Below are 53,892 nucleotides of genomic sequence, written 5' to 3'. Positions count from 1 at the left end.
CATCACCCACCGCCAGTCCGAGATAGGCACCGAGCGCGCGTGCCTGAACCGCCTTGTCCGCGCTTTCAGTCCTCGGGGCCGAAACAGGCATGGTAGTCCGGGCACACCTCGCAGGATGGCGAACGGCAGGTGTAGATGCCTTCCTGCACGCAGAGCTGTTTATATAAAAACTTTTTCCACTTCATGTCCCGGTCGTTGCGCGCCGCCAGCGCCGGGAAATTGTTGCGCATCAGCTCGGTGAGATCGGTACGCGCCCACAGCCCGAGGTCCTGCCACAGATGGTCTCCGCCCATGCAGGCGGCGGTGACGATGTCGGCGATCCAACGTTCTGACTCGTCGCTGCCGGCGCAGTTAACAAGCAGCAAGCGCCGCAGCTCGCCGCGTTCCTCTTCGCGCTGCGGGTCGGGTTTGTGCGTATCGTGTTGCGGGGTGGACCAGCACGCACCCGGGAAATGCCGGTCGATCATGTGCGCGTGATCCGCCGCAGACAGGCCCAACCGCAACGGCAGCGCACCGTGCCCCTGAGCATTGCTGGCCAGCATGCAGGCGAGTGCATCGTCGTTGGCCCGGCCTTGCGCAAAGGACATCAGGTAGGCGTGGGCGGCGTGCACCGCATCGGTATCGCTCATGGCCCGGTTCATGGCGCCTCCTGTCCACCGCACGCCACATGCTTGGCGGTGGAAAACCGTGGGCAGGTTTCCAAATCCCCGTCGTTTGCCATGTCCAGACCAAGCCATGCCTTCACCTGTTCAGGTTCGAAGCCGACCCGTGTCTCACCGCCCTTTTCCATGAGCGGACGGCGAATCAGCAACGGCTCCCGTACCATCAGCGCCAACGCATGGTCCGGCTCCAGGTCTTCGGGCCTAACCTCGCCCGAGCGCACGCGCGGCGCGCTCGTGTTGAACCATTCGGCGACGGGCAGGCCGGCGAAAAACCGTTGCAGACGCGCCGGCGTCCACACCTCGTCGAGCAGATCTCGCACCACTACTTGATGCCCCATCTCCACCAGCAACCGGTGCTGGCGGCTGTTGTTCACGCAGCCTGGCTTGGCATAGAAGACGACGACGGCCATCGCGCGTCAGGCGTTCGGTTGCGCATCCGACCGGTTGCCGGCGATCCGCCTGGCGGCCGCGGCCCGTACCTCCATGTCGTAGACCAGATAGGCGCTGTGGCGGCGCCACACGCGGCGCGGCACCCGGCCCAGTTCGACCGGAACCATCTCGTCACAATCGTTCACCAACGACACGCAGCGCACCAGGGTCCTGCGCCCACCGTTCATCAGACGCGCCCAGGCGGAACCCGCCGCATCATGCAGTCGCGGCCAGAGGCGCAGTTCGGGGACGAACGCCACTTCCGGCGCGTGCGGCTGCGACATCGAAACGCTGAACTTTGCCATGATGATTCCTCCGGTCGATCAATGGGCCTGCAGTTCGGCCATGGCCTCGGCCATGCGCTCGGGCGGGATGCCCGTCAGGGAGCCGGGCGGATTCAGCGCCTCGTCCAGGGCATCGAGGATCGCGCCCTCGATGGGACAGATGCTGGCGCACTGGGCGTCGGCAAACTCGCCCTCGCACTCCGTGCATTTCTTGGCGTCGATCAGAAAATGCGGCTTCGCCTCATAGATGGCCTGGTTGGGACACAGCGGTTCGCAGGCCCAACAGTTCACACAACTCTCGATAATTTTCAGTGCCATAACCGGGTACTCCTTCAGGCAGTCGCCTGCGTCTCCTGGTCATCCGTCTTCGCATCCAGCTTGCCCATCTCGAGCATTTCGCTGTAGACGGCCATCACCGCGTCCTCGATAGGCTCCATAGCATGCTCGCCGTTGGGTTGGATGCCGGCCTCTTCCAGCATCTCCCAGGGCTCGTAGCCGATCTTGGCGCACAGCACCGCCTCGCAGCCCTCGAGGGTATTGATGATGCCGCCGAGCACCGACTCGCCGTCGCCGCAGGTATCGCCGCCGCTGCAGTACAGGTCGACCTTGCGATGACCGATGAAGCGCACGCCTTCGGCCGATGCCTCGTACACCAGGAATTCACGCGCATGGCCGAAATGCTGGTTGATGACGCCGCCGCCGGTGGTGGCCACCGCCATCAGCACGGGGCGCGGCTTGCTGCCGCCGCCCAGGGATTCCAGCGGCACCAGCGCGGGGGCCTGGGGCTTCGCCTGCTTGGCCGCCAGTTCCTGTTCGATGGCGGCGTGCACCTGGGCGCGCTTTTCCATCGCGGCGGTGTAGTCGATCTCCATATCCTCGATCTTGTCCATGGTGAATTCGGCACCGCGATCCTCGCCCAGCAGACCGACGGCGTCGGCGCGGCACTGGCGGCAGTGGCGCATCATGTTCATGTCGCCGGCGCAGTCGTCCTGCAGGGCCTGCAGTTCGGAGGACTTGGGACCGCGCTGACCCATGACGCCGTAGAAGGTGCCGTGCTCCGCCTCGGCGATCAGCGGCATGACGTTGTGCAGGAAGGCGCCCTTCTGCTTGACGATCCGGCTGACCTCCTTGAGATGCTCGTCGTTGACGCCGGGGATCATCACCGAGTTGACCTTCACCAGGATGCCGCGCTCGACCAGCATCTCCAGGCCTTTCTGCTGCTGCTCGATGAGGATCTTGGCGCCCTTCTTGCCCTTGATGCGGCGATTGTTCCAGAAGATCCACGGATAGATCTTGGCGCCCACCTCGGGGTCCACGCAGTTGATGGTGATGGTGACGTGATCGATGTTGTGCTTGGCCAGCTCGTCGACGGACGCGGGCAGGGCCAGGCCGTTGGTGGACACGCACAGCTTGATGTCGGGTGCCTGCTCGGACAGCGCGCGGAAGGTCGCGAAGGTGCGCTCCGGGTTGGCCAGCGGATCGCCGGGGCCGGCAATGCCCAGCACGGTCATCTGGGGAATGTTGGCGGCCACCGCCATGGTCTTCTTCACCGCCTGATCGGGCGTCAGCAGCTCGGACACCACGCCGGGACGCGATTCGTTGGCGCAGTCGTACTTGCGGTTGCAGTAGTGGCACTGGATGTTGCAGGCCGGCGCCACCGCCACGTGCATGCGGGCGAAGTAGTGATGCGCCTCTTCGGAATAACAGGGATGGTTGTGAACCTTTTCCCGGATGTCTTCCGGCAGGTGAGACAGCTGATCGTCGGTGCTGCCGCAGGATCCTGCGGAACAACCGCCCTTGGGTGCCTCGGGTTCAGCCTGGCCAAGCACTTTCAGTTCCATGTCCGCTCCTCAAGTCTCTGTCCGGTCTTCGTGGGGAAGCCATGCATGTTGCTTGATAGAGACATGTGCAAGCGCCGTGCCTGATTTGGAAAATCCTTTTATTTCATAACGATAGGTGGTTTTTGGCGTAGCTGAAACACGGCTTTGTCGCGAACGCCACAGCCCGGGAACGGGCGCTTGTGGCGAAGCCGACAGGGGGATCAGATGCGGCGCACGGTGATGTTGAGGGTCTGGATGCGGTAGGCGATCTGACGCGGCGTCATGCCCAGCAGCCGGGCGGCCTTGGCCTGCACCCACCCCGCCTGCTCCAGGGCGGCGATGATGCGCTCGCGCTCGTCGAGGTCGGGGTCCTGCAGGTCCACCGGCGCCGCGGGGGCACCGGCCGCCGCAGGCGCCGGACTCACCCCTTCCTTGATGCCGCTCTGGATCACGGCGTCACGGTCGATGACCCCGTCGCCGCTCATGATCGCCGCGCGCTCCAGGGTGTTTTCCAGCTCCCGCACATTGCCGGGCCAGTCGTGGCGCATGAGCAGGCGGATGGCGCTGTCCGTCAGCGACAATTCACGCCCCTGCTGGCGACCCAGCTTGCCTACCAGGAAAGCGGCCAGTTCCGGAATGTCCTCGATGCGCTCGTGCAGCGAGGGCATGTAGACGGGCATGACGTTGAGCCGGTAATAAAGGTCTTCGCGGAAGCTGCCCGCCTCCACCTCCGACTCCAGGTCGCGGTTGGTGGCGGCGATGATGCGCACGTCGACCTTGAGCGTGCGCGTGCCGCCCACGCGCTCGAACTCGCCCTCCTGCAGCACGCGCAGCAGCTTGGCCTGGAAGGCCGCCGATATCTCGCCGATCTCGTCCAGGAACAGGGTGCCGCCGTCCGCCTGCTCGAAGCGCCCCTTGCGCTGGGTGGTGGCGCCGGTGAAGGCGCCCTTTTCGTGTCCGAACAGTTCCGACTCCAGCAGGTTGTCCGGCAGCGCCGCGCAGTTGAGCTTGACGAAGGAACCGCTGGCGCGCGGCGAGTTGTAATGGATGGCGTTGGCGATGAGCTCCTTGCCGGTGCCGGATTCGCCACGGATCAGCACGGTGGTGTTCCATTTGGCCACCTGCCGCACCTGCTCGAAGACCTTGCGCATGCCGGGGGTGTGGCCGACGATGTTGTCGAAACCGTATTCCCCGCGCATCTCGCGGCGCAGCCGATCGCGCTCGTCGGTGAGGTCGCGGCGCTCGCGCTCCACCTCCCAGGACAGGCGCACGCTTTGCGCGGCAAGATTGGCGACCATCTCCAGAAAGCGTGCCCGCTCCCCCAGCAGCGCCGTGTCGCCCGACTGCGGCTGCGCGGCCAGCACGCCCACCGGCTTGCCCTCGCCGACCCGGATCGGCACGCCGATAAAGGGCAGCTGTGAATCGTACAGGCCCAGGCGGTCGAGGAAACGGGACTCGTCGGCGATGCGTTTGACGACCACCGTATCGCCCAGTTCGAGAATGCCGCCGACGACACCCTCGCCGGGGCGGTAGCGCACGTTGCCGGCCCGTTCGGGGTCGTCGCTGTGCACCGCGCTGACCAGCAACTCGCCGCTGTCCGGGTCGAGCAGGGTCACCATGCCGCGCTGCATGCCGGCGTGCTCGTGCAGCACCTCCAGCACGGCGTGCAGGGTCTCGTGCAGGTCGAGCGAACGACTCAGCACCCGGCTGACCTGAAACAAGGCCTCGAGTTCGCTTTCCAGCAATCGTGAACGGTCGTTCAATGCAGCGTCCCTTCGCTCCAAAGTCGTGGCGGTCATCGCCTCACTTCTGCCTCAGCGGGAACCGCACGCGGAAGCGACATCCTTCGGTATAGGTCGGATCGATCTCGATCGTCCCCGAGTGCTCGTTCACCACTTCCTGCACCATGGGCAAGCCCATTCCGGCCCTGCGCCCGGCCGCGCCCTTGGTGGTAAAGAAAGGCTCGAAAACCTTGAGGCGCTGCGCCTCGGGAATGCCCGGGCCCGTATCCTCGATGGTGACGATCAGGGATTGATCGGCCGCCTCCGTGCGCAGGCGCAACTCGCGCGCCCCGCCACGAACGCCGGCCATGGCGTCGATGGCGTTGTCCACCAGTTGCTTGAACAGACTGCGCAGGCGGTTCTCGTAGCCCAGCAACGGTGGCAGCACCGGTTCGGGTATCCAGTCCACCACCACGCCCAGCGCCAGCAGCCGTTCGGTGCACAGCCCCAGCACCTCGCGCAGCAGCTGATTGACGTTGACCGGTTCGAACGCCTCGCTCGGCGCCTCGGGCATGGAATCGCGCAGCGTCTGCAGCGCCGCACGCCCGTCGGCCAGGGCCTGCCTGAGCACGTCGAGCAGGGCACCGTTCTCGTCCGCGCCGTTGGTGCGGCGTTCCAGCATCGCGGCGGCGGCGTTGACCATGTTGATCGGCCCCTGCAGCTGGAATACGGCGCCGGCCAGGGTCTCGCGCATGCCCTGAACCAGTTCCTCCTCGGCCATCAGGGCGCGCAGCGCACTCATGCGCATCTGTTCCTGACCATGCTTGACGGCGGTGATGTCATTGGCCACCAGCAGCAGGTAGGTCTGCTTGCGCGCCTCGAAGAAATTGTCGGCGCTGGCGTCGCTTTCGCGGAACCACGTGCCGGAGCAGGAGAACCAGCGCGTGGGTGCGCCCCTGCCCGGCTCGAAGCTGATCTCCTGGCCGGAAAAGCCCTTGCCGCTTTGCCGCGCCTGCTCGAACGACGGGCCGAGGGACTCGCGCAGGGCGGCCACGAACTGCGCCGCCGGTTCCTGGCCGTGCATGTCCGCCTTCAGCACCTTGTAGGCCATGTTGTCCAGCACCACCCGCCCCGAATCGTCGAGCAGCGCCACCACCACGGGGGCGGCGTCCACCACCGACTCGATCAGCGCCTTCTGGTTGTGGACCTGCTGTTCCAGGCGATGCACCTCGGTCACGTCGCGGTGCATGCCCAGGTAATGGGTGGTGCGGCCGGTGCCGTCCAGCACCGGCGCGATGGTGAGTTCCGCCAGATAGCGTTCGCCGGTCTTGCGCCGGTTCACCAGCAGCCCGGACCAGGGCTTGCGCTGAAGCAGGCGCCCCCACATGGTCTCGTAAACGATGCGCGGGGTGACCTTGTCGGACAGAATGGACTCGTTCTGGCCGATGACGTCCTCGGGATCGTAGCCGGTCACCCGGCTGAACTGGGGATTGGCATACAGGATCTTGGCCTTGGCGTCGGTAATGGAAATGGCCACCGCCGACTGCTCCACCACCTCGTAGAACAGGCGCGGCGGCAACAGGCCACGGCCATCCCATACCATCTCGCCGAATGCCTCGATGATGGCCTCGGGCGTACCCTCGGGGGGCGAGGCGAGAAACGCCTTGAACACCTCCGAAAAACTGTCTGCCGGTGTCGACCCACCGCGCTTCCCCATAAAACCTCCAACTGCCCTAGCCCCGTGTAACGTACAAGTCCTTACAAGTTCTGTGCCTACCGACCGAAACCCGCTCTGGCGGGGATAAGGACGTTGTGTTTTGTAGTATTTACGACAAATTGCCCGGAATGTCAGTGGCGGCGTATTCAATCCGACAGACGGCATTACGCACCACATTGGTGCGCTCGCCGTGAAATAGCCGCCGCGCCAGCACCTGCCGGTTTTTCAGCGCTTTTCCCCAGTCGTGGCACGGTTGATGCAAATCCTCTGGCAGGAGAGGTGACGCATACATGACACAGTACTTGGTGATGCTGCTGGCGACGGCCCTGGTCAACAACGTCGTCCTGGTGAAGTTCCTGGGCCTGTGCCCCTTCATGGGGGTGTCGAACAAGATCGACACGGCCTTGAGCATGGGCTTGGCCACCACCTTCGTGCTGACCATGGCGTCGGTGGCCAGCTGGATTCTCGAACACTACGTGCTGGAACCCCTCGACATCGGTTATCTGCGCATCCTGTCCTTCATCCTCGTCATCGCCGCGGTGGTCCAGTTCACCGAAATGGTCATCCGCAAGACGAGCCCCATGCTCTACCAGCTGCTGGGCATCTTTCTGCCCCTGATCACCACCAACTGCGCGGTGCTGGGCGTGGCCCTGCTGACCGTGCAGGACAAGTACTCGTTCATGCAGAGCGTGATCTACGGCTTCGGCTCGGCACTGGGTTTCACGATCGTCATGGTCATTTTCGCCGGGATGCGTCAACGCCTCGCGCTGGCCAACGTGCCGGCGGCGTTTGCGGGCGCCCCCATCGCCTTCATCGTCGCCGGCCTGCTGTCGTTGGCCTTCATGGGCTTCGCCGGCCTGGTGCACTGAATCAGGAGGATTAAAGAGATGTTTTCAGCCATCGCCGCTCTTACCATCCTTGGCCTGGTGCTCGGCTACGCGCTCGGGCTGGCCTCCCACTACCTCAAGGTGGAGGCGAATCCGCTGGTCGAGGAAATCGAGGCCATGCTGCCCGGCTCCCAGTGCGGCCAGTGCGGGTTCCCGGGTTGCACCGGTGCCGCCCAGGCGCTGGCGAACGGCGAAGCGCCGGTGACGCTGTGCCCCCCGGGCGGCCGTTCGCTGGCCGAATCCCTGGCCGCCAAGCTGGGCGTTGAGGCCGACCTTTCCGGCATGAGCGACGGCCCGCCCCAGCTGGCGCGGGTCAGCGAGGGTACCTGTATCGGCTGCACGCGCTGCTTCAAGGTCTGCCCCACCGACGCCATCGTCGGCGCACCCAAGCAGATCCACGTGGTGATTCAGCGGGCGTGCACGGCCTGCGGCAAATGCGTCGAGGTCTGCCCCACCGAATGCCTGCAGTTGCAGCCCGTCGCTGCCACGCTGCAGACTTGGCGCTGGCCGAAACCCGCGCTGGCCGCCTGAGTCGACCGCCATGTTGCGCCTGCGTCGTCTGCGCTTTCGCGGCGGGGTCCACCCCGAAGGCCACAAACAGTCCACGACCGACCGCGAGATCGAACCGCTGCCGCTGCCGGCGCGCCTGTACCTGCCGGTGCAGCAGCATATCGGGGCGCCTGCCGAACCGCTGGTCAAACCCGGCGACTACGTGCTCAAGGGCCAGCTCCTGGCACGCAGCGCGGGGGCGGTTTCGGCGCCGGTGCACGCGTCCACGTCCGGCACCGTGGTCGCCATCGAGCCGTTCACCGCACCGCACCCGTCCGGCCTGCCGGTACGTACCGTCATCCTGGAACCGGACGGCGAGGAGCGCTGGGCGGAGCGCAGCTACGACAGCGACGCCTTTGCCATGACGCCGGAGGAGATCGCGGCGCGTGTCGGTGCCGCCGGCATCGTCGGCATGGGCGGCGCCGCCTTTCCCGCAGCGGTAAAACTCAACCTGGGCAGCCGCAACACCGTACACACCCTGGTGATCAACGGCGGCGAGTGCGAACCCTATCTCACCTGCGACGACCGGCTGATGCAGGAACGTCCGCGGGAGATCATCGACGGCGTGCGCATCATGATGCGCGCACTGCATGCGCACACCGCGCGCATCGCCATCGAAGACAACAAACCCTATGCGATCGCGGCCATGACCGCCGCCGCGGCCGCCTGCCCGGACGTGCACGTCACCGCCGTGCCCACCCGCTACCCCATGGGTTCGGAAAAGCAGATGATCCAGGCGCTGACCGGCCTGGAGGTGCCGGCCGGCAAGCTCAGCGCCGATGTCGGCATCGTGGTGCACAACGTCGCCACGGCCCACGCGGTCCGGAATGCCCTGCGCCGTGATCAGGCGCTGATCTCGCGCATCGTCACCGTCGGCGGCGGCGCGGTGGACACGCCACGCAACCTGGAGGTGCCGCTGGGCACTCTGGTCAGCGACCTGCTGGAAGCCTGCGGGCTGAAGGAAGAACCGGCCAGGCTGCTGGCTGGCGGGCCCATGATGGGCATGGTCCTGCCCCATGCGCAGGTGCCCGTGGTCAAGGGCACCAACGGCATCATTGCCCTGACCGCCAAAGAGATCAACGCGGGCGAGGTGCGCCCCTGTATCCGCTGCGCCCGCTGCGTGGCCGCCTGCCCCTGCGGTCTCATGCCCCTGGAGATGGCGTCCCGGGTGCGCAGCGGGGACATCGACGGCGCCGTGAGCTACGGGCTGGGCGACTGCATCTCCTGCGGTTCCTGCTCTTACGTCTGCCCCTCGAACATTCCGCTGGTGCAGTACTTCAACTTCGCCAAGGGTGCCCTCGCGAACCAGCGTGAGGAACAGCGCAAGACCGAGGAAACCCGCCGCCTGGCGGCCGAGCGCAACGCCCGCCTGGAAGCGGCCAAGCAGCAAAAGGCGAACCAGCAGCGCCGGCGCAGCGAAGCTGCCGAATCCACGGAGTCCGGTTAATGGCGCAGACCGAAGTCATCGGCGGACCGCACGTCCGCGCACCCAGCAGCGTGCCCCGTACCATGGCCCTGGTGCTGCTGGCCTCTTCGCCGGCGGCCGGCCTCGGCCTCTACCTGTTCGGCTGGCCGGCCCTGAATCTGCTAATGGTCACCATTGCCGCGGCGCTGCTCAGCGAGACCCTGTCCCTGTGGTTGATGGGCAAGCCGGTGCGCAGCTCGCTGTTCGACGGTTCCGCCCTGCTCACCGCCTGGCTGCTGGCCCTCACCCTGCCGCCCTGGGCGCCGTGGTGGATCGGCGCGCTGGGCGGCGCGTTCGCCATCCTCATCGGCAAGCAGGTGTTCGGCGGCATCGGGCAGAACCTGTTCAATCCCGCCATGCTGGCCCGGGTGGCGCTGCTGATCTCGTTTCCCCTGGAGATGACCACCTGGGCGCAGCCGCATCCGCTGTTCGCCGCCGACTCGCCTGACTTTCTCACCGCCCTGTCGATCACCTTCGGGACCGCACCGCATATCGACGGCATGACCAGCGCCACCGTGCTGGGCTATGTCAAAACCGGATTCACCCAGGGCCACACCCTGTCCCAATCCCTGACCGGGCACTTCGCGCCGACGGCGTCGCTGCTGGGCGACACCAACGGCAGCCTGGGCGAAACCTCCGCCCTGCTGGTCGTGCTCGGCGGGCTGGTGCTGCTCCAGCAGCGCATCATCACCTGGCAGATACCGCTGGCCATGCTCGCGGCCATCGCCGCACTGAGCGGTCTGTTCCACTGGATCGACCCGGAACGCTACGGCGGCGTACTGTTTCACCTGTTGTCGGGCGGCGCCCTGCTCGGCGCGTTCTTCATCGCCACCGATCCGGTGACCTCGCCCAGCAGCCCCCGCGGCCAGTTGCTGTTCGGCGCCGGCTGCGGCGCCCTGACCTGGGTCATCCGCACCTGGGGCGGTTATCCGGAGGGTGTGGCCTTCGCCGTGCTGCTCATGAATGCGGTCACGCCGCTCATCGACCACTACCTGCGCCCGCGCGTCTACGGACGCACCCGCCGCGGCGAACCGCTGCGGCCGCCGGCGCCCCGGAACGAGACGTCCGATGAGTGACGCGACGCAGCAGACCAAGCGGCCGTGGCGCGACCGGCTCGTCTTTCACGGCATCATGCTCGGCGCGGTGGCCCTGGTGGCCAGCGCCGCGCTGGTAATCGCCAACCGGATCACGGTCATGGAGATCCGCAACCGCCACGCCGAGGATATGCGCGCCTCGCTGCAGGAAGTGATCCCGGGCGATATCCACGACAACGACATGCTCGATAACACCGTGCATGTCGCCAACCCGCCGGGGCATCCGGTACGCGTCTTCCTGGCCACCAAGGACGGCAAAACCACCGCCGTCGCATTCCAGGTGATCGGCCAGGGTTACGGCGGACCCATCGACCTGATGCTGGGCGTCGACCGCGACGGCAAGCTCCTGGGCGTGCGCGTCATCTCCCTGTCGGAAACGCCCGGGCTGGGCGACAAGATCGAGCTCAGCAAGACCAAGTGGATTCTCAGTTTCGACGGCCTGTCCCTCGCCAATACCCCGGAGAAGGACTGGCACGTGAAAAAGGACGGCGGACGCTTCGACCAGTTCAGCGGCGCCACCATCACCCCGCGCGCCGTGGTCAAGGCGGTGCACGGCGGACTGGAATTCTTCGCCCGGCACCGGGATCAATTGCTGAACGGCGCCGCCAAGGCGCCTGAAAAAGGAGAAACCCCATGACCAGTTACCGACAGATCACGCGCGACGGCCTGTGGGACAAGAACGTCGTATTCGGTCAGATGCTGGCGCTTTGTCCCACGCTGGCGGTCACCAGCACCGCGACCAACGGACTGGGCATGGGGCTGGCCACCACGGCCGTACTGGTCGCCTCCGGTGCCGTGGTTTCCAGCTTCCGGCGCATCATCACCGACGAGATCCGCATCGCCGTGTTCGTGCTTCTGATCGCCGGCATCGTCACCCTGGTGGACATGGCCATGAACGCCTGGCTGCACGAACTGCACAAGGTGCTCGGCCTGTTCATCCCGCTCATCGTCACCAACTGCGCCATCCTGGGACGCGCGGAATCCTTCGCTTCGCGCAACAAGGTGCTGGCCTCGGCCGCCGACGGCCTGATGATGGGTCTCGGCTTCACCTTCGCGCTGGTCGTCCTCGGCGCGGTGCGCGAGATCCTCGGTTCCGGCACGCTGTTTTCCCACGCCGAAACCCTGTTGGGCAACAGCTTCGCATTCCTGGATATCACCGTGATCCCCGACTATCGGGGATTTCTGCTGCTGATCCTGCCGCCCGGCGGTTTTATCGTGCTGGGCTTTTTGCTGGCGGGCAAACGCATCCTGGATGCACGCCTGCAGCGCACGGCGGTGGCGAGCATCCCCGACGTGGAATCCCACTGCTCCACGAGCCAGGCCTGAGACAGCCATTCCGGCATAGGGTGATACCCATGGGTTTGAAGCGCTCAAGGAGACTTCCATGCAGGTAAGCATTGCCTATGGCGCTGCCGAACAACAGGTCTGGCTGCCGGTGGAGGTGCCCGAGGGCACCACGGTGGCGGAGGTGATCCAGCGCTCCGGCCTGCTCGAGCGCTTCCCGGAAATCGATCTCGACGCCCAGAAGGTGGGGATCTTCGGCAAGGTCGCCAAGCTGGACGCCGAGGTGAAACCCGGCGACCGGGTCGAGATCTACCGCCCCATCACCGCCGATCCAAAGACCACCCCGCGCCGCCGCACGCGCGACGAGAAAGACGCCGACTGAGCGCACACGGTCGTCACGGCCGTTCCGCGGCCAACAACGTCTCTTGATCGGGTGCGATACGCGCCTTGAATCCGCCCGCAATACCGCTTCCCGGACCGATATGCCACGGCCCGACGCCTCGATTCGCGGGGGTTGGGGAGAGGGAAAAAAGGTGGTGGCTATGCCCTGATTCGAACAGGGGACCCCATCATTATGAGTGATGTGCTCTAACCAGCTGAGCTACATAGCCACGCTGCTGAAGGGCGCGAAAGATACCGTAACCGCGCGCCAGCGTCAATTTGCACCCCGCCACCATGGGCCTAACAGGTTGTTGTTGTCGCTCAGGCGAGTGCGAGAGAAGGAAAAATCGGGCGAGGAAGCGCAGTTTACTTGATGTGTAAACGAGCATTTTGAGCCTGATTTTGACGCCCCATCGGGCCGCATGAGTAGACAAAAACAGCCTGTTAAACGTTGAACCGGAAGTGCACCACGTCACCCTCATGCATGACGTAGTCCTTGCCCTCCAGGCGCCAGCGCCCGGCATCCTTGGCGCCCTGTTCGCCACCGTGGGCGACGAAGTCCTCGTAGGCGATGACCTCGGCGCGGATGAAGCCCTTTTCGAAATCGGTATGGATGCGCCCGGCCGCCTGCGGCGCGGTCGCCCCCTGGCGGATGGTCCAGGCGCGCACCTCCTTCTTGCCGGCGGTGAAGAAGGTCTGCAGATGCAGCAGGTGGTAGCCCGCGCGGATCACGCGGTTCAGGCCCGGTTCATCCAGCCCCATGGATTCGAGGAACTCGCCCTTGTCGGCGTCGTCCAGTTCGCTGATCTCGGCCTCGATGGCGGCGCATACCGGCACCACTTCCGCGCCCTCCTCGGCGGCACGGGCGCGCACGGCATCCAGGTAGGGATTGTTCTCGAAACCGTCCTCGGCCACGTTGGCGATGTACATGAGCGGCTTGCGGGTGATGAGGTGCAGCTCGCGCAGCAGCGGCGCCTGTTCCTTGTCGATCGCAAAACTGCGCGCCGGCCTGCCGGCGCCGAGATGCTCGACCAGCCGCTCGATCAGGGCCTTCTGAACCAGCAGTTCCTTGTCGCCCGACTTGGCGCCGCGGCTGACGCGGTTGAGCGCCTTTTCGGCCGTCTCAAGATCGGCCAGCACCAGTTCGGTGTCGATGGTCTCGATGTCCGAGATCGGGTCGACCTTGCCGGCGACGTGCACCACGTCGCCGCTTTCGAAACAGCGCACCACATGCGCGATGGCATCCGTTTCCCGGATATGGGCCAGGAACTGGTTGCCCAGCCCTTCACCCTTGGAGGCCCCGGCCACCAGGCCGGCGATATCGACGAACTCCATGGTGGTGGGCAGCACCCGCTCGGGATGCACGATCTCGGCGAGCCGGTCGAGGCGCGGGTCGGGCACGGGCACCACGCCGACGTTCGGTTCGATGGTACAGAACGGGTAGTTCTCGGCCTGGATGCCGGCGCGGGTCAGCGCGTTGAACAGGGTGGACTTGCCCACATTGGGCAAACCGACGATACCGCATGTAAATCCCATGAGTGTTGCCGTCCGTCAGGAAACGAAATCGAAGATAAAGGTTCAGGCCGTGTGCAGGCTGTGCATGGCGCGCTCGAAATCGCCGCGGATCATGCCGTCCACCAGATCGGCGGCGCGCGCGATGTCGGCTTCGATCAACTCCCGGTCCGCCTTGCTGGGACGCGAGAGCACGTAGTCCACCACCTGCTCGCGATGCCCGGGGTGGCCGACGCCCAGCCGCAAACGCCAGAACTCCTTGCCCAGCTGCGCGATGATGTCGCGCAGACCGTTGTGCCCGCCGTGGCCGCCGCCCCGCTTGAAGCGGGTCGTCCCCGGCGGCAGATCGATCTCGTCGTGCGCAACCAGGATTTGTTCGGGGGGGATTTTGTAGAAGGCGGCGAAATGGCGCAGCGACTGGCCGCTGCGATTCATGTAGGTCATGGGCTTGAGCAGCCAGACCTGATGGCCGTCGATGACCACCCGGCAGACCTCGCCGGTGAAACGGGCCTCGGTGCGAAAGTGTCCGCCGTGGCGACGCGCCAGCTCGTCCAAAAACCAGAACCCGGCGTTATGCCGGGTCTGGTCGTATTCGGGGCCGGGATTACCCAGCCCCGCGATGAGCTGCAAGGCCTGTGTCATGGCAGGCGCCTGCCTGCTTATTCGGACTCGCCGGCGGGCTCCTCACCCTCGGCTGCGGCTTCGCCCGCCTCGGGCTCTTCGGCCGCCGTCACGCGTGCATGATGAATGGAGACCACGGCGTTGTCGTGTTCATCGCCATGGCTCAGCTCCACGATCTCCACGCCCTTGGGCAGCTTGAGCTCGGACAGATGGATCGCATCGCCGACGTTGAGACCGCCGAGATCGACCTCGATGGACTCCGGCAGGTCCTTGGGCAGAGAGGCGATCTCGACCTCCACCAGATGGTGGGAGACCACACCGCCCTGCTGCTTGACGCCGGGGGCCTTATCCTCGTTGATGAAGTGCAGAGGAACGTGCACGCGCACGGCCGAATCCTCGCTCACGCGCTGCAGGTCGAAGTGCAGGATGGTCGGATGCGAGGGATGGCGCTGCAGATCGCGCAGCACGGCCTTTTCGGTGGCCTTGCCGATCTTCACCGTCAGAATGTGCGAGTAAAAGGCGTCGTTTTCCAGCTGGTGGGCCAGCTCGTTCTGCGCGACGGCGATCGGCGTGGGTTCCTTGCCGGCGCCGTACAGGATGCCGGGCACGAGCCCTTCGCGACGCAGGCGGCGGCTCGCACCTTTCCCCTGGTCGTCACGCGGCTGGGCGTTGATGATGAATTCATTGCTCATGTTTTTACTGCTCCTAAGGGTTGATAAAACGGCCGCCTCACAGGACGACCCGCCTCCCCCGCGACCAGGGGAGGCATTTCCCGACTATGGCCCCGCAGGTCCATACCCGAATCCGTTGTGACCGGCCGCGCCTCGCGGCTAGTCCATAAACAAGGTGCTGACCGACTCCTCGCGATTCACGCGCCGGATGGTCTCGGCCAGCATGCCGGCCACGCTCAACTGGCGGATGCGATCGCAGGCGGCCGCCTCGGGACGCAGCGGAATGGTGTCGGTCACCACCAGCTCGTCGAGCGAGGACGAGTCGATATTCTTGATCGCCGGCCCGGACAATACCGCGTGCGTGGCATACGCCACCACCCGCGCCGCGCCGTGCTCCTTGAGCGCCTTGGCGGCCTGGCACAGGGTGCCGGCGGTATCCACCAGGTCATCGATGATGATGCAGGTCTTGCCTTCCACCTCACCGATGATGTGCATCACCCGCGCCTCGTTGGGCTTGGGGCGGCGCTTGTCGATAATGGCCAGTTCGGCGTCGTCCAGGCGCTTGGCGAGCGCGCGGGCGCGCACCACGCCGCCGACGTCCGGCGACACCACGATCAGGTTCGGATGCTTCTGCCGCCAGATGTCGCCCAGCAGGACCGGCGAGGCATAGACGTTATCGACCGGGATGTCGAAAAAGCCCTGCACCTGGTCCGCATGCAGATCGACGGTGAGCACCCGGTTCACGCCGATGCTGGTCAGCAGATTCGCGACCACCTTGGCCGAAATCGGCACCCGGGCGGAACGCACCCGGCGGTCCTGCCGGGCATAGCCGAAATAGGGGATCACGGCCGTGATGCGCGCAGCCGAAGCGCGGCGCAGCGCATCCACCATGATCAGCAGTTCCATGATGTTGTGGTTGGTCGGCACACAGGTCGGCTGGACCAGGAAGACGTCCCGGCCCCGCACGTTCTCCAGGATTTCCACCTGGATCTCGCCATCGCTGAACTCGCTGACCAGCGCCTTGCCCAGCGGGATATTGAGATGCGCAACTACATCCTGGGCGAGCTGGAGGTTCGCATTCCCGGCGAATACCATCATGCGGCTGCTTTCGGACACCATCACTTTTCCCGCTGCTTAACGAATATGGCTGGGCCGCCAGGATTCGAACCTGGGAATGACGGGATCAAAACCCGTTGCCTTACCGCTTGGCGACGGCCCAGTAGAGTGTTGAGCGCTCAATCTTCCTCGGACAACCTGTCCAGGAGTATGGAACGGTTGCGCCCGCGCGCCACAAATCCGGGCCAGCGCCCCGCCAGCGCCTCATGTGCGGCCTGCGCAGCATCCCGGTCGGGGAAGGCTGCGAACAAACAACCGCCACTGCCCGTCAGGCGTGTCGGCGCATGGGTCCCGAGCGCGTTCAGTGCGGCGTCGACTTCAGGATAGCGCGCCCGCACGACCGGCTCGAAGACGTTGTCGCCCGCCCCCGACGAAAAGTCGCGTATTGTGAGCGGCGGGCAATTGCGTGTCAATTCCGGGGCTTGGAATAACGCCCCGGTCGCGACGTGCACCGGCGGGCAGAGCACCACGTACCAGGGCTCGGGCAATTGGACCGGCGTAAGCCGTTCACCCACCCCTTCCGCCCAGGCGGCCTGGCCGTGCACGAAGACCGGCACGTCGGCCCCCAGGGTCAGTCCGATTTGCGCCAAAGCCTCCGGCGACAGGCCACAGCGCCACAGGCGGTTGAGCGCCACCAGCGTGGTGGCGGCATCGGAGCTGCCGCCGCCCAGCCCCCCGCCCATGGGCAGGTGCTTTTCCAGGCGGATGTCCACGCCCTGCGTCACGCCGGCGGCCGCCTGCAGGGCACGGGCCGCGCGCACGCAGAGGTCCTGATCCTGCGGCACATCAGCCGGCCCCTCGCTGCGCCTGATCGCACCGTCCGCACGCGGGGTAAAGAACAGGCTGTCGCCCCGGTCCAGGAACTGGAAAACCGTCTGCAGCAGGTGATAGCCGTCGTCGCGACGCCCGACGATGTGCAAGAAGAGGTTCAGCTTGGCCGGCGCCGGCCAGGCGGCGTCAGCCGGCATGGCCCAGGTCCCAGGAATCGACCACCAGCCTGACCCGCACCCCCGGGCGCACCAGCGTCACGCGCTGCGGCAGGGACCGGTCGGCGGGACCGCCCAGGTAATTATCGTATGTGACTGTCCACCCTGCCTGCCGGAAGGTCTGGGCGCGTCCGTCGGCATCCAGCGCCAGCCCCTCGGTCGCCTCGCCCGGCACCGGCACGCCCAGCAGCCAGTAGCGCATGCCCTGCACCGGCAACTGCCAGCCCAGGGCCTGATTCATAAGCCGTTCGGGATCGGCAGCCTGATAGCGCTCGCCGCGGGCGGTCTGCAGCACGACGGTCCGGGGATTACCGCGCAGGCGGGCGAGAATGCGTCCCAGCGGCCCGTAGATATCGATCTCGTAGCCGGCCGGTCGCTGCTGCCAGCGCAGACTCGCCTGCCAGCCCTTGCCGTCCACCCGTACGGCGACGCGCCCGTCGAGGCGCCAGTCCGCGGCGCTCTGCAGGTGGGCGACGCGCATGGTCCAGTCGGCATGCTGCACGGCCCTGTCGGGCGGCAGACTGGCACAGCCGCCCAGCATCAGGGCCAGGAGAAGCCACGCGAAACGCATCACAAACCGAGCGCTTTTTTGAGTCGGCGCAGATCGTGGTCGTCAGGGGTTTTGGCCAGGGCCTGATTGAGCAGCTTGCGCGCTTCCGTGCGTTTGCCTTGTGCGTGCAGGACCTCGACCAGATGTGCGGCCACCTCGGGATTGTCGAACATGCCGTAGGCCTTGCGCAGGTCCTTTTCCGCTTTTTCGAGGTGTCCGAGCCGGTACTGCACCCAGCCCATGCTGTCGAGAATGGCCGGGTCGTTGGGGCGCAGTTCCAGAGCACGGCTGATGTACTTGTACGCCTCCCGGTAGCGGTCGGTACGGTCGGCCAGGGTGTAGCCCAGTGCATTCAGAGCGGTGGCGTTGTCGGGCTCGCGCTTGAGGATGCTGCGCAGGTCGCGTTCCAGCCAGTCGATGCGCCCCAGTTTTTCCGCCATCAGCGCACGCGCATACAGCAGATCGTTGTTGTCGGGAAACTGCCTGAGCGCCTCGTCGAACAGCTCCATGCCGGCCTGATAGTCGCCTGCCTCGCGCAGCAACTGGCCCTCCGCGAGATACAGGCGGACCTGGATCTCGGAATTGGCGCTCAGCGAGCGCAGCCGTGCCAGGGTGGCGCGGGCCTGCTCGATGCGCCCGAGCTTGGCCAGCAGCCCCGCGATGCGCAGCTGCGCGTCCAGGAAGTACTTGCCGTCCACCACCTTGTAGTAATAGGCGATGGCCTGTTCTGCTTTACCCTGCTTTTCGGCGATGCGTCCCAGATAATAGGTCGCGACGGTAACGTGGCTGTCGCCCACGCGCACCAGACGCTTGAGATAGCCCTCGGCCAACTTGTAATGCTTGCGCTCCATGTTCAACAGCCCGAGCGTCAGCAGCAGGTTGCCGTCCTTGGGACGCATCTTCAGCGCCTCGGCGAACTCCCGCTCCGCCGCGGTATACCGCTTGGCGGACAGCAGCACCCGCGCGTAGCTCACCCGCACGTGAAAATCGCGGGGATGGCGCTGGACCAGCGCCTTGAGTTCGCGGATGCCGCGATCGACCTGTCCCAGCTCGACGTAGATCCGGGCGCGCAGGATGAGGGCATCGAGCAGGTCCGGCTTCAGGTCGAGCGCCGCCTGCACGTGCTTCAGGGCATCCTGGTCCGCGCCGGCGTCCAGTTGCACCCGCGCCGCCATGAGCTGTGCGTAGGCGGATTTGGGATGCGCCGCCGCGAGCTCGGTGGCGGCCACCGATGCGTTGGCACTGTCCTTTTCGTTGCTCAGCAGTTCGTAGATCAGGGCATAACCGTCCTTTTCGGACTGCCCCGGCGTGTTGAGGATTTTTTCGAACCAGGACAGCGCCTCGTGGGTCTTGCCCGTCCGCACCAGCAATACGGCCACCGTCTGCTGCGCCTGCAGATTGTCCGGCGCCAACTCGGCCCAGCGCCGGGCGGCCCGCAGCGCCTCCTGTTCGTGCCGGGCGAAGATCGCGATGCGCGTGGCGCGTTCGGCCAGCACCGGATCACCGCTGGAGTCGGCCGCCTTGAGGTAATACTCCAGCGCCTGATCGATCTGCCCCGTCTGACCGGCCATTTCGCCGGCCAGGATGTTGTACAAAACATCGGCACGCTGATCCGAGCGCACCACCTCGGCGGGCGCGGCGGTCTCCGCGGACGGCGGCATCGTGGTGGGGGGAGTGGGCGTGGTGGCACAGCCGCCGACCAGCCCGGTCAGGCCGAGAATCGCGATCAGCGCACGGAATCGCATGCGATCATCCCTAAGAAATTCATTTTCTCACTATACCTTGAATCAGGCCGGGCTGTCCCCGGGATATCGGGAACTAATAACCCCCCGCCCTGCTTCTAACAATCAACCGTGCCTCGCCCTCAGCTTGTATTCCAAAGGGCCATCGCCGAAAATTTACTGTTTACCTGGCCGCGCGTCTTAGAATTACGCCCATGTCTCTGTTCACCCTAGGGATCAACCATCGCAGCGCACCCGTCGCGGTGCGCGAGCGCATGGTGTTTTCCGGTGAAACCCTGGAGCAGGCGCTGCGCGACATGCTGATCGCAACGGGGGTCGAGGAAGCGGCCATCCTGTCCACCTGCAACCGCACCGAAATCTACACCCTGCTGCATACGGCCGAGCAGGAGGAGGAAATCCTCGAATGGCTGGGGCGCGTCCACCAGTTCCCCATGGCCGACTTCCTGCCCTACATGTACCGGCATCTCGACCAGGAGGCGGTGCGTCACACCCTGCGGGTGGCCAGCGGCCTGGACTCGATGGTGCTCGGCGAGCCGCAGATCCTGGGCCAGCTCAAGGATGCCTATCGCAGCGCGCACCACGCCGGCACCCTGGGCCGGCAACTGGGGCGATTGTTCCAGCACGCCTTCGCCGCCGCCAAACAGGTACGCACCGAAACCGCCATCGGCGCCAGCCCGGTATCCGTGGCCTTCGCCGCGGTGAACCTGGCCAAACAGATCTTCGCGGACCTGCGCGAACAAACCGCCCTGATGATCGGCGCGGGCGAGACCATCGAACTGGCGGCCCGCCACCTGCACGGCCAGGGCATCGGCCGGCTGATCATCGCCAACCGCAGTATCGAACGCGCCCAGGTCCTGGCCGAAGGCCTGGAGGGCGAGGGCATCGCCCTCACCGACATTGCCGAACGCCTGCCCGAGGCGGATATCGTGATCTCCTCCACCGCTTCGCCGCTGCCCGTGCTGGGCAAGGGTGCGGTGGAGCGCGCGCTCAAGATCCGCAAGCACCGCCCCATGCTGATGGTCGACATCGCGGTACCGCGCGACATCGAACCCGAGGTCAACGAACTGCAGGACGTCTACCTGTACTCGGTGGACGACCTGGAAAGCGTCATCGAGAGCAACCAGCGCTCGCGCCAGGAGGCCGCCCACCAGGCCGAAGAGATCATCGACATCCAGGTCGAGGAATTCATGGGCTGGCTGCGCGTGCAGGACGCCGTACACACCATTCGCGACTACCGCGAACACGCCCACGCCGTACAGAACGAGGTGCTGGAGAAGGCGCAACGCATGCTGGCCCAGCACAAGGACCCGCAGGCCGCGCTGGAATATCTGGCCCATACCCTCACCAACAAGCTGCTGCACAATCCCACCCAGGCCCTGAACATGGCGGCCCGGGAAGGACGCGACGAACTGCTCGACGCCGCCCAGGTGCTGCTGGGCATCTCCGACGGCCCCGACGACGCCGACAAACCCTGATGAAGGCCTCGCTGGAACAAAAGCTTGCCGCCCTGTGCGAGCGGCATGCCGAGATTGCCGCCCTGCTCGCCGACCCGGACGTGATCGGCGACAGCGACCGCTTTCGCGCCCTGTCCAAGGAATACAGCCAGCTGGAGCCGGTGGTCACCGGCTACCGGCAATATCAGCAGACCGTCGAGGCGATCGCCCATGCCCGCGAGATGCTGGGCGAAAGCGAAGCCGAACTGCGCGAACTCGCCCGCGAGGAACTGGAAGAGGCCAACAGCCGGCTGGAAACCCAGGAGCACACGCTGCAACTGCTGCTGATCCCCAGGGATCCGCACGACGAGGGCAACGTCTTTCTGGAGATCCGTGCCGGCACCGGCGGCGACGAGGCCGCTCTGTTCGCCGGCGATCTCTACCGCATGTATGCCCGCTATGCCGAACGGCTCGGCTGGCAGACCGAGGTGCTGAGCGAACACGAGGGTGAACACGGCGGCTACAAGGAGATCGTCGTGCGCATCAAGGGCCAGGGCGCCTACTCGCGTCTCAAGTTCGAGTCCGGCGCGCACCGCGTGCAGCGCGTGCCGGAGACCGAATCCCAGGGACGCATCCACACCTCGGCCGCCACGGTGGCGGTGCTGCCCGAGGTGGAGGAAATCGAATCGGTGGACATCAACCCGGCCGACCTGCGCGTCGACACCTACCGTGCCTCCGGCGCCGGCGGCCAGCACGTCAACCGCACCGACTCTGCCGTGCGCCTCACCCACCTGCCCTCCGGCATCGTGGTGGAATGCCAGGACGAGCGCTCGCAGCACAAGAACCGCGCGCGCGCCATGAGCCTGCTGGCCTCGCGCCTGCTGGAACAGGAACGCGCGCAGCAGCGCCAGGCCCAGGCCTCCACCCGCAAGGACCTGGTCGGCAGCGGCGACCGCTCGGAACGCATCCGCACCTACAACTTCCCGCAGGGCCGGGTCACCGACCACCGCATCAATCTCACCCTGTACAAACTCGACGAGGTGATGGCCGGTGATCTCGACCCCGTCATCGATCCGCTGATCCAGGAATATCAGGCCGACCTGCTCGCCGAACTCGGCGAATGAACCGGCCGCCGACCGCATGTCCGACGACAGCCCCACCGTGTCCGAACTGCTCAAGGCGGCGACGGCGCGGCTCGCCACCAGCCCCAGCCCGCGCCTGGACGCCGAGGTGCTGCTCGCGCACGCCCTGCTGCATCCCCGCAGCTGGTTGATCGCCTGGCCCGAGTTCCGCCCCGACGCCGAACAGTTGGCTGACTTCGAATCCCTGCTCGCGCGCCGGGCGGCCGGGGAGCCGGTGGCCTACCTGACCGGCCAACGGGAATTCTGGTCCCTGGACCTCGCCGTTTCCCCCGACGTGCTCATCCCCCGCCCCGATACCGAACTGTTGGTGGAAGCGGCCCTGGCGCACCTGCCCGCCGGCTCGCCCCTGAAAATCGCCGACCTGGGCACCGGTTCCGGCGCCGTCGCGCTGGCACTGGCCCACGAACGGCCGACCGGCCTGCTCATCGCGATCGACCGCAGCGCGGGTGCCATCCGCCAGGCCTGCACCAACGCCCGTCGCCTCGAGATACGCAATGTCCTGTTCATCCAGACGGCGTGGCTGGCCCCGGTCGCGGCGCACAGCCTGGATCTGATCGTGGCCAATCCACCCTACATCGCCGCCCACGACCCGCATCTGGAACAGGGAGACCTACGCTACGAGCCGCGTGACGCACTGATCAGCGGCCCCGAGGGACTGGATGACCTGACCTGCATTGCCGGGCAGGCCGCCACCTGCCTCAAGCCCGGGGGCTGGCTGTTGCTGGAACATGGACAGGACCAGGGCGGCGCGGTGCGTGCCCTGCTGACCTCCCGGGGCTACCGGCACGTAGACACGCTGACCGATCTGGAAGACCGGGGACGCGTCACCCTGGGCCAGGCCTCGTGAACGCGGGCGTTACGACCCCGGTCGAGGCCACTCCGCCGCATCGCCCGGAGAGTTGATTTCTCCCCGTCTCCGACTACGATTGACCGTATGGGGGATGAGGATAAATTCATCAAGCATCGTGAAATCGGGTTCCGGGGACCGCACCCCGACCCGAATCAGGCGCAATCGGCGCTGCTGTTGCTCAGCGACGTGGACGGCGTGCTGCAGACCCATCTCCTGGATGCGGAGCGCATCGCCATTTCCTACGATCTGACCCGACTCACCCTGCGCGAGATCGAAGACGCGTTGATCGAAATCGGTTTCCACATCAACAACAATCTGCTCTACAAACTCAAGCGGGCACTCTGCGACTATACCGAAGAGATCGAACGCGGGAACCTGGGTATCGACAATCAGCCCTGCCAGCGCAATTGCGCGCGCAAGGTGTTCGCCAATTACTATCGCAATCGCGATCACGGTTGCCGCGACGGCCGCCCGCCCATTTGGCGACACTATCTTTAGAAAATCCCCCCGATGCCGTGATTTTCGCGGTATTCTTTTTTATTGCAATAAATTCAAGGCATTGTTTAAATGACTTAATCGGGGGCGCAGCGTGTTCCCGAGGGCTGTCACACGACCACCAATCACCTCAAAGACGATGATCTTTTATGGAAGATAGCGCACTAAAAATACCTAAGCTGCGCAAGCCCGTGCGGCTATGGATTCACCCCGAAGGGGCGGTCGTCGGCCATATATTCCTGCAGGAACGCAGCGACTACCACGAGGGTGCGGAAGACCCCATCGAGGTGCTCAACAACGATGCACCATTTTTGGTCATGCATGTCACGGCGGAGGACGAATTCCGTTTTTACAACAAAAACTCCATCGTGCGTGCCGAATTCGAAGAGGAACCGCCGCCGGAATCCCCGGGGATGACCGTGATCAGTTGCCGGGCGCAGTTGATGGACGGCAGCCTGATCAAGGGTGAGATTCGCGAATTTCTGCCGCCGAATCATCAACGCCTCTATGACTACATCAATATTCTCGATCATCGTTTTCTGCGGCTCTATACCGCTAATAATCAGGTCGTGCTGATACACAAGAGCTATATCGTCAGAATCACCCCGCTCGACGAACCGTCTAGCGGAGATTAAAACCCGGGGGCGCCGTGAGCCTGATACGAAACATTCAGGTTGACCGCTTGCTGGGTAAGCTGCTGGCCCCCGGCCAGCTCCAGTCTGTTGGCAATCAAGACGTCGATAAGCTGCGGCGCTGGGCCGAAAGCTCCGTGCCAAGGCTCATTGACGCCCTGGCCCAGGCCAGCGGGGAGGAGGCGGAACAGATCATCGCACTGCTGGCCCGCATGCTCGACCACAAGACGGTGCACCCCATCGCCACCGGGCTGGCCAACCCCAACCCGACCGTGGTGAACCGGATCGTCGAGGTCCTGCAGCGACGGCCGTCCGCGTATAACCCCAATGAGCTGGTCCCCCTGTTCTCCGAATCCAGCGTCAGCAAATCCGGGCTGATCAAGGCGCTGTCGGCCAGCGGCAAGACGCTCGACAAGAACAACCTCCTCAAACAGGCCTATACCCTCGAGGCCAACGACCGCAAGGCCCTGTTCAACCTCATCAGTGAGATCGTGGACGAATCGATGATCCCCGAACTGCTGAACCGGTTGTCGGGAACCGACCAGAGCATTCGCGTCAACATCGTGCGCCTGCTGGCCCGCTTCAATACACCGCAGGTCCGCACCGCGCTGCAGGGATTGCTGTCGGACAAAAACCCGCTGGTCAAACAGGCGGCGCTCGACACCCTCTCCGGCATGGACCTGACCATGGACGTGAGTCAGCTGGCCAAGCTGATGCGCGACGCGGACATCAACGTCCAGAACAAGGCGGTCGACGCGATGATCAAGCTACGCGACCCGCAGACCATCAAGTACCTCGTCCCGTTGCTCAAGGACGAATCCGAATACGTCCGCCGCGGCGCGGTGGAAGTGCTCAATGAAATAGGCAGCGCCCGCGACGTCAAGGACCTGCTGGAATCCGCCCGCGATGCCGACTGGTGGGTGCGGGCGCGCGCGGCCGACGCGCTCGCCAAGATCGGTGGCAAACGCGTGGTCGAGGCCGTGGTCGAGCTGATCCGCGACAAGGACGAATACATCCGCCGTTCCGCCATCGAGATTCTCAACGCCACCCGCGACGAACGCTCGCTTTCCTATCTGCTGCGCGCCCTGGACGACGAGGACTGGTGGGTGCGCGAACGCGCCGTGGACGCCCTGGCCGCCATCGGCAACAAGGCCGCGGTGCCGTCCCTGGTGCAGATGCTGAAAAAGGACCAGGAAGCCGCGCCGGTCGTGCTGCGCGCCCTGGCCACGCTGGGCGACGAAAAGATCATCCCGGCGGTGATCGACCAGCTCAAACAGCCGGTACCCAATATCCAGATCGAGGCGGTCTACACCCTCAAGGAGATCACCGACTCGCGCAACATGGAAAAGGTGATCACCGCCCTGAGCAAGCATACCCGCAAGGCCGAAGAAGAGGTTCAGGACGCCGCCGACCAGGTCATTCGCGACCTCGAGAAACACTTCAACAAGACCGAATTCCAGGATCGCCCGTTGGGAAGCGCAGAGGCGCAGCCCAAACTTCAACCGGATGCCGGCCTCGTCAGCACCTATCGCAAGGCCAGCGAGGAAACCCCGGACAACAAACTGCTCGACGTGAGCCGCCTGCGCGAAGGCGACCTGATCGACAACCGCTACCGCTACATCCAACAGGTCGGTAAAGGGGCGTTCGGCACCGTATTGCTGGTTGAGGACACCATGGTCCGTGAGCAATTGGTGCTCAAGATTCTGCACCCCGCCATGGCGGCCGATCAGGACATGATCAAACGCTTTACCCGCGAGCTGCGTTTCGCACGCCGCATCACCCATCCCAACGTCATCCGCATCCACGACTTCACCACCGCCGCGGGCCTGTTCGCCCTGTCGATGGAGTACTTCCCGTCGCATGCACTGGGTCAGGAAATGGCGGAGAAAAAACCCCTGCCGATCGAGCGCGCCCTCAAGATCGCCAAGGACATCGCCGACGGCATGTCAGCCGCGCATGCGCAGGGCGTGATCCATCGCGACCTTAAACCCAACAACGTGCTGATCAACGACAAGGAAGAAGTGAAGGTGGTGGATTTCGGCATCGCCGCCGCACACGACGTCGGCGACACGCGTCTCACCAAGACCGGTATCGTGGTCGGTACGCCGCGCTACATGGCACCCGAACAGGTGCTCGGCAAGCCCGTCGACGCCCAGAGTGACATTTACAGCCTGGGGTGTATTCTTTACGAAATGTTGTCCGGCCATTCACCCTATGACGGCGAGGACAACATGTCCCTGATGTACCAGCACGTTCAGGGCAAGGCGCAACCACTGCACGAGGTCAACCCCGAGGTCAGCCGTACATTGAGTGCGGTGGTCGCCAAGATGATGGCGGTCGACAAGACCAAACGCTATCAAAACATGGAGCAGGTGTCGCAAACCCTGTCCACGCTTCTGCACTGAGGTCATATGGCGAGAATCGATGCATTCTTAAAACTGGGCAGGGAGCAGGGTTGTTCCGACCTGCATCTTGCCGTCGGCGTCCCGCCCATGCTGCGCATGAACGGCGATATCCTGCCGATCAAATTCCGTGACCTCGGGGAACGCGAACTGGAAATGTACGTCCAGGAGATACTCACTCCCGCACAGAAGGCGCGCCTGAAGGAAGGCGAAGACCTGGATTTCTCCTACATCGCCAACGACATCGGCCGATTCCGCACCAACGTGTTTCGCAAGCTGGGCGGGATCGGCGCAACCTTCCGGCACATTCCCTCGCATATCAAACCGCTCAACGAACTCGGACTGCCGCCTGTCGTCACACGACTCGCCGACCATCACCAGGGCATGGTGCTGGTGACCGGCTCCACCGGTACCGGTAAGTCCACCACCCTCGCTTCAATCATCGACCACCTCAATGATTCGCGCTCGCTGAACATCATCAGCCTCGAAGACCCGATCGAGTTCGTGCACAAGAGCAAAAAGTCACAGGTCATCCAGCGCGAGGTCGGTACCCACGTCGACACCTTCGCCAACGGGATCCGTTCCGCGATGCGCGAGGATCCGGACGTTATCCTGGTGGGTGAGATGCGCGACTCGGATTCCATCCGCATGGCCATGGTCGCCGCCGAAACCGGCCATCTGGTTCTCGGCACCATGCACACCACGAGCGCGACCAAGTCACTGGACCGCATCATCGACTCCCTGCCGCCGGAAGAGCGCGAGCAGGGCAAGACCTTCCTCTCCCAGAACCTGCATGGGGTGATCACCCAGGTGCTGGTCAAGACCCCCGACGGCCGCGCCCGCAAGGCGATCGTCGAGGTCATGGTCATGACCCGCGCCATTTCCAAGATGATCATGACGGACAAGACCCATCAGATCCCTTCGCAGTTGCAGACCGGCCGCGAACAGGGCATGCAGCTCATGGATCAGGCCCTGCTCGAAGCCATCGAGAACAAGGAAATCGATCCGGATGCGGCCTACCACTTCGCCACCGACAAGAAACAGTTCCAGCGTTACGTCACCGATACCAATCTTTTGCCGCAGGTCAGCCTAGCAGGGAGCAGCAAATGAGGTTTGCTCATCGCGCTCACTCCACTCCACGAATCGCTCCATGAAAGAAATCGACAACATACTGACGAGCCTGATCGAACGTCGCGGATCCGACCTGCACGTGATCGCCGGCGATCCACTGCGCGCACGTATTTATGGTGAGCTCACCGTTATCGACGATACGCCGCTTTCCAACGACAAGGTGACGGAGTTCCTGAATGAGATCATTCCACCTCACTCCCGCGCCATTTTCGAGCGCGAAGACGGGGCGGACTTCGCCTACGAGATCGAAAACGTCTCCCGTTTCCGTGTCAACGCCTTTCGGCAGATCAACGGGCTCGGCGCCGTGTTTCGCGCCATTCCCACCCGCAGCAGCACGCTGAGCGAACTCAATCTGCCACCGGTGCTGACCTCTCTGTGCACCCACAAACAGGGCATGGTTCTGGTTACCGGCAAGACCGGTTCGGGCAAGTCGACGACGCTGGCCGCAATGGTGAACGAGATCAACGAAAACCGCAGCGGCCACATCATCACCATCGAGGACCCGATCGAATTCGTGCACCCGCGCAAGCGCTGCCTGATCTCCCAACGCCAGCTCGGGCTGCATACCAAAAGCTTTGCCAACGCCTTGCGCTCCGCGCTGCGTGAGGATCCGGACGTCATTCTGGTGGGTGAAATGCGTGACCTGGACACCATCAGCCTGGCGGTTACCGCAGCGGAAACGGGCATCCTGGTCATGGGCACGCTGCACACCAACCGTGCGCCCACCACCGTCGACCGCATCATCAACACCTTCCCGGCCAACAAGCAGTCCCAGGTGCGCGCCATGCTGTCCACCTCGCTGCGGGGCATCGTCTCCCAGCAACTGGTACGCAAGGCGGACGGGCAGGGACGCGCAGCGGCCGTCGAGGTACTGATCAATACCCCGGCGGTGGCAAACCTGATTCGCGAAGGCAAGTCGGAACAGCTCGAATCGATCATGCAGAGCAGCGCCCTGCAGGGCATGGTCACCATGGATTCCGCATTGCGCAGACTGCTCGATTCGAGCCAGATTTCCGAAGAGGAGGCCTATCTCCAGGCCATCGACAAATCATCCTTCCGCAAGCCGGCCGGCTATTCGACATCGGGGGAACCGGCACCGTCCTTCGATTAAGCCTCGCGCGGCGTTCTCAGATCTTGCGCTCTTCCACCGAAAACTCGATCAGCAACTTGTCGTTCGGGGTGATGATCTTGCCCAGGCTGATCTTTCCGCGCCCGGTCAACGGCAAGGCCTCCTGATGGAGGTGGACCACGTTGCCGTCCTGTGACTTGATGTAGGTGCCGTTGGTGCTGTGATCCTGCAACACGAACTTGTCACGCCGGTAGGCAATGCGCGCATGCTTGCGTGACACGAACGTCGTGTCGCGAGGTATCAGATCACAGCTTTCATCGCGCCCCAGGATGAACTCCTTGCGGAACGGCGGGATCTCGATCAGCTTTTCGCCGCAGCGCAACTTCAACACTTGGCGTGCCGCCATATAATCGGTTTCGGGCGCCAGAATACCGGTGGGATCACCCTCACTGACGCCCAGTACCTCATACACCTCCAGCGGCTGCTCGCGACCCTTGACCGTGGTGTCGTAAAGCTTGCGCGTGCGCTCCCTCAGGTCGGCACGCAGACTTTCTGCGGTCTGACGCGTGGTCAGAATTTGACCAGGCTGCGACATAGACGTCAGCCGGGCGGCGACATTCACCGCATCGCCGTACACATCGCCCTCGGCACGAATCACGGGGCCGTGATACAGCCCGGTATGCAATTCGACATGCACGCCATGCCCCATATCGGCCTGCGGAATGGTATCGAGATTCTTCAGCGCTGCACGAACCGCGGCTTCTTCGCTGGTGAACAGGGCCATAACCTCATCGCCTGAAACCTTGATGGTCTCACCGCGACTCATACGAATATTAGTCTCCGCCATGCGCAGGCATTTGGCGATCACCGCTTGCGCATCCTGATCCCCCAGCGTTTCATACAGACTCGTGCTGTCGACAACGTCGACAAACATGATGGTGGCTTCGAAATTTTCCTCGGACATGTACGAGCTGATCGCTTGGCTCAACTTTTTTGAATAACACTACCTAATTTGCACAGAATAGCATGAAAGTGCCATAACTCATGCAGTTACAATGCCACCCCGGACACGACCGACATGTCACTCGACGATCCCCAACTGCTGCGTTACAGCCGCCAGATCCTGTTGCCGGAGATCGGTACCGAAGGACAGCAGCGGCTGCTCGACGCGCGTGTATTGATCATCGGCCTGGGCGGGCTGGGCTCGCCGGTCGCGATGTATCTGGCCGCTGCCGGCGTCGGACATCTGGTGCTGTCGGACGACGACAAGGTCGAACTGTCGAACCTGGCCCGGCAGATCGCCCATGCCACAGCGGACATCGGACAGCCCAAGGTCAGCTCCGCCGGGCAAACGCTGCAGGCGCTGAATCCGGAAGTCCGCATCACCGAGATTGCCGGACGCCTGACCGGGGATCGTCTGGAAAACGAAGTGGCGGCGGCCAATGTGGTGGTGGACTGCAGCGACAACTTCGAAACCCGCTTTCTGCTCAATGCCGCCTGCGTGCATCAGGACCGACCTATGGTCTACGGCGCCGCGGTGCGGATGGAGGGGCAGGTAAGCGTGTTCCATGGCTCACGCCCCGACAGCCCCTGCTACCGCTGCCTTTACAGCGAGGCCGGCGGCGTGGAGGAAACCTGCAGCGAGAATGGCGTGTTGGCGCCGGTAGTGGGTGTCATCGGCAGCCTGCAGGCCATGGAAACGCTCAAGCTGCTGACGGGGCTGCCCACCCTGACGGGACGGCTGCAGGTGTGGGACGGCCTGCGCGGCGAATGGCGCGTACTGAAACTGCGTAAGGACCCGCAGTGTCCGGTCTGCGGCCAGGGCTCTGCCTGAGCCGATTCAGTGTTCCGTACGCGAGCCCGGCAGCACCGGCCGCTCCGTGAACAAGGCTTCGACGTCCACATGATCGAAGTGATAGTGGGCGCCGCAGAACTCGCAATCCACCTCGATGCTGCCCTGTTCTTCGAGTAGCGAAGCGGATTCTTCGGGCCCCATCGCCCGCAGCACCTCGGCCACCCGTTCGCGCGAGCAACCGCAGCGAAACGCCACCGGCTCGCGGTCGAACATGCGCACGTCCTCCTCGTGATACAGGCGATGCAGCACCACCGGCGCGTCCAGGGTCAGCAGCTCCTGGTCCTCCAGGGTATCCGCCAGCATCACCGCCCGGTTCCAGGCATCGGGATCGCGCGTCTCGCTCGGCAGCGCCTGCAGCAACAGGCCGGCTGCGGTACGTTCATCCGCCGTGAGCCACAAACGGGTGGGCAGCTGTTCGGAGCGTTCGAAATACGTGGTGATCAGCTCCGCCATGTTCTCGCCGGCGATCTCCACGATGCCCTGATAACGTTCGCTGCCGGCACCGGGATCGATGGTAATGGCCAATCGCCCCTGACCGAACTGTTGCTCCAGCCGCCCTTCCGGCACCTCGTCGCGCCAGTGCGCCAGACCGCGCACGGTACGCTGTCCCGTCGCCTGCACCACCATGAGATGAAGCGGTCCGTCACCGTTCAGCTGCAGGGTCAGCGACCCGTCGAACTTGATGGTCGCCGCCAGCAGGGCCACGGCGGCCAAGGCCTGCCCGAGCAGGTTACGCACAATCGGCGGATAGTCCACGCGTTCGAGCAGGGCGCGCCAGCTGGCGTCCAGATGCACCCACTCCCCGCGCACGTTGGTGCGCTCGATCAGGAAACGGTGCAGAGCATCACGTTCGGTCATGATTTCGCGAGAAGGCGTCAGTGAGGAGCAAGGGGTGAGACGACATCTGCGCCTCACCCCATCTCCTCACGAACTGAGTTTCTTCTTCAGCAGGTCGTTGACCTGTGCCGGATTGGCCTTGCCTTTGGATACCTTCATCACCTGTCCGACAAAGAAGCCGAGCAGCTTGTCCTTGCCGCCACGATACTGTTCGACCTGGGCCGGGTTGGCGGTAATCACCTCGTCGATCACCGCCTCGATGGCCCCGGTATCGGTGATCTGCTTGAGACCGCGCTTTTCGATAACGGCGTCGGCATCGCCCTCGCCGGCCCACATCGCCTCGAACACCTCTTTGGCAATCTTGCCGGAGATGGTCTGATCTTCGATGCGCGCCACCAGCCCCGCGAGCTGCGCAGCGCTAACCTTGCTGTCGGCCACATCGAGTCCTTCCTTGTTGAGGAAGGCGGCCAGATCGCCCATCACCCAGTTGGCGACCGGCTTGGCGGCACCGCCGGCCTGCTCGACCGCCGTCTCGTAGTATTCGGCCAGCTCGCGGCTCGCCGTCAGCACGCCGGCATCGTAGGCGGACAGGCCGTAGTGGGTCATGAAGCGGTGCTTTTTCTCATCCGGCAATTCCGGCAGCGTCGCACGCACCCGCTCGATGTCGTCGCTGCTCACCACCAGCGGCAGCAGGTCGGGGTCGGGGAAGTAACGGTAATCGTTGGCCTCTTCCTTGGTGCGCATCGGACGCGTCTCGCCCTTGTCCGGGTCGTACAGCCGGGTCTCCTGCACCACGGAACCGCCGCCCTCGATCAGGTCGATCTGGCGCTCGACCTCGAAGTTGATGGCGCGCTCCACGAAACGGAAGGAGTTGAGGTTCTTGATCTCCGTGCGGGTACCGAACTCGTGCTGACCCTTGGGCCGGACGGACACGTTGGCATCGCAGCGGAACGAGCCTTCCTGCATGTTGCCGTCGCAGATCTCCAGGTAGCGCACCAGGGTGTGCATCTTCTTCATGTAGGCCACCGCTTCCTTGGCCGAACGCATGTCCGGTTCGGACACGATCTCCAGCAGCGGCGTGCCGGCCCGGTTCAGGTCGATCCCGGTGTAGCCGTGGAAATCCTCGTGCAGCGACTTGCCGGCATCCTCCTCGAGGTGGGCGCGGGTCACGCCGATGACCTTGGTCTCGCCGTCCTCCGGCTCGATCTCCAGTTTGCCCTGCCCCACGACGGGCAGTTCGTACTGGCTGATCTGGTAGCCCTTGGGCAGATCCGGGTAGAAGTAGTTCTTGCGCGCGAACACGGAGCGCGGCGCGACGGTCGCGCCGATGGCCAGACCGAAACGGATGGCCATGTTCACCGCCTCGTGGTTCAGCACCGGCAACACGCCGGGCAGGCCGAGATCGACCGCGCAGGCCTGGGTGTTGGGGGCCGCCCCGTAGGCCGTGGACGCCGCGGAGAAGATCTTGCTGCGGGTGGCCAGCTGGGCGTGGATTTCAAGCCCGATGACTGTTTCCCATTCCATTTATCAAAACCCTCGGTTGTACGTAAGCAGTGAGATGTGAAGAGAGGAAAGGGGTGACCACCCCCTCACGCATCCCCTCTCACCCCTCACGCGAATTCTTGCGGGATCCGCTGATGCCAATCGGTGACCTGCTGGAAGCGATGCGCCACGTTCAGCAACCGTGACTCGCCGAAGTAGTCACCGATGATCTGCAGCCCGACCGGCAACCCGTCGGCGAAACCGGCGGGAACGGACATTCCCGGCAGGCCGGCCAGGTTGACCGCGATGGTGTAGATGTCGGACAGGTACATGGTCACCGGATCGTCCGCCTTCTCGCCGATGCGGAACGCCACGGTCGGCGAGGTCGGCCCCATGATCACGTCGACCTGTTCGAAGGCCCGCTTGAAGTCGTCCGCAATCAGGCGGCGCACCTTCTGCGCCTTCAGGTAATAGGCGTCGTAATAGCCGGCCGACAGGGCGTAGGTACCGACCATGATGCGCCGCTTGACCTCAGCGCCGAAGCCTTCGCCGCGCGAACGGGTATACAGATCCAGCAGATCCTTGGGCTCCTCGCAGCGGTAACCGAAACGCACGCCGTCGAACCGCGACAGGTTGGAGGAACACTCCGCCGGCGCCACCACGTAATAAGCGGGCACCGCCAGCCCGGAATTGGGCAGGGAGATCTCGACCAGTTCGGCGCCCAGCTTGCGATACTCCTCGAGCGCCGCCTCGATCACGCCGCTCACGGCGGCATCGAGACCCGCGCCGAAGTATTCCTTGGGCAGGCCGATCTTCAGGCCCTTGAGGTCGTCGCCCAGGTGCGCCGTGTAGTCCGGCACCTCGCGGTCGATGCTGGTGGAGTCGCGCTCATCGAAGCCGGCCATGGCGCCCAGCATCAGGGCGCAGTCCTCCGCGGTCTGGGCCAGCGGACCGCCCTGATCCAGCGACGAGGCGAAGGCGATCATGCCCCAGCGCGAAACCCGGCCGTAGGTCGGTTTGAGGCCGGTGATGCCGCACAATGCGGCCGGCTGGCGAATCGAACCGCCGGTATCGGTACCGGTCGCACCCGGCGCCAGGCGCGCGGCCACCGCCGCCGCCGAACCGCCGGAGGAACCGCCCGGCACGCGCTCGTTGTCCCAGGGATTGCGTACCGGCCCGTAATGGCTGGTCTCGTTACTCGACCCCATGGCGAATTCGTCCATGTTGGCCTTGCCGAGCATGACCGTACCCGCGCCCTGCAGACGCGACACCACGGTGGCGTCGTAGGGGGCGACGAAGTTGTCCAGCATGCGCGAACCGCAGGAGGTCTTCACGCCCTCGGTGCAGAAGATGTCCTTGTGGACGATCGGGACGCCGGTCAGCGGACCGGCCTCGCCGCTGGCGATGCGCTGATCCGCGGCGCGCGCGGCGTCCAGGGCCTGCGCTTCGGTCACGCTGATGAAACTGTTCAGCTTGGCGTCGTGGGCCTTGATCCGGGCGAGAAAATGCTCGGTGAGCTCAACGCTGGAGACCTTGCCGGCACGCAGCTCGGCTCCGAGTTCTGAGAGGGTCTTGTTGTGCATGGCGGTTTGAATTCGGGATCAGAACAAATGTGTGCACGCGGGGCGGGCGTTCACTCGATCACTTTGGGGACCAGGTACAGGCCCGCTTCGGTCAGCGGGGCGATGCCCTGGAAGTGTTCGCGTTGGTCCGTCTCGCGCACCTCATCGTCGCGCAGGCGCTGCACCGCATCCTGGGGATGGGCCATCGGCTCCACGTCGGCGGTGTCCACCTGATTCATCTGCTCGACCAGCTCCAGGATGGCCGACAGGCTCTGGGCATAGGCCGGCGTATCCTGCTCGTCGATCCCCAGCCGGGCCAGATGGGCGATCTTGCTTACCTCTTGATTGGCAATCGACATGGCGACTCCTAAGGTTTTACGGGCTTCGTGAAAGGCCGGCTAAGTTACCATATTTTGCCGTCCCGGCGGGCGCTGCGCCGCACCGCCCCCCGCCGGGACGGCCGCTCCCGCAGGGTATAATGAATACTTCTTGCCCGGGCGGGGCCCCGTTGCTAGAGTAGCAGCCCTTGTAATAGCCACACTCAGCATCCCTAAACTCATGTTCGGCAATCTTCTCGGCTTCCTGTCCAACGACATCTCCATCGACCTGGGGACGGCGAATACCCTGATTTACATGCGCGGTAAGGGCATCGTGCTCAATGAGCCCTCGGTCGTCGCCATTCGCCAGGATCGCGGACCCGGCGGCCCCAAGTCCATCGAGGCCGTGGGCGCCGATGCCAAGAAGATGCTGGGGCGCACCCCCGAGAACATCATCGCGATCCGCCCCATGAAGGATGGCGTGATCGCCGACTTCACCTACACGGAGAAGATGCTGCAGCACTTCATCCGCAAGGTGCACGAATCCAAGGTCTTCCGCCCCAGCCCGCGCGTCCTGATCTGCGTGCCCTGTGGCGCCACCCAGGTCGAGCGCCGTGCCATCCGCGAATCCGCGGCCGGTGCGGGTGCGCGCCGGGTATACCTGATCGAAGAACCGATGGCCGCCGCCATCGGCGCCGGCATCCCAGTCGACGAGGCCCTGGGCTCCATGGTGCTGGATATCGGCGGCGGCACCTCTGAGGTCGCCGTGCTGTCCCTGAACGGCATCGTCTACTCCGCCTCGGTGCGCATCGGCGGCGACAAGTTCGACGAAGCCATCAGTAGCTACGTGCGCCGCAACTACGGCATCCTGATCGGTGAGGCCACCGCCGAGCGCATCAAGCACGAGATCGGCTCCGCCTATCCCGGCAAGGAACTGCTCGAGATCGAGGTCAAGGGCCGCAATCTCGCCGAAGGCGTACCGCGCAGCTTCACCCTGACCAGCAACGAAGTGCTGGAAGCCCTGCAGGAACCGCTTTACGGCATCGTCGGCGCCGTGAAGACCGCCCTGGAACAGACCCCGCCCGAACTGGGCGGCGATGTCGCCGAACGCGGCATCGTGCTGACCGGCGGCGGCGCCCTGCTCCGCGGCCTGGACCGGCTGCTGATGGAGGAGACCGGCGTACCGGTCGTTATCGCCGACGATCCGCTGACCTGCGTTGCAAGGGGCGGCGGTCGTGTCCTGGAGATGGTTGACGAACACGGCACCGATTTCCTGGCCGTAGAATAAACCCCATCCGCCGTCGTCGAGGAGGAAACCATTAAGAAGTCCCTCTTCTTCCACGGCCCTTCCCTGCACATCAAGCTGCTGCTGTTCGTGCTGCTGTCGCTGGCACTGATGACGGCTGACCAGCGCTTCCATCACGTCGACGCCCTGCGCAAGGGGCTCAATCTGCTCGTCTATCCGGTCCAGTACGTCGTCGACCTGCCGTTTCGCATCGGCGACTGGCTGGCCGAGCAGCTCGTCACCCACAACACCCTGGTCGGCGAAAACCGCAAGTTGCGCCGCGAGGCGCTGCTCGACGACGCGCACCTGCAGCGCCTGGCCGCACTGGAAGAGGAAAACGACCGCCTGCGCCAGCTGCTGCACGCCTCCTCACACGTGAAGGCACACTTCACCGTCGCCGAACTGCTGTCGGCCGACATGGCGCCGTTCCGCCAGGAGATCCTCATCAACAAAGGCAGCCATGACGGCGTCTATCTCGGCCAGCCGCTGCTCGATGCACGCGGCGTCATGGGTCAGGTCACCGACGTCAACTACAACACCGCACGGGTAACGCTGATCTCCGACCCCAGCCAGGCCGTCCCCGTCCAGGTCAACCGCAACGGGCTGCGCAGCCTCGCGGTAGGCACCGGCAACCCGCAACGCCTGGAATTGCGCAGCCTGCCCAACAGCGCGGACATCCGTGTGGGCGACATCGTCAGCACCTCCGGGCTGGGCGGGCGCTACCCGCCCGACTATCCGGTCGGCGAGGTGGTCAAGATCGACCGCGACCCCGCCGAGGCCTTTGCCCAGATCGAGGTCCGTCCGCTGGCCCACCTGGAACGCTCCCGGGAGGTCCTGCTGGTCTGGCCGGCCAACGAGCACCATGAACGGCCCGGAGCAACCGACAAAAAGAGTCCTCCGGCCACAAAGAAAGAGCACGGCGCCTCAACGCACAAAACCGGGAAACGGCGGCATGGATAACGCCTTTTGCCGTCCCTGGGTGATTCCGCTCTCACTGGTGGCGGCCTATATGCTGACCATCATCCCCCTCCCGACCTGGGCGATCGCCTTTCGCCCCGACTGGGCCGCCATGGCGCTTATTTACTGGACCATGGCGCTGCCCAACCGGTTCGGGGTCGGCGCGGGGTGGATCACCGGACTGTTTATGGACGTGCTGACCGGCACCCTGCTGGGCCAGCATGCGATGGCCTTCGCGATCCTGGCCTACGTCAGTATTCGCCTGCATCAGCGTATTCGCGTATTTCCGCTCTGGCAGCAGGCCATCACGGTCGGCGCCATGCTGGCCATCACCCGCCTGCTGAGCCTGTGGGTCGATGGCATTACCGGCATGGCCCCGGGCACCTGGCTTTATTGGGCCCCGCTCATCTCCAGTATGCTGCTGTGGCCGTGGCTGTTCCTGCTGCTGCGCCAGATCCGGCGTCGCTGCCACCTGGCCTGAGTCCGCTAGAATGGGGCCCTCGCCCCACAGGAGCAGAATCATGAACGACACAGACCGCACCGCGATCGAGGCCGCCGTTTTCCGTCGCCTGGTCGCCCATCTGCAGGAACGCACCGACGTCCAGAACATCGACCTGATGAACCTGGCCGGCTTCTGCCGCAACTGCCTGTCGCGCTGGTACGGCGAAGAGGCCGCAGCCCAGGGCGTCGAGGTGGACAAGGCGCAGACCCGCGAGATCGTCTACGGCATGCCGTACGAGGAATGGAAACAGCGCTATCTGCGCGAAGCGAGCCCCGAACAGCTGGCCGCCTTCGAATCCCGCGAAGATGACACCAAGGCGTGAAGTCCCGGCCCGCCTTCATCGACACACCGCAGTCGCTTGGCACGTTCTGCCATGAGCTTGCCGGTTCCGACTGGCTGGCGATCGACACCGAGTTTCTACGCGAACGCACCTACCGCGCTCAGCTCTGTCTGATTCAGGTCGCGAATGACACCCGCATCGCCTGCATCGATCCGCTCGCCATTGCGGACCTGTCGCCGCTGTGGGAACTGCTGGGCGACGCCCGCAGCACCAAGATCCTGCACGCGGGCTATCAGGACATCGAACTCGTTTACCAGGAATCGGGGCTGATCCCGACCCCCGTCTTCGACTCCCAATATGCCGCCGGCCTGCTCGGCCTGGGGGAACAGATGGGCTATGCGCGGCTGGTCGAGACCCTGCTGGGCATCGAACTCGACAAATCCCAAAGCCGTACCGACTGGTCGGCAAGGCCGCTGAGCGCCGATCAGCTGACCTATGCCGCCGATGACGTGCGCCACCTGGGCACGATCTACCCGCGCCTGCGGCACGAGCTGGAACAGGCACACCGGCTGACATGGCTGGAAGAGGACATGGCCGCCCTGCACCGGCCGGAACGCTTCACCACCAACAGCGAGGAGGCATGGCGCAACGTGCGCGGTGCGGGTGCACTCGATCCCCGCGGCCTGGCGATCCTGCAGGGGCTTGCGGCGTGGCGCGAACAGGAAGCCATGCACCGCGACAAGCCGCGCGGCTGGATCCTGCGCGACGAACACCTGCTCAAGCTGTGCTTTCTGAAGCCCGAGGATCACCACGCCCTGGAGGCCGTCCCGGAACTCTCACCGGGCTTTTTGCGGCGTTACGCCGATACCGTGCTGGCGGCGATTCGCGCGGGGCTGCAGTTGGAGGAGGATGCGCTGCCGCCCGCGATCGACACCGGACCGCCCAGCGCCGAGGAGCGCGCGCAGATCAAGACGCTGCAACAGCGCCTGCGCGAAATCGCCACCCAGCAGTCAATCTCCGCGCCGCTGATCGCGAACCGCGCAGAAATCGAGTCTCTGGTGAGAGGCCGGCGGGACCTGCGCGTCCTGCAGGGCTGGCGGCGGCAGGTGGCCGGCGAGGCGCTGCTCGCACTCCTCGCCGACCAGCCCGGGAGCTGAAGCGCGCAGGCTATTTCTTGCCGGGGGCGTAAAGGAGGTGGGTGTAATGCGCCACGTCCTGGCTCAGGCGACGGAAATAGTGATCCAGACTGATGATGGTGTATTCGAGCAGGTTCACCGCGATGTAGGGCTGCTCCACCCGCAGCCGTTTGTACATGGCGCGCGTCAGACGCAGCATGAGCGTCCTGTCGCGCAGCGCACGCATGCGCAGCATGCGCGGCTTGCGGTCGAAGAAGGACATCTCGCCCATCAGCTCCCCCTCGAGCACGCGCGTCATTTCGACCTCCTGCGAACCGTCGTCGTGAATCAGCGCAACCTCACCCTTGACGACGAAGTACAACGCCTGGCCCACTTCACCGATCTCGGCGATGACATCCCCTTTGTGCGCCTCGACCACCTCGGTGAATTCGAGAAAGGTCTCGATCTCCTTATCGGTCAGGGTCTTGCACATGTAGTTGTTGTTGAGGAAGTCCATCAATACGGCTTCGCGGTTGCTCATAATCAAAAAACCCCCATATGTGTAGGCCTGTAAATTATAAATCATCCATTTGCAGCACTGCCGCTCTTGCATCCATACTCGGAAATCATGTACAGCGATGATCAACCACTTTGCAGGGCCCTGGCCACAGACGTCGGACAGGGCGCGCACGACCGGCTGTTGCTGCTCGCCTCTCCGGCGCATGCCGCGTTAGGCGCATGCCTGGACACGGCGCTTGAAATCACGGAATGCCGGCAGGTCGCGCCCGAAGACGGACTGACCGCCGCGAGCGACACGCAGCGGTGGGACTGCGCGGTACTCGCCGGTGCATTGGAGCAACTGCCACGCAGCGAGGGTGAGCACCTGATTTCGAGCCTGCGCGACATCTACGCCCGCCGGCTCTACATCCTCGTCGATGCCGCCACCGACCGCTGGCCGGCACGCGATCTCATCGCCTTCGGCCTGAGCGAAGTGGGACGCAGCGAAACACAAGTCCTGTACCGCTACGACGTATCCACCTACAAGCGCACGCCCGACTGGCTCAACCCACGTTTCTGGGCCCATCCGGAACTGTGGGACAAATTCCGTTGGTGACCCCGGAAACGCCCATGGACCTCAAGCCACGCCTCGCACAATACGGTTTCGTATCCAACCACGATTACAGCTACGCTGTACGCTGCCTGCTTTCGGCCCCCATCGAACACGTTCGCGCACTCGCGCTCGGCGGAGCGCCCGGACGGCGCAAAACGGCCTTTGCACACGCCCTGGCTCAGGCGCTGGAATATCCGCACGTGCTATATCACGAATTCATACCGCAGGCGGACATGCCCGAACCGGTGCGTATTCTTCCTCCGCGCGAAACGGAGGAACCCCTCGGTGAGCAGCCGGTCAGCGAGCTCGACCGCACCCTGAGCGAGGCCTGCGCCTTGAGCGAAGGTGATCGCGTGGCACTCATCCTGGACCAACTGCAACTCGCCGAGTTCCGCCATCACCTGCGTTTGGCCGATTTCATCGGCACCGGCGTGTGGAGCTACCGGGACGTGACCCTGCGCGCGCATCCGCAAAATATCCTGGTCATCCTGATCTCCGAAGAGCCGCTCTATCACACGCTGCAGACGTTGAGCTTCAAGCTGTGGGTCGACACGCCGGCGAGCGAGGCGACGGTCGTCACGCCGCATGATCTGGGCCTGGCGGAAAATGCGGCGGGTATGCTCGGCGCACTCAAGACGATCTTCGACGAGCTCGACGTCAGCCCGACCCTGCCCGAGTATCGGCGCCTGGTGCATGACATCCACGGCAACGTCAACGACGTCGACAACCTGAAGGATTCCATCTATGGATGGATCGAGGGCATCGATTACGCCCACCTGCATTCGCCGTACATGCAGCAAGTGCTGGAAAAGCACATGCCGGCGATTATGCATTATCTGGGACTGACGGAAGGCGGCGACCACCGCGTGGTCCTGAGCGACGAATTACCGCCTCACGGCTGACCGACCAGGTGGGTCTGCGGTATGCTGCGCGGCCGCCCCAACAACAAACCGGCTATCCGCAATGAATCCTGAGGAAATCAAGACACTGATCGAGGCAGGCCTCGAAAACGCCGAGGTCGAGGTCACCGGCGAAGGCGGGAAATACGAGGCCCGAGTGGTCAGTCCGCAATTTACCGGCCTCACCACCATCAAGCGGCACCAGCTGGTTTACGCCACCGTCCGGCCCCAGATCGACAGCGGCGCCATTCACGCGCTCAGCATCCGCGCCACTCTGACGCCGGAAGAGGCGAACTGAACACCCATTCAGTGGACGGCGCTGGAGCCGTCCGTCGGGTGCGTCCCCGCACTCAGGATCGCCTCCAAACGCGCCTCGTCCACGGCATGCCCCTCCAGGGCGTCGTCGATCAGGGCCGCGACCTCGTCTCCCATGAAGGTTGCCGACATGCCGATGACCACGCGTTCTCCGTCGTTGAGTTCGACCTCACCTTCTTCCTGCGCGCGGTGCAGACGCAAGCCGAGCATGTGGATCACGGCAATATTCATATCCAGGCTGAACAGCACGCCATTGCGCGGAACCGCATAGGCGGCATCCGGCTTGGACTCGGTATCCTGGCGCATGGCCTTGAGCGAGTTGGACATCTCGGTCAGACATCCGCGCATCAACTCGATCAGCTTGGCTCCTTGGATCTTCATGATTCGTCCTATCGGTCTTCGCATCTCGGGCTTGAACCCCAAATGATATAGTGATGTCCTTTGAGGCACCACGCGCCGCGCATGATAACCGCCAAGGGCAAAGAGGAAATCCACAAGCTGATCGCCTCCGACCTGGTCGAGAGCTGGTCGGAAACTGACCAGAAACTGCGCAACGTGGTCAAGATGCTGCTACTCACCCGCCCCGACCTGATCCGCCTGTATTTCTTTCCCGCCGTCTGGCAGCGCATTACCGAGCTCGACAAGCGGCAGGCGGCGGCCGTCATCCTGGCCGCGCTCAAGGCCGAGGTCGTCGCCCAGGCGGGCGCGCCCGGGGTCGCCGCCCGCGAACAGGCGCGTTTTTACCTGGAAACCCGGATACCCACCGAGCAACACCGGCGCAAACACCTGACCGCACTCCACAACAAAAAAAGCTCCCCCAAGGGCGCGCTCAGGTTCGCAACCGCAAGTCCCGTTGCTTTTTAGAAGTTCTTGGGTGAGAAATCCTCGATCGCCGGCGTTACCAACGCCTTCTGGCTGGAGAAATAGGCCGCAAGGTTCTCCATATCCTGGTCGGTCAGGCTCGCCACCATGCTGGTCATGATCGGATTCTTGCGCGCACCGGACTTGTATTCCTTGAGGGCACGCAACAGGTAATCCTCGTACTGCCCCGCCAGCACCGGATAGGCCGGGTTGGTCGAATGCCCGCCCTTGCCGTGGCAGGCCACGCACATCTGCGCCTTCTGCTTGCCGGCAACCGGGTCACCGGCGGCATGCACCGCGGGTACGGCCAGGATAAAACTCAGGGCGGCGGTCATAATCAGAGACTTGTTCTTCATTATTTCCCCCGCTCGCTCATTTGCGTTGTTTGTAGCTGGCGAAAAAGGCCGCGATGTCTTCCATGTCCTGCTTGCTCAGGCTGGAGGCCTGGGCATGCATGGTCCCATGAGACCGCTGGCCGGACTTGTACTCCTCGAGCGCAGCAATGATGTATTGCGCATGCTGGCCACCGAGTTTCGGCACGTGGTAAGTGGGATAGACATTGAAGTAGGTTTTCACCCCGTGACAGCCCAGACACAACGCCGCCTTCTGTTTGCCCGCGACCGGATCGCCGGCAGCCCATGCCCCTCCCGCGGGCAGCATGAGCAGGCACAGCGTCGCCGCAAGCAGCCTGTATGACCTCATACCATCCTCCTTATCTATTTTTTGCAATTATTAACTAATCACATTTACCTGATTTCATGCCCGATTATACACACCGAAAACCCAGATAACATTTAAAAATAAAATCTACTAATACACTGATTTTTTGTAAAATTGGCGTGTTTTTTATGGAAAAAATACAGCTTATATTTAATAAATTAATAATATGCCGCTTGAAAATCACATATACATGACCTAGACCCCCAGATTCAGGCAGTCCATCATGCAAGGAGGTGATCTGGTATGTGTTTTTGTGAAGCCGACATCGTGAACGTCAAGATCCATCTCAGCGCCAAACGCAAATACCCCGCACTTCGCTACCACCACGAGGCCCTGAGCCGTACGGCCCGGGAATTCGGTTTTCGCTGGAGCACCCAGGTCGACGACCTGGATGAAGCAACCCGTGCACAAATGATCGAACACCTGATGGCGGCACTCCCTCCAACGGCGAGATCAAGCGACAAAGCAGCTTGAACTTCGACGGGGGCCGGCTTACGCTGGCTCCCGTCGTAACTGCCATTGGAAATACCATAACTATGCAAGCCATCACGAAATGGTTGAGTGTTTTTATCGTCTTTTTGTTTATCACGCAGGCTAACGCAGCAGAGGAGGATTTCCCGGGCAGGAGGCTCTACCCACTGGATAAAACCATCACCCTTGAGAACCTGCACAAGACGTACGACAAGGCCGCAATCGTCGACGTCCGCTCGGACTACGAGTACAACACGCTGCATATCAAGGGCGCCAAGAACATCCCGCTGACCTCGAAGGACTTCGAACAACAGATCATCGCCTTGCGCAAGGCCGAGCCGGACACCCCGATCGTGTTCTACTGCAACGGGCATACCTGCATGAAGTCCTACAAGGGCACCAAACGTGCGCGTCTCGCCGGGGTCGACAACGTCTTCGCGTTCGATGCCGGCATCTTCGACTGGGCGCACGCCCACCCCGACCTGTCGGTACTGCTGGGCAAATCCCCCCTCGATCCCGACAAACTGATCAGCAAGAAGCAGCTGGCGGCGCACGAGCTCGACCCAGAGGAATTCGCCAAGCGCGCACACACCGGCAACGCCATCGTGCTGGATATCCGCGACCGTTATCAGCGCGAAGGCCTGGAGTTCTTCCCCGCCATACAGCACAACGTGCCGCTGGACAACGACCAGCTCAAACAGTACGTCGAGCAAGCAAAACGCGGCAACAAGACCCTGCTGGTATACGACGCCACCGGCCACCAGGTCCGCTGGCTGCAATACTTTCTGCAGGAGGAAGGGCTGACCGGCTACTACTTCATGCAGGGCGGCGCGAAGGCGTATTACGACAGCATGCTCAATGCCATACGCTGAGCCCGCTCCAGCCCCCGATGTCGTCCTCGTCGGCGACATCGGCCTGTCCCCGCTACGGGCGCTGTTCGCGCCCTACGGGCTGCGGGTAGAGGAGGTTTCCGGCGAGATCCCCGGCAGCTACTGGGGACCGCCCGAGGCCGGGCTGCGGGGCGATGCCCTCTACGTCCGCGCCGACACGCCCGTCCATTCCGCACTGCATGAGGGCTGTCACTACCTGTGCATGGACCGGGCGCGACGCCGCGCGCTGGACACCGACGCCGGCGGCGAGCCGCAGGAGGAGAACGGCGTCTGCTATCTGCAAATCCTGCTCGCGGACCGGCTGCCCCATTACAGCGCCGGGCGGACGATGCGGGATATGGACAGCTGGGGATACAGCTTTCGGTTGGGCAACGCCCGCGCCTGGTTCGAGCGCGACGCAGAGGACGCCAGGGCATGGCTGTACGACCACGGTCTGATCGATGGGCAGGGCCAGCCCAGTGGATTCTTGCGAAGAGACTGAAACCGGTCAGCCCAGCCTGTATTCGACCAAGTGCCCTTCGTTGTGCTCGAACCGCTCGCCGAAACTGATCACGCCTTCGCCCTGCAGCACGGTTTCCGATTTGGCCAGACGGGTCACGCCGCCGTCCTCGCCCTTGATCAAGGTGCCGTTGCGGCTCTGATCCTTGAGAAAGAATTCGCCGTGACGGCATTCGATGGTCGCATGCAGGCGCGAGACAAAACTCTCGTCGATCTGCAGATCGGCCTCTTTGGAACGGCCAACCGTGAACGGTGGGGCGTCGAACGAGACGACGAACTCCTTGTCCTGGTACTTGAGCCGGAGATGCTCACCCAGTGACTCCCGGAGATCGACGTCGCTCGAACGGCGGTCGATGATCCGACGCCGGTTGTGCGTCACCAGATTCCCGTCCGAATCGCGAAAGGGGTACTCCGGCGTCTTACCCCATTTGCGTCGTTCTCGTTTTCTGCGCTCTTCTGTCACCAACACACCCTCTGCATCGCGAAAGGGGAAATTCGGCGGTTTCCCCGCGGATGGATCATCACCCTGGCCGGCCATATTGAGACTGCTACCCCGCTGGTATTAAGCCTTTGTTTTTTTATGGAGTATATCCAAGGCTGCTCGAAAGCTGAACAGTGGGAGGGGAAATTGAAAGTCGGTCGCGCTGAACTATGCTTTACGGATGAGCCAGCAATAATCCGGAGGACGCATTATGGACGCTCGCGAACTCAATCAACGCTGTGTTGCGCTCTTCCAGAACCCGGATGTACGCAACCATTTCTGGCATCCACGCATGTTCTGGGAGGTGCACGGGCAGGACACGCCGTCGCTGGACGACCTTACTGAACCCAAGGTCGACCTGATGGAACTGGAAGTCCTGCTTTCCGAGTCGGCCCATGTCGAGTCGGTGTGCGCGGACGCTCTCGAACAGCGTGAACCGGGGCGCGCCACACTGATCCGGCACATGTTGCATCGGGGCGACATGCCCTTGTTGCACCGTCCCCACTAGACTAAGCTGGCCGCATCTCAGTGCCGTACGGTCCTGCCCTTTAATCCACGCCCCGTGAGGCCGGCGATGAAACATCTGTTACCGATTTTGACGCTGACGCTGCTGGCCGGCTGCCAGAGCATGCAGGGTGCCGACAATCGCTATGCGCTGCCCGCCGTGGGCAGCCGGATCGTCCTGCACCGGCCCCTGACCGTCCCGCCGGACGCGACCCGCGTCTTTGTCCAGGACGGCAAGGTGGTGCGCTACGGAAACCTGGACCTCTACCGCACCAGCTGCAGCTTCGAGATACGCACCCTGAGCGGAAAGCCGCGCAGCATCATGCCGGACAGCTTCACCGTCACCCGGGTGATTCAGGATACCGGCGAGGTGGTCATGCGCAAGCCGGTCATGGTCGCCAGCCGCAGACTCAGCGGCCTGGACAGCGAAGGGCCGTCCTTCATCTTCTACAAGGTGGAAATGCGCCTGAAATCGGCCAAGCAGCCCAATGTCATGCGCGTAACCTGCAATGGGGCGCAAGCGGAACCGGCGAATGCCGAACCGCCCACCCTGCAGGAAATCCATGCGGCCCTCGGTGGCGTCGCCACCCTGCAGGCCCCCGCCCCCGGGAACTAAGCAGACAGCAGCCGGATCACCGCATCGGCCGCGCTGCCGCTGGACTGCGGATTCTGTCCCGTAACGAGACGTCCATCCACGATGACGTGATCGCGCCACGGGGCGGCCGCATCCACGTCGGCACCCAGCTCCCGCAGGCGGGACTCGAGTAAAAACGGCATCAGGCCGTCCAGCTCCACCGCCGCCTCCTCGGCATTGGTGAAGGCCGCGATCCGATGCCCCTTCACCACCGGCGTACCGTCGGCCCGCTGTGCGTCGAGCAGCGCGGCGGGGCCGTGGCAAACCGCCGCGACCACCTTGTCCTCGTCCGCGAAGCGGCCCACCAGTTGCGCCACGGCCGCGTTACCGGGCATGTCGTACATGGTGCCGTGACCGCCTGGGAAAAAGACGGCATCGAACTGTTCGATATCCAGCTCGTCCAGCGCCTGCGTATCCCGCAGGGCCTCCAGGGCCTCGCGATTCGCGGACGACTCAGCATCGTCCGGCATGCTGCGGGGATCGATCGGCACCGTCCCGCCCCGCGGGCTGGCCACCGTCACGTGATATCCCTGATCGCAAAACCGCGCGTAGGGCACCGCGAATTCCTCGAACCAGAGCCCCGTCGGGTGCTCGTCGTCGATGTGGTCATGGTTGGTGAGCACCATCAAGACCGATTTGGGTGTAGTCATATGCGCCTCCTCCTCCCGGGCTGAAACGATTGGCATGCCGGTCCGTGCCGGCATGCACGTTGGACAAACGGCCAGCAGGTTCTATCCCGACCGGCAGGTTAATTGGCGAACTCCAGCCGATCCCGCAGGGCATCCACGGCCTGGCGGGCGCAGGCCTCGTCCTTGTCGCCACCGGGCGCCCCGCTCACCCCCAGGGCACCCACCAGCGAGCCCGCCGCACGAATCGGCACCCCGCCCTGCAGCACCAACACGCCGTGTACATGGTCCATTTCCATGCGGATATCGGCGCGGTTGGTCCGAAACGCGCCGGAACTGACGCCGGAGAGAATGACCGCATTGGCCTTGTCCCGGGCGATCTGAATCGTAAACCGCGGTGCGAGCGTGTTCCGCATCATGACCTGCGGAATGCCCTCCCGGTCCACCACCACCGCGGTCACCTGATAGCCGGCCTTGGCGCAGGCCTGCACGGCCTGCCGGGCGAGCTCACCGGCCATTTGCAGCGTAAGCTTGCGCACCGAGATCAGATCGGCCGCCTGCACGCCCGCTGGTGCGAATGCCAGCGTACCCGCAAACAGCGCCGGCAACAGACTCGCGATGATTGTGCGTAACGACATGATCATCTCGCTCCTATTTTATCGGGGTCATTGGTTGGATACGGATGCCCCGGTTCAGCCCAGCCCCGGGAACAGCTGCCGCAGACCGCCGGCCATGAATTCGACGCCGATGGCGGCGATGATCAGGCCCATGATACGGGTCGAGATATTGATACCGGTGTTGCCCAGCATCCGCATCAGCCACGGCGCCGAGCTGAAACACACCCAGATCAGCAGCGCCACCAACAGAATGCCACCCGCCAGCCACGCGTCGTGCTGCACTGACACCGGGCGGGGCGCATACAGGATTACCGTCGCGATCGCGCCCGGCCCCGCCAACAGGGGGATGCCCAACGGCACCACCCCCACCGACTGCTTGCCTTCCGCATCCTGCATTTCCGCCTCGGTCTGCCTCACCGGACTGGGACGGGCATTGAGCATGGCAAAGGCGACCAGCAACAGGATGATGCCGCCGGCCACGCGAAAGGAGGCGAACGAGATACCGAAAAAACGCAGTACGCTGTCGCCGCCGATCAGCGCCAGGATGAGCACCGTTGCCACGGTAATCGCCGCCAGCCGGCTCGCCTGACGGGTCTCGGCGCCGCTCAGATGCCGGGTCATGCCCATGAAGATCGGCAGACTGCCGATGGGATCCACCATGGCGACCAGCGCGACAATGAATTTCACGAACTCCGTCCAATCAACCATGAGCGTTTTCGGATTCCCGTATCGTCGATCGTCCATCCGGCACCGGCCGCACCCGGGTGCGCACCATCTGCCATATGTCGCAGCCGGCAGCTAGAATTCATGCCTGTTCAGCGAAAACACATTCAACACCACATGTCACAAGCCTCACAAGCGGCCGCACCGGTTTGCATCGTCACCGGCGGCGGGCAGGGCATCGGGCGGGCGATCGCCGAGCGGTTTTTGTCCGGCGGCTACCGTATCGTGATCGCCGACCGCGATGTCGATGCCTGCCGGGAAACGACGGGGCAGCTGCAATCACAAGGCGAGGCACTCGGCCTCACCGTGGACATCGGTCACGATGCCGATGTCATCGAATTGATGCGGCAGACGGCCAAGCGCTTCGGCCGCCTCGACTGTCTGATCAACAACGCCGCCATCGCCTGCAACAAACCCATCGAACAACTGAGCCTGACGGACTGGAACCGGGTGATCGGCACCAATCTGACCGGCACCTTCCTGTGCAGCAAACATGCCGCGCCGCTGTTGCGTGAAAGCCGCGGCGCCATCGTCAATCTCTGCTCCACACGGGCGCGCATGTCGGAACCGCATACCGAGGCCTACTCGGCGTCCAAGGGCGGAATCTACGCCCTCACCCACGCCCTGGCGATGAGCCTCGGCCCCGAGGTGCGCGTCAACAGCATCAGCCCCGGCTGGATCGACGTTACCGGCTGGCAGAAGCGCGCCTCGCGTCAGCCTGCCGCGCTGAGCGAAGCCGATCACGCCCAACATCCCGTTGGTCGTGTCGGACGTCCGGAAGACATCGCGGCGCTGGCCTGGTATCTGTGCTCCGATCAGGCCGGATTCATCACCGCCCAGGACTTCGTGGTCGACGGCGGCATGACACGCAAGATGATCTACGTCGAATAGGCGCCGCCTATTGCCCCATCGGCTGGTAAGTGAATCGCTGGCCGCCGATCGAGGCCTCGAACATGAAACCGCCCTTGGGCAGCGTGAATACCGCCACGCCGCGCTCGTAGGGCGCGTTGGCGGCGGCACCGGCCTTGGCGACCACGGCCGAGGCCTGGGCGTCGAATTCCAGCTGACCGCTGCGGAAGCGATCCAGGGATGCCTTGTCGCGGAAAAAGATCAACTCGCTGTAGGCCTGGCCGCCGATCTGGAATCCGACCGTCAGCTGGGTCAACGTGGTCCGGCCGAGCACCTGCCCGCCGCGATAAACCAGCCCGCGCCCGAAGGCGCCACCCACGGTGGCGGCCCCTTTGCCGACGTTGGGGAACACCGCATAGGCATAGGCCTGGTCGAAAAAGCTGCGCAGCGACGGATCGCGCTGCAAAAAGCGATCGACGGTCGTCCGCGCCTCGGCCTCGGCCCGGGCATCGCGGTTCGGATTCCAACTCGCGCAGGCGCTCAACAACAGCACGCAGCCGAGCGCGAGCAGGGACAGACGCCTCCCCGGCACGTGGAATCGATGATGATTTGCGTTTGACATGGACGACTCCTCAGGACAACACGTTGGCCTTTGCTCCGGGCCCGGCGACCGGACGGGCGGGATCGCGTATCCATTCGCTCCAGGAACCGGCATAAAGCCCGGCGCCGGACAAGCCGGCCAGCTCCATGGCAAACAGATTATGGCAGGCCGTCACGCCGGAACCGCACATATGGACGACCTGCGCCGGCGGGTGCGCCGCGATCAGCGCCTGAAACTGTTCGCGCAACTGCGGGGACGGCAGGAAACGGCCGTCATCGGAAAGATTGTCCTGATAGGGACGGTTCAGCGCGCCGGGGACATGGCCGGCCACCGGGTCCAGCGGCTCCTCGGTTCCCTCGAAACGCGGCGCGGCGCGCGCATCCACCAGCAGCATATCGCCGCTCGCCAGCCCGCTCAGCACCTGCTCGGCGCTCAACCACTGCGCCAGCGGCGGCCGCTCGGGGAAATCCCGGCGCGCGTAATGGGGCTCGGCACTGTCGACCGGCCGGTCCGCCGCCAGCCAGGCGGGAAAGCCGCCGTCCAGGATGCCGACCGCCTCGTGCCCCATCCAGCGCAGCAGCCACCACAGACGGGCGGCGAAGGCGCCGCCGGCGTCATCATAGACCACGACCCGGGTTTGCGCGGCGATGCCCCAGCCCCCCAATCGCTGCCGGAGCTGTTCCCGCTCCGGCAGCGGGTGGCGTCCGCTCGACTCGGTGATCGGCCCCGAGAGGTCACGGTCGAGATCGGCATAGATCGCCCCGGGGATGTGTCCCGCCGCATAGGCCCGATATCCCGCATCGGTATCGGCCAGCGAGAACCGGCAGTCGATGATCCGCCAGTCCGGATCCTGCAGATGGGCTGCCAGCTCACCGACGGTAATCAGGGCCGTACGGGACATGGGTGGTTACGCGGGTTGAAGGCCTTGCAGTGCATGCCACAAGTCTAGCGCATGCGCACAGCAAGATTGGTGTTGCTAACGTGACCGCTAGCCGGGTTGTCTTTCGTCCAATCCGTTCAACAGCTGGGCTTCAATGGCGGATGCGTCTACCGGCCGGCTGATGAGGTAGCCCTGGGCCAGCCTGCAGTGCTCGCCGCGCAGGAATTCCAGCTGTTCCTCCTGCTCGACCCCTTCGGCGACCACGTCCAGCCCCAGAGAACCGGCCATCGCGGTGATCGCCTGTACGATGGTGGCATCGTCCGGGTCGATGGTCAGGTCGCGGATGAAACTGCGGTCCACCTTCAGGGTATTGATCGGGAAGCGTTTCAGGTAACTCAACGAGGAATAGCCGGTACCGAAATCGTCGATGGCGATACGCACACCCATCTCGTGCAGCGCCTTGAACCGCAGCATGGCCTCCTTGTCGTCACGCATGATGACGCTTTCGGTGATTTCGAGTTCCAGGTCGGCGGGCGACAATCCGGTCTCATCGAGTATGTCCTTGAGCACGGTGATCAGGCCGGCATCGGAAAACTGCCGGCCGGAGAGATTGACGGCGATCCGGGTGGGATAGCCGCGCAAGGTCTGCCAGCGGGCAGCGGCACGACAGGCCGTACGCAGGGCCCATTCGCCCACTTGGACGATCAATCCCGTTTCTTCCAGCACCGGGATGAATTCGACCGGCGGCACCAGCCCCAACGTGGGATGCTCCCAGCGCAGCAGGGCCTCCAGTCCCGCCACTTCGCCTGTCCAGATATCGACCTGCGGCTGGTAGTGCAGCACGAACTCCTCCCGCTGCAACGCCTGCCGCAGACTGGTCTCGAGGCTCATGCGCTCGTAGGCCTTGGCCCCCATGTCCCGCGAGTAGAACCTGAAAATGTTCCGCCCCTGTTCCTTGGCGTGGTACATCGCCAGGTCGGCGTTCTTGATCAATGTCGAGGCGTCTTCGCCATCCACCGGGTGCAGGCTGATACCGATACTGGTGGTAATGAACAGCTGACGCTCCACCAGGTCGATCGGTTCGGTCAGCGCCGCCAGTATCCTGCCCGCGACCGCCTCCGCGTATTCCCGCCCGGACGCCGCCTCCAGCAGAATGGCAAATTCGTCGCCGCCAAGCCGGGCTACCGTGTCGCTTCCGCCCACGCATCCCCGCAAACGATCGGCCAGTTCCTGCAGGATGGCGTCGCCGATGTCATGACCAAGTGAATCGTTGATCGTCTTGAAGCGATCCAGATCCAGAAACATGACGGCGAGTTCGGTGCGCCGGTGGCGGGCGGCAAGCGCACGGGACAGACGCTCGCCGAACAGTGCACGGTTGGGCAGGCCGGTCAGCACGTCGTGATGCGCCAGATAATGCAGCCGGTTCTGCGTCTCCATGCGCTCGGTGATGTCGCGCCCGGTGGCCACGAAATGACAAATATCCCCTTCGCTGTTCTGCAACGGGGTGATGGTCTTTTCCTCGTAATACAGGCCGCCGTCCTTGCGCTTGTTGATCACTACACCCCGGTATACCTCGCCCCGCAGAATCGTCTCCCACATGCGCTCGTAGAATGCGCGCTCCTGGCGTCCCGATGAGAGAATCGAAGACTTGCGACCGATCGCCTCCTGGCGTGCATAACCGCTGACCGTTTCGAAGGCACGGTTTACGTATTCGATAACGCCTTCGCGGTTGGCGATGGTGACCGCATCCGCGGTCTGCTCGACCGCCATGGACAGCTTGCGCATGCGCTCTTCGGCTTCGCGCCGTTCGGTGACGTCACGGGTGATACCTTCGATACCCGCAATTTCGCCTGCTTCGTTGCGATAAAACTGGGCGCTGGTCGAGACCCAGATCACCCTGCCGTCGCGACGGCGTATTCGTGCCTCGTAGTTGGTGACCGCACCGCCGGCCTGCTCCAGCGCGCGCATGAATTTTTCCCGTCCCTGTGGATCGACGTAGATACCGGCAAGTCGCATGCCCAGTACTTCCTCGCGATCGAAACCCAGCAGTTGACGCACGGAGGGCGAGGCGTGGGTGATCCTGCCCTCCGGATCCGTGCGGTAGTAGGTGTCCTGCAGGTTGTTCAGGATGGCGGAGAGTTCGCGCTCCGAACGCCGGACCTGCTCATACGCCTTGACCCGCTCGGTGATGTCGATCGCCAGACCGATCGCCCCCTGAAACGCCCCTTCGTCCGATTTCAACGGCGAGTAATGGATTTCGTAGACGCGACCCTTGTAGCGTTCCACCGCGGTGAATTCCTCGCCGGCCAGCGCGCGGTCCGCCAGCGCCACGATTTGCGGATCGCCCCTGAAATACTCGTGCACGGTCTTCCCTACCGCATCGCCGCCCATAACCTGCAGCCCGCGCCCCTCCGACAGGGTGATCATGCCTTGCACATCGATCAACCACAGCACCAACGGCGCGTTGCCGATCACATATTTGAGTTCGATCTCCCGCTCGTGCAGTGCGAGTTCCGCCTGCTTGCGCGCCGTGATATCGAACATGAATCCCTGCAGGCGCATCGCCCCCGCTTCATCCACCACGACCTGTACGACATCACGGATCCACATCACGCGGCCGCCTGCCGCGATGAAACGGTATTCGAACTCGTGGTCCAGGGCCTGCTGCGTCATTTTGCGACAGTATTCGGCGGCCTGTTCCAGATCGTCGGGATGTACCCGGGAAACCCAGAAACCGGGCGCGTACCAATCCTCGGACAGATAACCGGTGATCTGCGCCGCCTGGGGACCGACGTAGGTAAACCGGAAAGTCTCTGCATCGGCCTCCCAGGGGATGGCATTGGTCGTCTCCACCAGGTGGCGGAAATAGGCTTCCTTTTCCGCCACCTGCTCAATGGCCTGGATGCGGTCAGTGACGTTGATCAGCGAAAGCACCAACCCTTTGATCTCGCCGTCCGGACCACGCACGGGCGCGAGCGTCCAATCCCAGTGGCTGACACCGCGCTCCGGATGCTCCGTATATTCAAAAGGCTTGGCCTTGGCGACATAGGGTTCGCCTGTTTCCAGCACCTGTCGAAAGATATGCTCGTTGCCGGTATCGGGATACAGATCGAAATGGTTCCTGCCGATGAAGTCTTCCGGCTCATGTTCATCGAGCGCGGCATAGGCAGGATTCACCAGCACGAAGTCGAAGTTCGTGTCCAGAAAAGCGGTGGGCACCAGGGTATTGTCGAGAACGGCCCTGAAAACAAACAGGTCTTCGGTGCAGGAAGCGACGTCCTTGCAGGCCGTAAAACGACGTTCGCGGATCATCCGGCGGTCTCGCCAAAAAACCGGGATGTCCGGCGGGTGGCGGAACCGGCGACGATGCGATGA

Annotated in this window: 62 protein-coding genes and 2 tRNA genes (1 of these 64 only partly in view); 31 read left to right on the top strand and 33 right to left on the bottom strand. The window is 64.0% G+C overall.

Annotated elements, in window-relative coordinates:
- The 8 genes from draG to nifL all read right to left on the bottom strand — a co-directional run.
- Positions 1-91, bottom strand: the start of a protein-coding gene (gene draG, locus P8Y64_02375; GenBank protein ID MEJ2059320.1) for an ADP-ribosyl-[dinitrogen reductase] hydrolase. Its footprint begins 833 nt before the window's first position; 91 of the gene's 924 nt are visible here — the first part of the coding sequence; its start codon is at positions 89-91; the stop codon falls past the left edge of the window.
- Positions 66-641, bottom strand: a complete 576-nt coding sequence (locus P8Y64_02370; protein ID MEJ2059319.1) for a nitrogen fixation protein NifQ — start codon at positions 639-641, stop codon at positions 66-68. The genes draG and P8Y64_02370 overlap by 26 nt, the downstream gene beginning before the upstream one ends.
- On the bottom strand, positions 638-1,072 hold the full coding sequence (locus P8Y64_02365; protein MEJ2059318.1) for an ArsC/Spx/MgsR family protein: 435 nt from the start codon (positions 1,070-1,072) through the stop codon (positions 638-640). The genes P8Y64_02370 and P8Y64_02365 overlap by 4 nt, the downstream gene beginning before the upstream one ends.
- 6 nt (positions 1,073-1,078) lie before the next feature.
- Complete coding sequence (locus tag P8Y64_02360; GenBank protein MEJ2059317.1) at positions 1,079-1,396, bottom strand: hypothetical protein; 318 nt, start codon at positions 1,394-1,396, stop codon at positions 1,079-1,081.
- An 18-nt stretch (positions 1,397-1,414) separates the two neighbouring features.
- The gene (locus P8Y64_02355) at positions 1,415-1,693 is read right to left on the bottom strand and encodes a 4Fe-4S binding protein (GenBank protein MEJ2059316.1); all 279 of its coding nucleotides are present in this window, start codon (positions 1,691-1,693) and stop codon (positions 1,415-1,417) included.
- 14 nt (positions 1,694-1,707) lie between these two features.
- Complete coding sequence (nifB, locus tag P8Y64_02350; protein MEJ2059315.1) at positions 1,708-3,216, bottom strand: nitrogenase cofactor biosynthesis protein NifB; 1,509 nt, start codon at positions 3,214-3,216, stop codon at positions 1,708-1,710.
- Between the two features lie 200 nt (positions 3,217-3,416).
- The gene (nifA, locus tag P8Y64_02345) at positions 3,417-4,994 is read right to left on the bottom strand and encodes a nif-specific transcriptional activator NifA (GenBank protein MEJ2059314.1); all 1,578 of its coding nucleotides are present in this window, start codon (positions 4,992-4,994) and stop codon (positions 3,417-3,419) included.
- 4 nt (positions 4,995-4,998) lie between these two features.
- Positions 4,999-6,633, bottom strand: a complete 1,635-nt coding sequence (nifL, locus tag P8Y64_02340) for a nitrogen fixation negative regulator NifL (GenBank protein MEJ2059313.1) — start codon at positions 6,631-6,633, stop codon at positions 4,999-5,001.
- A 290-nt stretch (positions 6,634-6,923) separates the two neighbouring features.
- On the opposite strand from nifL, the gene rsxA reads away from it, so the two are divergent.
- From rsxA to P8Y64_02305, 7 genes are read left to right on the top strand one after another with little or no spacing between them, the layout of a single operon-like run.
- The gene (rsxA, locus tag P8Y64_02335; protein MEJ2059312.1) at positions 6,924-7,502 is read left to right on the top strand and encodes an electron transport complex subunit RsxA; all 579 of its coding nucleotides are present in this window, start codon (positions 6,924-6,926) and stop codon (positions 7,500-7,502) included.
- A gap of 18 nt (positions 7,503-7,520) precedes the next feature.
- Positions 7,521-8,051 carry an RnfABCDGE type electron transport complex subunit B gene (locus P8Y64_02330; protein MEJ2059311.1) on the top strand — a complete coding sequence of 177 codons (531 nt, stop codon included), beginning with the start codon at positions 7,521-7,523 and terminating at the stop codon, positions 8,049-8,051.
- Between the two features lie 10 nt (positions 8,052-8,061).
- Positions 8,062-9,516, top strand: a complete 1,455-nt coding sequence (gene rsxC, locus P8Y64_02325) for an electron transport complex subunit RsxC (GenBank protein ID MEJ2059310.1) — start codon at positions 8,062-8,064, stop codon at positions 9,514-9,516.
- Entirely contained in the window at positions 9,516-10,610 is a 1,095-nt protein-coding gene (locus tag P8Y64_02320; GenBank protein ID MEJ2059309.1) for an RnfABCDGE type electron transport complex subunit D, read from the top strand. Before rsxC ends, P8Y64_02320 begins: the two co-directional genes overlap by 1 nt.
- The gene (gene rsxG, locus P8Y64_02315; protein ID MEJ2059308.1) at positions 10,603-11,265 is read left to right on the top strand and encodes an electron transport complex subunit RsxG; all 663 of its coding nucleotides are present in this window, start codon (positions 10,603-10,605) and stop codon (positions 11,263-11,265) included. The genes P8Y64_02320 and rsxG overlap by 8 nt, the downstream gene beginning before the upstream one ends.
- Positions 11,262-11,954 (top strand): electron transport complex subunit E, encoded by a 693-nt coding sequence (locus P8Y64_02310; protein MEJ2059307.1) that lies wholly within the window; start codon positions 11,262-11,264, stop codon positions 11,952-11,954. Before rsxG ends, P8Y64_02310 begins: the two co-directional genes overlap by 4 nt.
- 58 nt (positions 11,955-12,012) lie before the next feature.
- Positions 12,013-12,294 (top strand): RnfH family protein, encoded by a 282-nt coding sequence (locus P8Y64_02305; GenBank protein ID MEJ2059306.1) that lies wholly within the window; start codon positions 12,013-12,015, stop codon positions 12,292-12,294.
- 152 nt (positions 12,295-12,446) lie between these two features.
- On the opposite strand, the gene P8Y64_02300 is transcribed toward P8Y64_02305, so the two are convergent.
- From P8Y64_02300 to P8Y64_02260, 9 genes are all read right to left on the bottom strand, one after another.
- A tRNA-Met gene (locus P8Y64_02300) sits at positions 12,447-12,523 on the bottom strand.
- Between the two features lie 214 nt (positions 12,524-12,737).
- Positions 12,738-13,829: a redox-regulated ATPase YchF gene (gene ychF / locus P8Y64_02295; protein ID MEJ2059305.1), complete on the bottom strand. Its 1,092-nt coding sequence runs from the start codon at positions 13,827-13,829 to the stop codon at positions 12,738-12,740.
- A 42-nt stretch (positions 13,830-13,871) separates the two neighbouring features.
- Positions 13,872-14,447: an aminoacyl-tRNA hydrolase gene (gene pth, locus P8Y64_02290; GenBank protein MEJ2059304.1), complete on the bottom strand. Its 576-nt coding sequence runs from the start codon at positions 14,445-14,447 to the stop codon at positions 13,872-13,874.
- A 17-nt stretch (positions 14,448-14,464) separates the two neighbouring features.
- Positions 14,465-15,118, bottom strand: coding sequence for a 50S ribosomal protein L25/general stress protein Ctc (locus tag P8Y64_02285; GenBank protein MEJ2059303.1), 654 nt, complete (start codon positions 15,116-15,118; stop codon positions 14,465-14,467).
- Between the two features lie 138 nt (positions 15,119-15,256).
- Positions 15,257-16,195: a ribose-phosphate diphosphokinase gene (locus P8Y64_02280; GenBank protein ID MEJ2059302.1), complete on the bottom strand. Its 939-nt coding sequence runs from the start codon at positions 16,193-16,195 to the stop codon at positions 15,257-15,259.
- Positions 16,196-16,241: 46 nt separating this feature from the next.
- A tRNA-Gln gene (locus tag P8Y64_02275) sits at positions 16,242-16,316 on the bottom strand.
- 16 nt (positions 16,317-16,332) lie between these two features.
- A complete protein-coding gene (gene ispE, locus P8Y64_02270; GenBank protein ID MEJ2059301.1) occupies positions 16,333-17,181 on the bottom strand; it encodes a 4-(cytidine 5'-diphospho)-2-C-methyl-D-erythritol kinase in 849 nt (282 codons plus the stop codon).
- On the bottom strand, positions 17,171-17,770 hold the full coding sequence (gene lolB / locus P8Y64_02265) for a lipoprotein insertase outer membrane protein LolB (GenBank protein MEJ2059300.1): 600 nt from the start codon (positions 17,768-17,770) through the stop codon (positions 17,171-17,173). Before lolB ends, ispE begins: the two co-directional genes overlap by 11 nt.
- Positions 17,770-19,494 carry a tetratricopeptide repeat protein gene (locus tag P8Y64_02260; protein ID MEJ2059299.1) on the bottom strand — a complete coding sequence of 575 codons (1,725 nt, stop codon included), beginning with the start codon at positions 19,492-19,494 and terminating at the stop codon, positions 17,770-17,772. The genes lolB and P8Y64_02260 overlap by 1 nt, the downstream gene beginning before the upstream one ends.
- Before the next feature lie 191 nt (positions 19,495-19,685).
- On the opposite strand from P8Y64_02260, the gene hemA reads away from it, so the two are divergent.
- From hemA to P8Y64_02220, 8 genes are all read left to right on the top strand, one after another.
- The gene (hemA, locus tag P8Y64_02255; GenBank protein MEJ2059298.1) at positions 19,686-20,966 is read left to right on the top strand and encodes a glutamyl-tRNA reductase; all 1,281 of its coding nucleotides are present in this window, start codon (positions 19,686-19,688) and stop codon (positions 20,964-20,966) included.
- Complete coding sequence (gene prfA, locus P8Y64_02250; GenBank protein ID MEJ2059297.1) at positions 20,966-22,048, top strand: peptide chain release factor 1; 1,083 nt, start codon at positions 20,966-20,968, stop codon at positions 22,046-22,048. The genes hemA and prfA overlap by 1 nt, the downstream gene beginning before the upstream one ends.
- Positions 22,049-22,064: 16 nt before the next feature.
- The gene (gene prmC / locus P8Y64_02245; protein ID MEJ2059296.1) at positions 22,065-22,913 is read left to right on the top strand and encodes a peptide chain release factor N(5)-glutamine methyltransferase; all 849 of its coding nucleotides are present in this window, start codon (positions 22,065-22,067) and stop codon (positions 22,911-22,913) included.
- Positions 22,914-23,000: 87 nt separating this feature from the next.
- Entirely contained in the window at positions 23,001-23,414 is a 414-nt protein-coding gene (locus P8Y64_02240; protein ID MEJ2059295.1) for a hypothetical protein, read from the top strand.
- Positions 23,415-23,560: 146 nt separating this feature from the next.
- The gene (locus P8Y64_02235; GenBank protein ID MEJ2059294.1) at positions 23,561-24,046 is read left to right on the top strand and encodes a hypothetical protein; all 486 of its coding nucleotides are present in this window, start codon (positions 23,561-23,563) and stop codon (positions 24,044-24,046) included.
- A 14-nt stretch (positions 24,047-24,060) separates the two neighbouring features.
- Positions 24,061-26,448, top strand: a complete 2,388-nt coding sequence (locus P8Y64_02230; protein MEJ2059293.1) for a HEAT repeat domain-containing protein — start codon at positions 24,061-24,063, stop codon at positions 26,446-26,448.
- Positions 26,449-26,454: 6 nt separating this feature from the next.
- The gene (locus P8Y64_02225) at positions 26,455-27,555 is read left to right on the top strand and encodes a PilT/PilU family type 4a pilus ATPase (protein MEJ2059292.1); all 1,101 of its coding nucleotides are present in this window, start codon (positions 26,455-26,457) and stop codon (positions 27,553-27,555) included.
- Between the two features lie 40 nt (positions 27,556-27,595).
- Positions 27,596-28,687, top strand: a complete 1,092-nt coding sequence (locus tag P8Y64_02220) for a type IV pilus twitching motility protein PilT (GenBank protein ID MEJ2059291.1) — start codon at positions 27,596-27,598, stop codon at positions 28,685-28,687.
- A gap of 16 nt (positions 28,688-28,703) precedes the next feature.
- Here the strand turns inward: P8Y64_02220 and P8Y64_02215 are convergent, their stop codons facing one another.
- Positions 28,704-29,609: an adenylate/guanylate cyclase domain-containing protein gene (locus tag P8Y64_02215; protein ID MEJ2059290.1), complete on the bottom strand. Its 906-nt coding sequence runs from the start codon at positions 29,607-29,609 to the stop codon at positions 28,704-28,706.
- Positions 29,610-29,723: 114 nt separating this feature from the next.
- Between P8Y64_02215 and moeB the strand changes: the two genes are divergently transcribed.
- Complete coding sequence (gene moeB, locus P8Y64_02210; protein ID MEJ2059289.1) at positions 29,724-30,479, top strand: molybdopterin-synthase adenylyltransferase MoeB; 756 nt, start codon at positions 29,724-29,726, stop codon at positions 30,477-30,479.
- A gap of 6 nt (positions 30,480-30,485) precedes the next feature.
- On the opposite strand, the gene hslO is transcribed toward moeB, so the two are convergent.
- The 4 genes from hslO to gatC all read right to left on the bottom strand — a co-directional run bounded on the left by hslO (position 30,486) and on the right by gatC (position 34,740).
- Positions 30,486-31,358, bottom strand: coding sequence for an Hsp33 family molecular chaperone HslO (hslO, locus tag P8Y64_02205; GenBank protein MEJ2059288.1), 873 nt, complete (start codon positions 31,356-31,358; stop codon positions 30,486-30,488).
- A gap of 66 nt (positions 31,359-31,424) precedes the next feature.
- Positions 31,425-32,861, bottom strand: a complete 1,437-nt coding sequence (gatB, locus tag P8Y64_02200; GenBank protein MEJ2059287.1) for an Asp-tRNA(Asn)/Glu-tRNA(Gln) amidotransferase subunit GatB — start codon at positions 32,859-32,861, stop codon at positions 31,425-31,427.
- Positions 32,862-32,947: 86 nt separating this feature from the next.
- Positions 32,948-34,402, bottom strand: coding sequence for an Asp-tRNA(Asn)/Glu-tRNA(Gln) amidotransferase subunit GatA (gene gatA / locus P8Y64_02195; GenBank protein MEJ2059286.1), 1,455 nt, complete (start codon positions 34,400-34,402; stop codon positions 32,948-32,950).
- Between the two features lie 50 nt (positions 34,403-34,452).
- Positions 34,453-34,740 carry an Asp-tRNA(Asn)/Glu-tRNA(Gln) amidotransferase subunit GatC gene (gene gatC, locus P8Y64_02190; protein ID MEJ2059285.1) on the bottom strand — a complete coding sequence of 96 codons (288 nt, stop codon included), beginning with the start codon at positions 34,738-34,740 and terminating at the stop codon, positions 34,453-34,455.
- Positions 34,741-34,939: 199 nt separating this feature from the next.
- Between gatC and P8Y64_02185 the strand changes: the two genes are divergently transcribed.
- Genes P8Y64_02185 through rnd form a run of 5 tightly spaced genes read left to right on the top strand, consistent with a single transcriptional unit; the run spans position 34,940 to position 38,879 of the window.
- Positions 34,940-35,986, top strand: a complete 1,047-nt coding sequence (locus P8Y64_02185) for a rod shape-determining protein (GenBank protein MEJ2059284.1) — start codon at positions 34,940-34,942, stop codon at positions 35,984-35,986.
- Between the two features lie 30 nt (positions 35,987-36,016).
- Positions 36,017-36,943, top strand: coding sequence for a rod shape-determining protein MreC (mreC, locus tag P8Y64_02180; protein ID MEJ2059283.1), 927 nt, complete (start codon positions 36,017-36,019; stop codon positions 36,941-36,943).
- On the top strand, positions 36,936-37,421 hold the full coding sequence (gene mreD, locus P8Y64_02175; GenBank protein ID MEJ2059282.1) for a rod shape-determining protein MreD: 486 nt from the start codon (positions 36,936-36,938) through the stop codon (positions 37,419-37,421). Before mreC ends, mreD begins: the two co-directional genes overlap by 8 nt.
- 40 nt (positions 37,422-37,461) lie before the next feature.
- Entirely contained in the window at positions 37,462-37,764 is a 303-nt protein-coding gene (locus tag P8Y64_02170) for a DUF1244 domain-containing protein (protein MEJ2059281.1), read from the top strand.
- The gene (rnd, locus tag P8Y64_02165) at positions 37,761-38,879 is read left to right on the top strand and encodes a ribonuclease D (GenBank protein ID MEJ2059280.1); all 1,119 of its coding nucleotides are present in this window, start codon (positions 37,761-37,763) and stop codon (positions 38,877-38,879) included. The genes P8Y64_02170 and rnd overlap by 4 nt, the downstream gene beginning before the upstream one ends.
- A 10-nt stretch (positions 38,880-38,889) precedes the next feature.
- On the opposite strand, the gene P8Y64_02160 is transcribed toward rnd, so the two are convergent.
- The gene (locus P8Y64_02160; protein ID MEJ2059279.1) at positions 38,890-39,378 is read right to left on the bottom strand and encodes a cyclic nucleotide-binding domain-containing protein; all 489 of its coding nucleotides are present in this window, start codon (positions 39,376-39,378) and stop codon (positions 38,890-38,892) included.
- An 87-nt stretch (positions 39,379-39,465) separates the two neighbouring features.
- Between P8Y64_02160 and P8Y64_02155 the strand changes: the two genes are divergently transcribed.
- From P8Y64_02155 to P8Y64_02145, 3 genes are all read left to right on the top strand, one after another.
- Complete coding sequence (locus P8Y64_02155; GenBank protein MEJ2059278.1) at positions 39,466-39,951, top strand: DUF6231 family protein; 486 nt, start codon at positions 39,466-39,468, stop codon at positions 39,949-39,951.
- Between the two features lie 14 nt (positions 39,952-39,965).
- Positions 39,966-40,850 carry a hypothetical protein gene (locus tag P8Y64_02150; protein MEJ2059277.1) on the top strand — a complete coding sequence of 295 codons (885 nt, stop codon included), beginning with the start codon at positions 39,966-39,968 and terminating at the stop codon, positions 40,848-40,850.
- A gap of 61 nt (positions 40,851-40,911) precedes the next feature.
- Positions 40,912-41,145, top strand: a complete 234-nt coding sequence (locus P8Y64_02145) for a BolA/IbaG family iron-sulfur metabolism protein (GenBank protein MEJ2059276.1) — start codon at positions 40,912-40,914, stop codon at positions 41,143-41,145.
- Between the two features lie 8 nt (positions 41,146-41,153).
- Here P8Y64_02145 and P8Y64_02140 read toward each other — a convergent pair whose 3' ends face one another.
- On the bottom strand, positions 41,154-41,543 hold the full coding sequence (locus P8Y64_02140; GenBank protein MEJ2059275.1) for a hypothetical protein: 390 nt from the start codon (positions 41,541-41,543) through the stop codon (positions 41,154-41,156).
- 81 nt (positions 41,544-41,624) lie between these two features.
- Between P8Y64_02140 and P8Y64_02135 the strand changes: the two genes are divergently transcribed.
- Entirely contained in the window at positions 41,625-42,026 is a 402-nt protein-coding gene (locus tag P8Y64_02135; GenBank protein MEJ2059274.1) for a hypothetical protein, read from the top strand.
- Here the strand turns inward: P8Y64_02135 and P8Y64_02130 are convergent.
- Positions 42,023-42,379 (bottom strand): cytochrome c, encoded by a 357-nt coding sequence (locus P8Y64_02130; protein MEJ2059273.1) that lies wholly within the window; start codon positions 42,377-42,379, stop codon positions 42,023-42,025. The genes P8Y64_02135 and P8Y64_02130 overlap by 4 nt on opposite strands.
- A gap of 16 nt (positions 42,380-42,395) precedes the next feature.
- Positions 42,396-42,725 carry a cytochrome c gene (locus P8Y64_02125; protein MEJ2059272.1) on the bottom strand — a complete coding sequence of 110 codons (330 nt, stop codon included), beginning with the start codon at positions 42,723-42,725 and terminating at the stop codon, positions 42,396-42,398.
- Between the two features lie 261 nt (positions 42,726-42,986).
- Here P8Y64_02125 and P8Y64_02120 point away from each other — a divergent pair, with 261 nt between their 5' ends.
- From P8Y64_02120 to P8Y64_02110, 3 genes are all read left to right on the top strand, one after another.
- Entirely contained in the window at positions 42,987-43,217 is a 231-nt protein-coding gene (locus P8Y64_02120) for a hypothetical protein (protein MEJ2059271.1), read from the top strand.
- 62 nt (positions 43,218-43,279) lie between these two features.
- The gene (locus P8Y64_02115; protein MEJ2059270.1) at positions 43,280-44,086 is read left to right on the top strand and encodes a rhodanese-like domain-containing protein; all 807 of its coding nucleotides are present in this window, start codon (positions 43,280-43,282) and stop codon (positions 44,084-44,086) included.
- Entirely contained in the window at positions 44,073-44,585 is a 513-nt protein-coding gene (locus P8Y64_02110; protein ID MEJ2059269.1) for a hypothetical protein, read from the top strand. Before P8Y64_02115 ends, P8Y64_02110 begins: the two co-directional genes overlap by 14 nt.
- 6 nt (positions 44,586-44,591) lie before the next feature.
- On the opposite strand, the gene P8Y64_02105 is transcribed toward P8Y64_02110, so the two are convergent.
- Positions 44,592-45,065 carry an FHA domain-containing protein gene (locus P8Y64_02105; protein ID MEJ2059268.1) on the bottom strand — a complete coding sequence of 158 codons (474 nt, stop codon included), beginning with the start codon at positions 45,063-45,065 and terminating at the stop codon, positions 44,592-44,594.
- 229 nt (positions 45,066-45,294) lie between these two features.
- On the opposite strand from P8Y64_02105, the gene P8Y64_02100 reads away from it, so the two are divergent.
- Both P8Y64_02100 and P8Y64_02095 read left to right on the top strand, forming a co-directional pair.
- Entirely contained in the window at positions 45,295-45,591 is a 297-nt protein-coding gene (locus P8Y64_02100) for a hypothetical protein (GenBank protein MEJ2059267.1), read from the top strand.
- Between the two features lie 66 nt (positions 45,592-45,657).
- Complete coding sequence (locus P8Y64_02095; GenBank protein ID MEJ2059266.1) at positions 45,658-46,203, top strand: hypothetical protein; 546 nt, start codon at positions 45,658-45,660, stop codon at positions 46,201-46,203.
- Here P8Y64_02095 and P8Y64_02090 read toward each other — a convergent pair.
- The 3 genes from P8Y64_02090 to P8Y64_02080 form a co-directional block, all read right to left on the bottom strand.
- The gene (locus tag P8Y64_02090; protein ID MEJ2059265.1) at positions 46,200-46,871 is read right to left on the bottom strand and encodes a type 1 glutamine amidotransferase domain-containing protein; all 672 of its coding nucleotides are present in this window, start codon (positions 46,869-46,871) and stop codon (positions 46,200-46,202) included. The two genes, P8Y64_02095 and P8Y64_02090, sit on opposite strands and share 4 nt — an antisense overlap.
- Positions 46,872-46,969: 98 nt before the next feature.
- On the bottom strand, positions 46,970-47,485 hold the full coding sequence (locus P8Y64_02085; protein MEJ2059264.1) for a heme-binding protein: 516 nt from the start codon (positions 47,483-47,485) through the stop codon (positions 46,970-46,972).
- 54 nt (positions 47,486-47,539) lie between these two features.
- On the bottom strand, positions 47,540-48,172 hold the full coding sequence (locus P8Y64_02080; GenBank protein MEJ2059263.1) for a YchE family NAAT transporter: 633 nt from the start codon (positions 48,170-48,172) through the stop codon (positions 47,540-47,542).
- Between the two features lie 132 nt (positions 48,173-48,304).
- Here P8Y64_02080 and P8Y64_02075 point away from each other — a divergent pair, with 132 nt between their 5' ends.
- The gene (locus tag P8Y64_02075; GenBank protein MEJ2059262.1) at positions 48,305-49,078 is read left to right on the top strand and encodes an SDR family oxidoreductase; all 774 of its coding nucleotides are present in this window, start codon (positions 48,305-48,307) and stop codon (positions 49,076-49,078) included.
- A 7-nt stretch (positions 49,079-49,085) separates the two neighbouring features.
- Here the strand turns inward: P8Y64_02075 and P8Y64_02070 are convergent, their stop codons facing one another.
- From P8Y64_02070 to P8Y64_02060, 3 genes are all read right to left on the bottom strand, one after another.
- Complete coding sequence (locus P8Y64_02070) at positions 49,086-49,658, bottom strand: lipid-binding SYLF domain-containing protein (GenBank protein ID MEJ2059261.1); 573 nt, start codon at positions 49,656-49,658, stop codon at positions 49,086-49,088.
- Positions 49,659-49,668: 10 nt separating this feature from the next.
- Positions 49,669-50,538 carry a sulfurtransferase gene (locus P8Y64_02065; protein MEJ2059260.1) on the bottom strand — a complete coding sequence of 290 codons (870 nt, stop codon included), beginning with the start codon at positions 50,536-50,538 and terminating at the stop codon, positions 49,669-49,671.
- An 87-nt stretch (positions 50,539-50,625) separates the two neighbouring features.
- Complete coding sequence (locus P8Y64_02060; protein MEJ2059259.1) at positions 50,626-53,829, bottom strand: PAS domain S-box protein; 3,204 nt, start codon at positions 53,827-53,829, stop codon at positions 50,626-50,628.
- Positions 53,830-53,892: the final 63 nt, after the last annotated feature.

The sequence above is a fragment of the Gammaproteobacteria bacterium genome, assembly GCA_037388465.1.
Classification (GTDB): Bacteria; Pseudomonadota; Gammaproteobacteria; order SpSt-1174; family SpSt-1174; genus JARRKE01.
The sequence above is the reverse complement of the archived record's forward strand: the minus strand, read 5'-3'. Positions and strand labels throughout refer to the sequence as shown.

Excerpts from the sequence above, each read along its gene's own strand:
- P8Y64_02370 (MEJ2059319.1), bottom strand. The coding sequence starts at position 641 with ATGAACCGGGCCATGAGCGATACCGATGCGGTGCACGCCGCCCACGCC.
- P8Y64_02365 (MEJ2059318.1), bottom strand. The coding sequence starts at position 1,072 with ATGGCCGTCGTCGTCTTCTATGCCAAGCCAGGCTGCGTGAACAACAGC.
- P8Y64_02360 (MEJ2059317.1), bottom strand. The coding sequence starts at position 1,396 with ATGGCAAAGTTCAGCGTTTCGATGTCGCAGCCGCACGCGCCGGAAGTG.
- P8Y64_02355 (MEJ2059316.1), bottom strand. The coding sequence starts at position 1,693 with ATGGCACTGAAAATTATCGAGAGTTGTGTGAACTGTTGGGCCTGCGAA.
- nifB (MEJ2059315.1), bottom strand. The coding sequence starts at position 3,216 with ATGGAACTGAAAGTGCTTGGCCAGGCTGAACCCGAGGCACCCAAGGGC.
- nifA (MEJ2059314.1), bottom strand. The coding sequence starts at position 4,994 with ATGACCGCCACGACTTTGGAGCGAAGGGACGCTGCATTGAACGACCGT.
- nifL (MEJ2059313.1), bottom strand. The coding sequence starts at position 6,633 with ATGGGGAAGCGCGGTGGGTCGACACCGGCAGACAGTTTTTCGGAGGTG.
- rsxA (MEJ2059312.1), top strand. The coding sequence starts at position 6,924 with ATGACACAGTACTTGGTGATGCTGCTGGCGACGGCCCTGGTCAACAAC.
- P8Y64_02330 (MEJ2059311.1), top strand. The coding sequence starts at position 7,521 with ATGTTTTCAGCCATCGCCGCTCTTACCATCCTTGGCCTGGTGCTCGGC.
- rsxC (MEJ2059310.1), top strand. The coding sequence starts at position 8,062 with ATGTTGCGCCTGCGTCGTCTGCGCTTTCGCGGCGGGGTCCACCCCGAA.
- P8Y64_02320 (MEJ2059309.1), top strand. The coding sequence starts at position 9,516 with ATGGCGCAGACCGAAGTCATCGGCGGACCGCACGTCCGCGCACCCAGC.
- rsxG (MEJ2059308.1), top strand. The coding sequence starts at position 10,603 with ATGAGTGACGCGACGCAGCAGACCAAGCGGCCGTGGCGCGACCGGCTC.
- P8Y64_02310 (MEJ2059307.1), top strand. The coding sequence starts at position 11,262 with ATGACCAGTTACCGACAGATCACGCGCGACGGCCTGTGGGACAAGAAC.
- P8Y64_02305 (MEJ2059306.1), top strand. The coding sequence starts at position 12,013 with ATGCAGGTAAGCATTGCCTATGGCGCTGCCGAACAACAGGTCTGGCTG.
- ychF (MEJ2059305.1), bottom strand. The coding sequence starts at position 13,829 with ATGGGATTTACATGCGGTATCGTCGGTTTGCCCAATGTGGGCAAGTCC.
- pth (MEJ2059304.1), bottom strand. The coding sequence starts at position 14,447 with ATGACACAGGCCTTGCAGCTCATCGCGGGGCTGGGTAATCCCGGCCCC.
- P8Y64_02285 (MEJ2059303.1), bottom strand. The coding sequence starts at position 15,118 with ATGAGCAATGAATTCATCATCAACGCCCAGCCGCGTGACGACCAGGGG.
- P8Y64_02280 (MEJ2059302.1), bottom strand. The coding sequence starts at position 16,195 with ATGATGGTATTCGCCGGGAATGCGAACCTCCAGCTCGCCCAGGATGTA.
- ispE (MEJ2059301.1), bottom strand. The coding sequence starts at position 17,181 with ATGCCGGCTGACGCCGCCTGGCCGGCGCCGGCCAAGCTGAACCTCTTC.
- lolB (MEJ2059300.1), bottom strand. The coding sequence starts at position 17,770 with ATGCGTTTCGCGTGGCTTCTCCTGGCCCTGATGCTGGGCGGCTGTGCC.
- P8Y64_02260 (MEJ2059299.1), bottom strand. The coding sequence starts at position 19,494 with ATGCGATTCCGTGCGCTGATCGCGATTCTCGGCCTGACCGGGCTGGTC.
- hemA (MEJ2059298.1), top strand. The coding sequence starts at position 19,686 with ATGTCTCTGTTCACCCTAGGGATCAACCATCGCAGCGCACCCGTCGCG.
- prfA (MEJ2059297.1), top strand. The coding sequence starts at position 20,966 with ATGAAGGCCTCGCTGGAACAAAAGCTTGCCGCCCTGTGCGAGCGGCAT.
- prmC (MEJ2059296.1), top strand. The coding sequence starts at position 22,065 with ATGTCCGACGACAGCCCCACCGTGTCCGAACTGCTCAAGGCGGCGACG.
- P8Y64_02240 (MEJ2059295.1), top strand. The coding sequence starts at position 23,001 with ATGGGGGATGAGGATAAATTCATCAAGCATCGTGAAATCGGGTTCCGG.
- P8Y64_02235 (MEJ2059294.1), top strand. The coding sequence starts at position 23,561 with ATGGAAGATAGCGCACTAAAAATACCTAAGCTGCGCAAGCCCGTGCGG.
- P8Y64_02225 (MEJ2059292.1), top strand. The coding sequence starts at position 26,455 with ATGGCGAGAATCGATGCATTCTTAAAACTGGGCAGGGAGCAGGGTTGT.
- P8Y64_02220 (MEJ2059291.1), top strand. The coding sequence starts at position 27,596 with ATGAAAGAAATCGACAACATACTGACGAGCCTGATCGAACGTCGCGGA.
- P8Y64_02215 (MEJ2059290.1), bottom strand. The coding sequence starts at position 29,609 with ATGTCCGAGGAAAATTTCGAAGCCACCATCATGTTTGTCGACGTTGTC.
- moeB (MEJ2059289.1), top strand. The coding sequence starts at position 29,724 with ATGTCACTCGACGATCCCCAACTGCTGCGTTACAGCCGCCAGATCCTG.
- hslO (MEJ2059288.1), bottom strand. The coding sequence starts at position 31,358 with ATGACCGAACGTGATGCTCTGCACCGTTTCCTGATCGAGCGCACCAAC.
- gatB (MEJ2059287.1), bottom strand. The coding sequence starts at position 32,861 with ATGGAATGGGAAACAGTCATCGGGCTTGAAATCCACGCCCAGCTGGCC.
- gatA (MEJ2059286.1), bottom strand. The coding sequence starts at position 34,402 with ATGCACAACAAGACCCTCTCAGAACTCGGAGCCGAGCTGCGTGCCGGC.
- gatC (MEJ2059285.1), bottom strand. The coding sequence starts at position 34,740 with ATGTCGATTGCCAATCAAGAGGTAAGCAAGATCGCCCATCTGGCCCGG.
- P8Y64_02185 (MEJ2059284.1), top strand. The coding sequence starts at position 34,940 with ATGTTCGGCAATCTTCTCGGCTTCCTGTCCAACGACATCTCCATCGAC.
- mreD (MEJ2059282.1), top strand. The coding sequence starts at position 36,936 with ATGGATAACGCCTTTTGCCGTCCCTGGGTGATTCCGCTCTCACTGGTG.
- P8Y64_02170 (MEJ2059281.1), top strand. The coding sequence starts at position 37,462 with ATGAACGACACAGACCGCACCGCGATCGAGGCCGCCGTTTTCCGTCGC.
- P8Y64_02160 (MEJ2059279.1), bottom strand. The coding sequence starts at position 39,378 with ATGAGCAACCGCGAAGCCGTATTGATGGACTTCCTCAACAACAACTAC.
- P8Y64_02155 (MEJ2059278.1), top strand. The coding sequence starts at position 39,466 with ATGTACAGCGATGATCAACCACTTTGCAGGGCCCTGGCCACAGACGTC.
- P8Y64_02150 (MEJ2059277.1), top strand. The coding sequence starts at position 39,966 with ATGGACCTCAAGCCACGCCTCGCACAATACGGTTTCGTATCCAACCAC.
- P8Y64_02145 (MEJ2059276.1), top strand. The coding sequence starts at position 40,912 with ATGAATCCTGAGGAAATCAAGACACTGATCGAGGCAGGCCTCGAAAAC.
- P8Y64_02140 (MEJ2059275.1), bottom strand. The coding sequence starts at position 41,543 with ATGAAGATCCAAGGAGCCAAGCTGATCGAGTTGATGCGCGGATGTCTG.
- P8Y64_02135 (MEJ2059274.1), top strand. The coding sequence starts at position 41,625 with ATGATAACCGCCAAGGGCAAAGAGGAAATCCACAAGCTGATCGCCTCC.
- P8Y64_02130 (MEJ2059273.1), bottom strand. The coding sequence starts at position 42,379 with ATGAAGAACAAGTCTCTGATTATGACCGCCGCCCTGAGTTTTATCCTG.
- P8Y64_02125 (MEJ2059272.1), bottom strand. The coding sequence starts at position 42,725 with ATGAGGTCATACAGGCTGCTTGCGGCGACGCTGTGCCTGCTCATGCTG.
- P8Y64_02120 (MEJ2059271.1), top strand. The coding sequence starts at position 42,987 with ATGTGTTTTTGTGAAGCCGACATCGTGAACGTCAAGATCCATCTCAGC.
- P8Y64_02115 (MEJ2059270.1), top strand. The coding sequence starts at position 43,280 with ATGCAAGCCATCACGAAATGGTTGAGTGTTTTTATCGTCTTTTTGTTT.
- P8Y64_02110 (MEJ2059269.1), top strand. The coding sequence starts at position 44,073 with ATGCCATACGCTGAGCCCGCTCCAGCCCCCGATGTCGTCCTCGTCGGC.
- P8Y64_02100 (MEJ2059267.1), top strand. The coding sequence starts at position 45,295 with ATGGACGCTCGCGAACTCAATCAACGCTGTGTTGCGCTCTTCCAGAAC.
- P8Y64_02095 (MEJ2059266.1), top strand. The coding sequence starts at position 45,658 with ATGAAACATCTGTTACCGATTTTGACGCTGACGCTGCTGGCCGGCTGC.
- P8Y64_02090 (MEJ2059265.1), bottom strand. The coding sequence starts at position 46,871 with ATGACTACACCCAAATCGGTCTTGATGGTGCTCACCAACCATGACCAC.
- P8Y64_02085 (MEJ2059264.1), bottom strand. The coding sequence starts at position 47,485 with ATGTCGTTACGCACAATCATCGCGAGTCTGTTGCCGGCGCTGTTTGCG.
- P8Y64_02080 (MEJ2059263.1), bottom strand. The coding sequence starts at position 48,172 with ATGGTTGATTGGACGGAGTTCGTGAAATTCATTGTCGCGCTGGTCGCC.
- P8Y64_02075 (MEJ2059262.1), top strand. The coding sequence starts at position 48,305 with ATGTCACAAGCCTCACAAGCGGCCGCACCGGTTTGCATCGTCACCGGC.
- P8Y64_02070 (MEJ2059261.1), bottom strand. The coding sequence starts at position 49,658 with ATGTCAAACGCAAATCATCATCGATTCCACGTGCCGGGGAGGCGTCTG.
- P8Y64_02065 (MEJ2059260.1), bottom strand. The coding sequence starts at position 50,538 with ATGTCCCGTACGGCCCTGATTACCGTCGGTGAGCTGGCAGCCCATCTG.
- P8Y64_02060 (MEJ2059259.1), bottom strand. The coding sequence starts at position 53,829 with ATGATCCGCGAACGTCGTTTTACGGCCTGCAAGGACGTCGCTTCCTGC.